The sequence below is a fragment of the Candidatus Accumulibacter sp. ACC007 genome (assembly GCF_907163205.1).
GTDB classification, from domain to species: Bacteria; Pseudomonadota; Gammaproteobacteria; order Burkholderiales; family Rhodocyclaceae; genus Accumulibacter; species Accumulibacter regalis.
The window spans coordinates 1-50,648 of record NZ_CAJQUD010000014.1 but is presented as its reverse complement, the minus strand read 5'-3'; the positions used below and the strand labels follow the sequence as shown (position 1 = coordinate 50,648).

At 64.3% G+C, this 50,648-nt stretch carries 40 protein-coding genes and 2 pseudogenes; 18 read left to right on the top strand and 24 right to left on the bottom strand.

Annotated features, from left to right (window positions below; genetic code table 11):
• The 8 genes and pseudogenes from QZ634_RS21460 to QZ634_RS21425 all read right to left on the bottom strand — a co-directional run.
• The coding region (locus QZ634_RS21460; RefSeq protein WP_291991486.1) for a hypothetical protein at nucleotides 1–186 on the bottom strand (186 nt) is incomplete at its 3' end.
• A gap of 47 nt (nucleotides 187–233) precedes the next feature.
• Nucleotides 234–461 carry a hypothetical protein gene (locus QZ634_RS21455; protein WP_291991483.1) on the bottom strand — a complete coding sequence of 76 codons (228 nt, stop codon included), beginning with the start codon at nucleotides 459–461 and terminating at the stop codon, nucleotides 234–236.
• Nucleotides 458–841, bottom strand: a complete 384-nt coding sequence (locus tag QZ634_RS21625) for a secretin and TonB N-terminal domain-containing protein (RefSeq protein WP_366145438.1) — start codon at nucleotides 839–841, stop codon at nucleotides 458–460. Before QZ634_RS21625 ends, QZ634_RS21455 begins: the two co-directional genes overlap by 4 nt.
• Nucleotides 824–1,638, bottom strand: a pseudogene (locus tag QZ634_RS21445) (AMIN domain-containing protein); the annotation flags it as partial. The gene QZ634_RS21625 and the pseudogene QZ634_RS21445, both read right to left, overlap by 18 nt.
• Before the next feature lie 102 nt (nucleotides 1,639–1,740).
• On the bottom strand, nucleotides 1,741–2,256 hold the full coding sequence (locus QZ634_RS21440) for a pilus assembly protein PilP (protein ID WP_291990125.1): 516 nt from the start codon (nucleotides 2,254–2,256) through the stop codon (nucleotides 1,741–1,743).
• Nucleotides 2,253–2,930, bottom strand: coding sequence for a type 4a pilus biogenesis protein PilO (locus QZ634_RS21435; protein ID WP_291990126.1), 678 nt, complete (start codon nucleotides 2,928–2,930; stop codon nucleotides 2,253–2,255). The genes QZ634_RS21440 and QZ634_RS21435 overlap by 4 nt, the downstream gene beginning before the upstream one ends.
• Nucleotides 2,927–3,493: a PilN domain-containing protein gene (locus QZ634_RS21430; RefSeq protein ID WP_291990128.1), complete on the bottom strand. Its 567-nt coding sequence runs from the start codon at nucleotides 3,491–3,493 to the stop codon at nucleotides 2,927–2,929. The genes QZ634_RS21435 and QZ634_RS21430 overlap by 4 nt, the downstream gene beginning before the upstream one ends.
• Nucleotides 3,490–4,569 (bottom strand): pilus assembly protein PilM, encoded by a 1,080-nt coding sequence (locus QZ634_RS21425; protein ID WP_291990131.1) that lies wholly within the window; start codon nucleotides 4,567–4,569, stop codon nucleotides 3,490–3,492. Before QZ634_RS21425 ends, QZ634_RS21430 begins: the two co-directional genes overlap by 4 nt.
• Nucleotides 4,570–4,939: 370 nt before the next feature.
• Here QZ634_RS21425 and QZ634_RS21420 point away from each other — a divergent pair, with 370 nt between their 5' ends.
• Nucleotides 4,940–7,234: a penicillin-binding protein 1A gene (locus QZ634_RS21420; RefSeq protein WP_291990133.1), complete on the top strand. Its 2,295-nt coding sequence runs from the start codon at nucleotides 4,940–4,942 to the stop codon at nucleotides 7,232–7,234.
• A gap of 24 nt (nucleotides 7,235–7,258) precedes the next feature.
• On the top strand, nucleotides 7,259–9,091 hold the full coding sequence (msbA, locus tag QZ634_RS21415; RefSeq protein WP_291990135.1) for a lipid A export permease/ATP-binding protein MsbA: 1,833 nt from the start codon (nucleotides 7,259–7,261) through the stop codon (nucleotides 9,089–9,091).
• A 52-nt stretch (nucleotides 9,092–9,143) separates the two neighbouring features.
• On the opposite strand, the gene QZ634_RS21410 is transcribed toward msbA, so the two are convergent.
• Genes QZ634_RS21410 through QZ634_RS21390 form a run of 5 tightly spaced genes read right to left on the bottom strand, consistent with a single transcriptional unit; the run spans nucleotide 9,144 to nucleotide 14,285 of the window.
• Complete coding sequence (locus QZ634_RS21410; RefSeq protein WP_291990137.1) at nucleotides 9,144–10,646, bottom strand: lipopolysaccharide kinase InaA family protein; 1,503 nt, start codon at nucleotides 10,644–10,646, stop codon at nucleotides 9,144–9,146.
• Complete coding sequence (locus QZ634_RS21405) at nucleotides 10,633–11,400, bottom strand: lipopolysaccharide kinase InaA family protein (RefSeq protein WP_291991480.1); 768 nt, start codon at nucleotides 11,398–11,400, stop codon at nucleotides 10,633–10,635. Before QZ634_RS21405 ends, QZ634_RS21410 begins: the two co-directional genes overlap by 14 nt.
• Nucleotides 11,397–12,221, bottom strand: a complete 825-nt coding sequence (gene rfaP / locus QZ634_RS21400) for a lipopolysaccharide core heptose(I) kinase RfaP (RefSeq protein ID WP_291991479.1) — start codon at nucleotides 12,219–12,221, stop codon at nucleotides 11,397–11,399. Before rfaP ends, QZ634_RS21405 begins: the two co-directional genes overlap by 4 nt.
• Nucleotides 12,218–13,339 carry a glycosyltransferase family 4 protein gene (locus tag QZ634_RS21395; RefSeq protein WP_291991478.1) on the bottom strand — a complete coding sequence of 374 codons (1,122 nt, stop codon included), beginning with the start codon at nucleotides 13,337–13,339 and terminating at the stop codon, nucleotides 12,218–12,220. The genes rfaP and QZ634_RS21395 overlap by 4 nt, the downstream gene beginning before the upstream one ends.
• 52 nt (nucleotides 13,340–13,391) lie before the next feature.
• Nucleotides 13,392–14,285, bottom strand: coding sequence for a lysophospholipid acyltransferase family protein (locus QZ634_RS21390; RefSeq protein WP_291991477.1), 894 nt, complete (start codon nucleotides 14,283–14,285; stop codon nucleotides 13,392–13,394).
• Between the two features lie 202 nt (nucleotides 14,286–14,487).
• On the opposite strand from QZ634_RS21390, the gene metK reads away from it, so the two are divergent.
• Nucleotides 14,488–15,654 carry a methionine adenosyltransferase gene (metK, locus tag QZ634_RS21385; protein ID WP_291991476.1) on the top strand — a complete coding sequence of 389 codons (1,167 nt, stop codon included), beginning with the start codon at nucleotides 14,488–14,490 and terminating at the stop codon, nucleotides 15,652–15,654.
• A gap of 109 nt (nucleotides 15,655–15,763) precedes the next feature.
• On the top strand, nucleotides 15,764–17,002 hold the full coding sequence (locus QZ634_RS21380) for an HD-GYP domain-containing protein (protein ID WP_291991475.1): 1,239 nt from the start codon (nucleotides 15,764–15,766) through the stop codon (nucleotides 17,000–17,002).
• Between the two features lie 51 nt (nucleotides 17,003–17,053).
• On the opposite strand, the gene QZ634_RS21375 is transcribed toward QZ634_RS21380, so the two are convergent.
• The 7 genes from QZ634_RS21375 to glnA form a co-directional block, all read right to left on the bottom strand.
• Nucleotides 17,054–18,070 (bottom strand): SPFH domain-containing protein, encoded by a 1,017-nt coding sequence (locus QZ634_RS21375; RefSeq protein WP_291991474.1) that lies wholly within the window; start codon nucleotides 18,068–18,070, stop codon nucleotides 17,054–17,056.
• Nucleotides 18,071–18,167: 97 nt separating this feature from the next.
• Complete coding sequence (locus tag QZ634_RS21370) at nucleotides 18,168–18,893, bottom strand: type III pantothenate kinase (RefSeq protein WP_291991473.1); 726 nt, start codon at nucleotides 18,891–18,893, stop codon at nucleotides 18,168–18,170.
• Entirely contained in the window at nucleotides 18,890–19,768 is an 879-nt protein-coding gene (locus tag QZ634_RS21365) for a biotin--[acetyl-CoA-carboxylase] ligase (protein ID WP_291991472.1), read from the bottom strand. Before QZ634_RS21365 ends, QZ634_RS21370 begins: the two co-directional genes overlap by 4 nt.
• 37 nt (nucleotides 19,769–19,805) lie before the next feature.
• Nucleotides 19,806–21,242, bottom strand: coding sequence for a nitrogen regulation protein NR(I) (gene ntrC / locus QZ634_RS21360; RefSeq protein ID WP_291991471.1), 1,437 nt, complete (start codon nucleotides 21,240–21,242; stop codon nucleotides 19,806–19,808).
• Between the two features lie 60 nt (nucleotides 21,243–21,302).
• Nucleotides 21,303–22,376, bottom strand: coding sequence for a nitrogen regulation protein NR(II) (glnL, locus tag QZ634_RS21355; RefSeq protein ID WP_291991470.1), 1,074 nt, complete (start codon nucleotides 22,374–22,376; stop codon nucleotides 21,303–21,305).
• A gap of 38 nt (nucleotides 22,377–22,414) precedes the next feature.
• Nucleotides 22,415–22,891: a DUF4124 domain-containing protein gene (locus QZ634_RS21350; protein WP_291991469.1), complete on the bottom strand. Its 477-nt coding sequence runs from the start codon at nucleotides 22,889–22,891 to the stop codon at nucleotides 22,415–22,417.
• A 178-nt stretch (nucleotides 22,892–23,069) separates the two neighbouring features.
• The gene (glnA, locus tag QZ634_RS21345; protein ID WP_291991468.1) at nucleotides 23,070–24,485 is read right to left on the bottom strand and encodes a type I glutamate--ammonia ligase; all 1,416 of its coding nucleotides are present in this window, start codon (nucleotides 24,483–24,485) and stop codon (nucleotides 23,070–23,072) included.
• A 306-nt stretch (nucleotides 24,486–24,791) separates the two neighbouring features.
• Between glnA and QZ634_RS21340 the strand changes: the two genes are divergently transcribed.
• The 4 genes from QZ634_RS21340 to QZ634_RS21325 are packed head-to-tail and all read left to right on the top strand — an operon-like array spanning nucleotide 24,792 to nucleotide 27,708.
• Complete coding sequence (locus tag QZ634_RS21340) at nucleotides 24,792–25,241, top strand: rhodanese-like domain-containing protein (protein ID WP_291991467.1); 450 nt, start codon at nucleotides 24,792–24,794, stop codon at nucleotides 25,239–25,241.
• A 56-nt stretch (nucleotides 25,242–25,297) separates the two neighbouring features.
• Nucleotides 25,298–26,395, top strand: coding sequence for a quinolinate synthase NadA (gene nadA, locus QZ634_RS21335; RefSeq protein WP_291991466.1), 1,098 nt, complete (start codon nucleotides 25,298–25,300; stop codon nucleotides 26,393–26,395).
• A gap of 27 nt (nucleotides 26,396–26,422) precedes the next feature.
• Nucleotides 26,423–26,815 carry an arsenate reductase gene (locus tag QZ634_RS21330; protein ID WP_291991465.1) on the top strand — a complete coding sequence of 131 codons (393 nt, stop codon included), beginning with the start codon at nucleotides 26,423–26,425 and terminating at the stop codon, nucleotides 26,813–26,815.
• Nucleotides 26,812–27,708 carry an Hsp33 family molecular chaperone HslO gene (locus tag QZ634_RS21325; protein WP_291991464.1) on the top strand — a complete coding sequence of 299 codons (897 nt, stop codon included), beginning with the start codon at nucleotides 26,812–26,814 and terminating at the stop codon, nucleotides 27,706–27,708. The genes QZ634_RS21330 and QZ634_RS21325 overlap by 4 nt, the downstream gene beginning before the upstream one ends.
• Nucleotides 27,709–27,732: 24 nt before the next feature.
• Here the strand turns inward: QZ634_RS21325 and QZ634_RS21320 are convergent, their stop codons facing one another.
• Nucleotides 27,733–29,067 carry an FAD-binding oxidoreductase gene (locus tag QZ634_RS21320; RefSeq protein WP_291991485.1) on the bottom strand — a complete coding sequence of 445 codons (1,335 nt, stop codon included), beginning with the start codon at nucleotides 29,065–29,067 and terminating at the stop codon, nucleotides 27,733–27,735.
• Nucleotides 29,068–29,504: 437 nt separating this feature from the next.
• On the opposite strand from QZ634_RS21320, the gene glk reads away from it, so the two are divergent.
• The 5 genes from glk to QZ634_RS21295 are packed head-to-tail and all read left to right on the top strand — an operon-like array spanning nucleotide 29,505 to nucleotide 38,010.
• Nucleotides 29,505–30,491, top strand: a complete 987-nt coding sequence (gene glk / locus QZ634_RS21315) for a glucokinase (RefSeq protein WP_291991463.1) — start codon at nucleotides 29,505–29,507, stop codon at nucleotides 30,489–30,491.
• Nucleotides 30,481–32,982 carry a glycogen/starch/alpha-glucan phosphorylase gene (locus QZ634_RS21310; protein WP_291991462.1) on the top strand — a complete coding sequence of 834 codons (2,502 nt, stop codon included), beginning with the start codon at nucleotides 30,481–30,483 and terminating at the stop codon, nucleotides 32,980–32,982. The genes glk and QZ634_RS21310 overlap by 11 nt, the downstream gene beginning before the upstream one ends.
• Complete coding sequence (gene glgB / locus QZ634_RS21305; RefSeq protein WP_291991461.1) at nucleotides 32,979–35,162, top strand: 1,4-alpha-glucan branching protein GlgB; 2,184 nt, start codon at nucleotides 32,979–32,981, stop codon at nucleotides 35,160–35,162. The genes QZ634_RS21310 and glgB overlap by 4 nt, the downstream gene beginning before the upstream one ends.
• Complete coding sequence (gene glgX, locus QZ634_RS21300; RefSeq protein WP_291991460.1) at nucleotides 35,150–37,168, top strand: glycogen debranching protein GlgX; 2,019 nt, start codon at nucleotides 35,150–35,152, stop codon at nucleotides 37,166–37,168. The genes glgB and glgX overlap by 13 nt, the downstream gene beginning before the upstream one ends.
• Nucleotides 37,165–38,010: a VCBS repeat-containing protein gene (locus tag QZ634_RS21295; RefSeq protein WP_291991459.1), complete on the top strand. Its 846-nt coding sequence runs from the start codon at nucleotides 37,165–37,167 to the stop codon at nucleotides 38,008–38,010. The genes glgX and QZ634_RS21295 overlap by 4 nt, the downstream gene beginning before the upstream one ends.
• 62 nt (nucleotides 38,011–38,072) lie before the next feature.
• Here the strand turns inward: QZ634_RS21295 and QZ634_RS21290 are convergent, their stop codons facing one another.
• On the bottom strand, nucleotides 38,073–39,062 hold the full coding sequence (locus tag QZ634_RS21290) for a Nudix family hydrolase (RefSeq protein WP_291991458.1): 990 nt from the start codon (nucleotides 39,060–39,062) through the stop codon (nucleotides 38,073–38,075).
• A gap of 40 nt (nucleotides 39,063–39,102) precedes the next feature.
• Nucleotides 39,103–40,059 (bottom strand): ATP-binding protein, encoded by a 957-nt coding sequence (locus tag QZ634_RS21285; protein ID WP_291991457.1) that lies wholly within the window; start codon nucleotides 40,057–40,059, stop codon nucleotides 39,103–39,105.
• A 48-nt stretch (nucleotides 40,060–40,107) separates the two neighbouring features.
• Between QZ634_RS21285 and QZ634_RS21280 the strand changes: the two genes are divergently transcribed.
• The 3 genes and pseudogenes from QZ634_RS21280 to QZ634_RS21270 all read left to right on the top strand — a co-directional run.
• Nucleotides 40,108–41,358 (top strand): murein transglycosylase A, encoded by a 1,251-nt coding sequence (locus tag QZ634_RS21280; RefSeq protein ID WP_291991456.1) that lies wholly within the window; start codon nucleotides 40,108–40,110, stop codon nucleotides 41,356–41,358.
• Between the two features lie 176 nt (nucleotides 41,359–41,534).
• On the top strand, nucleotides 41,535–42,737 hold the full coding sequence (locus QZ634_RS21275) for an ammonium transporter (RefSeq protein ID WP_291991455.1): 1,203 nt from the start codon (nucleotides 41,535–41,537) through the stop codon (nucleotides 42,735–42,737).
• Between the two features lie 132 nt (nucleotides 42,738–42,869).
• Nucleotides 42,870–44,606, top strand: a pseudogene (locus QZ634_RS21270) (chemotaxis protein CheB); the annotation flags it as partial.
• A gap of 91 nt (nucleotides 44,607–44,697) precedes the next feature.
• Here the strand turns inward: QZ634_RS21270 and QZ634_RS21265 are convergent.
• Nucleotides 44,698–46,929, bottom strand: a complete 2,232-nt coding sequence (locus QZ634_RS21265) for an IS4 family transposase (protein ID WP_291984831.1) — start codon at nucleotides 46,927–46,929, stop codon at nucleotides 44,698–44,700.
• Nucleotides 46,930–46,958: 29 nt separating this feature from the next.
• Between QZ634_RS21265 and QZ634_RS21260 the strand changes: the two genes are divergently transcribed.
• Both QZ634_RS21260 and QZ634_RS21255 read left to right on the top strand, forming a co-directional pair.
• On the top strand, nucleotides 46,959–48,311 hold the full coding sequence (locus QZ634_RS21260) for a PAS domain-containing protein (RefSeq protein ID WP_291991454.1): 1,353 nt from the start codon (nucleotides 46,959–46,961) through the stop codon (nucleotides 48,309–48,311).
• Nucleotides 48,295–50,580, top strand: coding sequence for an EAL domain-containing protein (locus QZ634_RS21255; RefSeq protein WP_366145437.1), 2,286 nt, complete (start codon nucleotides 48,295–48,297; stop codon nucleotides 50,578–50,580). Before QZ634_RS21260 ends, QZ634_RS21255 begins: the two co-directional genes overlap by 17 nt.
• The last annotated feature ends 68 nt before the right edge of the window (nucleotides 50,581–50,648 follow it).

Genomic DNA, 50,648 nt, shown 5'->3' with positions numbered 1-50,648 from the left:
ATCTGGGGGCGTTACTTTCAACGCCAGGTTGGCCTTCCGGAACGAGACGCTGGTGGCACCTGAACTGGTTGCCTGCTGATAGGGAATTTCGACGCCCTGCTCGATGATCGCCTCAACCTGGTTGGCAGTCATCACGCGCGGACTGGAGATCACCTTGCCGCGACCGTCGGCTTCGAGCGCCGAAATTTCGGCCGTCAGGAACTGCGTCAGGGCGTTGTTGAAGAGCAGGAAATTCAGCGTACCGGCGTTTCCGGTCCGTGGCGTCGCTGGCAGGTTGACCTGCGTTCCGCCATGTCAAGCTGACCACTGACGGCTCCCCCTCCGACGCTGACCGCGCCGTCGGGGAAGGTTTGCCGCCAGCCCAGGCGGACGCCGAGGTTCTTCGCAAAACTGTCGCCAGCCTCGACGATCCGCGCTTCGATCATCACCTGCCGAGCGGCGATGTCGACCTTGGCAATCATCGCTCGCACTTCGTCCAGGCGGCTCGGCGTGTCCTTGACGAAGAGAATGTTCGAGCGCTCCTCGACAACGGCGCGCTGCCACGCTTGGAAAGCACGGTCTGCTTGGGGTCGATGAGCAGTTTCTGCACCGCGTCGGCCTTGATGTAGTTCATCTGGAAGCTCTCGGCCACCAGGGGCTCGAGGTCACCAATCTGTATTCTCGATTCGAAGTCGAGCTTTTCCTTGGTCGCGATCTCCTCGCGCGGCGCAATCAGAATGACGTTGCCATTCTTGCGCATGTCGAGGCCCTTCTGCTGCATGATGATGTCCAGCGCCTGATCCCAGGGAACGTCCTTGAGGATCAAGGTAATCGCACCGCCGACGGAATCGCTGACCACCATGTTCATGCCGGTAAACTCACCGATCACCTGCAGCAGGCGGCGGACATCGACGTTCTGGAAGTTGAGCGACAGCTTTTCGCCCTGATAGCCACCGCGACTCCCCTGCACCAACTTGTTCGGGTTCTCGATGATCGGCTTGACTTCAATGACGAACTGCGTGTCGCTCTGGTAGGCGTTGTGCTCCCAGAGCCCCTGCGGGGTAATCGTCATGCGCGTATTCGGCCCTTTTGAACCGTATTCACCTTTACCACCGGCGTTGCAAAATCGGTCACATCGAGCTTCTTCTGCAGCGCAGCCGGAACGGTCACGTTGGCGAAATCGACGACCAGATTCGCGCCTTGCTGGCGGATGTCGATACCGGCGTTGGCGTCGCTCAGATCGACGGTAATCCGTCCCTCACCGTCCTTGCCGCGCCGGAAGACGATGTCGCGAACGGTGTTCGCGCTGCTCGACGGGAGCGCTTTGGCGAAATGCTCGACGGCGGTCGCGCCCTGCGTCGTGGCGCTCGGCACCAGAGCGAGCAGCAGGCTATTGCCTTCAATGGTCGCCTCATAGGTCATCGGCTTGTGCAGGTTCAGGACCAGGCGGGTGCGATCCTCGGCCTGGACGATATTGGCGCTCTTCAGATCGCCCTCGTTATACGCTTGACTCGATCTGCCCAGGCCGTTGGTCGTATTCGAAAAATCGAAGGCGATGCGCGCAGGTTTGGCGACACTGAATGCTGGCGGCAATACCTTCAATGGTTCCTTGAAGGTGAGCTTGACGTTGAGCACCGAGCCCTGCTGAATGACATTCATCGACTCGATCGAATTCGAGCCACCGTCCTGCGCGTTGACCATCCCGGAGGTCAACAGCACGGCTCCGACCAGGCCGAGGAGGTATCGTTTGATCTGCTTCATTTACTTCGCTCCCTTTTCCTGCAACAGCAGGCTGCTCGTTCTCTCCACCCAATCACCGGCAGAATCCTGAACAAGCTCTCGCAAAACCACCTCTGATTCGGAAACGTCGACCACCACGCCGAAGTTCTGCCCCATGTAGTTGCCGATCTTGACCTGGTACAAGGCGCTCTCGACCTGAATGATGGCATACGACACCTTCGCCCTGGTCATCACGCCGACATACTTCAGCGATTCCAGAGGGTACAGCTCCAGGGGTTCCTTGGGTCGATCGAGATCAGGCTTGAAGCCACCGCCGCCCTTTCTGGTATCCGACCCCAGCTTGGCTGGCTTGAACGGGTCGATCAGGTCGCCCACGTCGTAGGGCACGGGCTCGTAGGCTTCGACCACCGGCAGCGGCGGTATTTTTCCCTTGGCATCCTGCGCGACCGTGCTCATCCACTCGCGGATATCCTCATGATCGCCGCTGGAGCAGGCGACCAGAAAAGCGCTAGCCAGCAAGGCAAGGAGTTTGCTCATCGCCTGCCACCCTTGGCCGCCGCCTCGGCAGCCCTCCTCTTCGCCGCCAGCTCTTCCGCATCAAGATAGCGGAAGGTCTTGACAACCGCATCGAGCACCAGGCTTCCATCCTTGCGCTGCGGGTTATCTACGATCGAGATATTGTTCAAGGTGACAATTCTGGACAACTTGCCGATATCTCCCGCGAAAGCCCCGAAGTCATGGTAGGTCCCCGTCAGGCGCACGTCGACGGGCAGTTCGGCATAGAAATCCTGCACCTGCTCGCTACCGGGCTTGAAGAGATCGAACTGCAGGCCCCGGCCCATCCCCGCCTGGTTGACTTCGACCAGCAACGCCTCGACTTCGGACTTGTTGGGCAGCTGCTTGAGCAGCGCACCGAAGGAGCGGTCGATTTCATCCAGCTGCTGAACGTAGAGGTCGAGGTTGACGGCCTGCTTCTTCTTGGCCACGAACTGGTCTTTCAGCCTTTGCTCTTCGTGACCCTTGCTCTCCAGCGCGTCGAGCTGGTCAGCCCAGACAAACCACCAGCCAGCCAGCAAGAGGATCACCAACAAACCAACCAGCACGGTCACCCGCGGCGCAACGGGCCACGCCCCGGGATCCTGTGGATCGAGATTCTCGAAGTCTCTGAGCATCTCGCGGAAATCGATAGATGGCAGCTCGGGCTTCTTCATTTCTGCCCCTCCTGGCCCGCAGCAGCCCTCTTCAGGGAGGCGTACATGCTGAATTCGTTGAGGCGACGCTTGTCAACCAGCACCGCCTTGATCTCGATCAAACGAGGTTTCTCAAGCCACGGTGACGCCTCGATGTTGCGCATCAGCGTCGAAACGCGAGCGCTGGACTGCGCGTAGCCAATCAGATGGATGCTCTGTCCGACCTGCTTGAGCGAGCGAACATACACCCCCTCAGGCATCTGCTTGGTGAGTTCGCTGAGCAAGCGCACGGCTTCCGCCCGGTCTCGCTGCAAGGATTCGATGATCCGCTTGCGCGCCATCAGGGCGTCGCTTTGCGCCTTGAGCCGCTTGATTTGATCGATCTGCTTGTCAAGTACGGCGATCTCGGTCTGGAGAAAGGCGTTCTTGGCGTCCTGGGCGGCAATATAGCCGCCAATCACGGAGTAAACGAGAAAGACGATCAGCCCGGAAAGAACGCTGATCAAGCCGAACAGGGCATAGAACTGCTGTCGCCGCGCGCGTCGCTTCTCTTCCCGATGCGGCAGGAGGTTGATGCGGATCATTCGTCGAACCTCCGCAGCGCAAGACCACAGGCAACCATCAAGGACGAGGCATCAGTCAACAGATTCTTGGTGCGCACGCGATCGGAAAGCAGCATATTGGCAAACGGATTGGCAATGATGGTGTTGATCTGCGTGCGCGACGCGACGACTTCGTCGGCTCCGGCGATGACCGCACAGCCGCCGGCCAGAACGATGTGGTTGATCTGGTTGAACTGGGTCGAAGTAAAAAAGAACTGCAGGGCACGCGACAGCTCCAGCGCCATCGACTCAAGAAACGGCCGCAAGAGCTCCGCTTCGTACTGCTCGGGCAAGTTGTTGCGGCGCTTTTCCGCTTCTGCCTCCTCGAAGCTCATGCTGAACAGGCGAGCAATATCCTGCGTCAGCTGGTTTCCGCCAAACGCCTGCTCGCGAACGTAAAGCTGCTGGCCGTTGCGCAGGACGGTCAGGTTCATCACGTTGGCACCGACATCGACCAAGGCGACAATCTGCCCCTGACCACCCTCGGGAAGCTGTTTTTCGATCAGCTCGAACGCCGCCAGTACGGCATAGGACTCGACATCTAGAACCACAGGCTTGAGACCTGCCGCTTCGGCAACGGCGACACGGTCCTCCACCTTTTCCTTGCGCGACGCCGCGATCAGCACCTCGATTTCGTCCGGAGACGATGGCACCGGCCCGACCACCTGAAAATCCAGATTGACCTCTTCGAGCGCAAAGGGGATGTACTGGTTAGCCTCGGACTCGACCAGCACTTCCAGCTCTTCTTCCCTTTGGCCGGCCGCAACGATGATCTTCTTGGTAATGACGTGCGACGCCGGCAAGGCAATGGCAACCTGCTTGGTCACGGTCGCCATCCTCTTCCACGCGCGCCGGACCGACTCGGCCGCAGCCTCCAGGTTGACAATGTTGCCATCCGAGACGACGTCCCTGGGCAAGACCTCAATCGCATAACGCTCGACGCGGTAACCGCCTTTTGCGTCGCTGGCCAGCTCCACCATCTTGACCGACGATGAACTGATATCGAGACCGATCAGGGAGCGCGCCTTGGGATTGAAGATCGAAAGATCAAGCTGCAAATCGCCACCCTCCGACAAAAACCCTTCAAAAATTTGTAGTTAGCGTATTTATTGATACTTTACTTTAGATGCTAGCAACAAGCTCCCGACGTGTAAAGCAATTTCATGGTTGTTACTGGGGACATCGCTCATTAGGCCAGGAGTGTAGCGTAAACCACTAAAACTATTGGCTTTCCATTGCTTTACCATGACCAGGAGATGGCCAGCGTGAAAGACCCTGGCGCCAGCGGGCAGCAACGTCGAGGGCAGCATCGTCGCTTCCGTCGCTTCGCCGCTCGCCTCCGGACAGCATAGCCGCGCCGATCTTCGCGCCTTTTTCGCGGCCGCGCCAATATAATAGCGGGATCTGCCTTTCATTCCGGACGCCGTGTTGCCTACCGCCCTCCGCTGGATCCTGTACCCGATCGTGTTTGTTGCCGGCCTCGCCGCCATAGCCCTGGCCATGGTGGCTGTGGTTCTCAGCCTGGCCTACCCGAACCTGCCGTCGCTGGAGATCCTTACCGACTACCGGCCCAAAGTGCCGCTGCGGGTGTACACCGCTGACGGCTATCTGATCGGCGAATTCGGTGAGGAACGTCGCGCCGTGGTCAGCATAAATGAGGTTCCGGCGATCATGAAGCAGGCCATCCTGGCCGCCGAAGACGAGCGCTTCTATCAGCACAGCGGCGTGGACACGCTGGGCATCCTGCGCGCACTGCAAGCCAACCTGATGAGTGGCGGCAAGCGCCAGGGCGCTTCGACGATCACCCAGCAAGTGGCCAAGAACTTCTTTCTTTCCTCCGAGAAAACCTACACCCGCAAGCTCTACGAAGCGCTGCTGTCTTTCAAGATCGAACACAACCTGAGCAAGGATCAGATTCTCGAACTCTATATCAACCAGATATTTCTCGGCCAGCGCGCTTACGGATTCGCCGCTGCGGCGCAGACCTATTTCGGCAAACCGCTGGTTGACCTGACCATCGCCGAGGTGGCCATGCTTGCCGGGCTGCCGAAAGCCCCCTCTGCCGACAACCCGGTCGCCAAACCAAAGCGTGCGCGCATTCGTCAGCAATACGTTCTGCGGCGCATGAACGACCTGGGGTTCATCACCGACGAGCAGTACGACGCCGCCCTGGCGCAAGCCCTGGTGATCAAGCGCGACGTCAGCGAGACGCCAATGCACGCCCAGTACGTCACCGAAATGGCGCGCCAGATCGCCGCCGAGCGTTTTCCGGAGGATGTCTACACACGCGGCCTGCGCGTCTACACGACCATTCTCAAGGCCGATCAGGAGGCTGCCTACGACAGCGTGCGGCGAGGCGTCCTCGACTATGACCGCCGACACGGTTACCGGGGTGCCGAGGCCTACGTCGACATCAGCCGGATCAAATCAGAGCAGGACGAAGGTCTCGAAGAACTGCTGCAGGACTTCACCGACGCCGAAGACATGCACCCGGCGATCATCCTGCAAGCCAGCAGCAAGGCGATTCGAGCCTACCGGCGGGGCGGCGAGATCGTCACCCTCAGTGGGGAGGGGCTGAAGTTCGCAGCACGCATGATCGATGACAAGGCTCCGGCCAACAAGCGCCTCAGCAGGGGCGCGGTCATTCGCGTTCAGAGCGACGAGAAAGACAACTGGCGCATCGTTCAGATGCCCGAGGTGGAAGCCGCCTTCCTGGCCGCCGATCCGCGCGACGGCGCCATACGCGCACTGGTTGGCGGCTTTGATTTCAACCGCAGCAAGTTCAATCACACGACGCAGGCATGGCGCCAGCCGGGTTCGAGTTTCAAGCCGTTTATCTATTCGGCAGCGCTAGAAAGGGGCTTCACCCCCGCCTCGGTGATCAGCGACGAACCAATCAGCTTCCCGGCAACGGTCACTGGCAGTCAGGCCTGGGAGCCGAAAAACTACGACGGCAAGTACGAAGGGCCGATGCGCATTCGTCGAGCGCTCGCCAGATCGAAGAACATGGTCTCCATCCGTCTCCTGCAGGCGAGCGGCGTGCGCTTTGTCCAGGACTACGTGACGCGCTTTGGCTTTGACGCCGACAAACACCCGCCCTACCTGACCATGGCACTGGGCGCCGGCGCGGCCACCCCCTGGCAGATGGTCGCCGGCTACGCGATCTTCGCCAACGGCGGCTACCATATTCGGCCGTACATAGTCAGCCAGATACTGGATGACAAGAATCAGCTGCTGGCGCAGGCCGCGCCAACGACTGCCGGCGATGAACGCCTGCGCGCGATCGACCCCCGCAACGCCTTCCTGATGGACAGCCTGCTGCGCGACGTGACCATCTACGGAACCGGGGCGCGTGCTTCGGCGACGCTCAAGCGGCGTGACCTCGCCGGCAAGACGGGAACCACCAACGATCAGGTCGACGCCTGGTTCTGCGGCTACCAGCAAACCGTCGTTGCCTGCGCGTGGATCGGCTTCGACCAACCGAAGAATCTTGGCCGGCGAGAGACCGGCGGCTCGGCAGCGCTGCCGATCTGGATCAGCTACATGGGCAAGGCACTGAAGGATGTCCCCGAGTCGTTTCTGCCCACTCCGGACGGAGTCGTCTCGGTCGCCATTCCCGATGCTGGCAAAGGACCTGCCAGGGAATGGTTCTACAAGGAAAACGCGCCGGCCGAAATCGAGCCTGTGTGGCCCACCGACGACAGCAGCGAAGCCGTCGACTGAGTTCCCTCGACAGCCTGCCAGAGAATGTCAACCGCCAGCAACCCCGCCAAACCAGCCAAACCAGCCACCTCCTCACTGCGCATCTATTTCCGGCTGCTCGGCTATCTGCGGCCGTTTCTCGGCATGTTCGCCATCAGCCTGGTGGGCTACATGATCTTCGCCTCGTCGCAACCGATGATGGCCGGGATTCTGAAGTACCTTGTCGACGAACTGAACGAACCGAGCAGCGTCACGCGACACGCCAATGCCTTCACCGGCGACCTCGACCTGACCTACGGCGTACCGCTGCTGCTGGTCATTGTCGTCACCTGGCAGGGGGTCGGCTCCTTTCTTGGCAACTACTACCTGGCGAGGGTCTCGCTGGGCCTGATCCACGACCTCAGGCGCGCCCTCTTCGACAGCCTGCTACACCTGCCGAATGGCTATTTCGATCAACACAACACCGGTCATCTGATCTCGCGAATCACCTACGACGTAACCATGGTCACCGGCGCGGCGACCGACGCGATCAAGGTCGTCATTCGCGAGGGACTGACGGTCATCTTCCTCTTCGGCTACCTGCTGTGGATGAACTGGCGACTGACGCTGGTGATGGTGGCCATCCTGCCGATCATCGGCGTGATGGTGACCCGGGCCAGCCGCAAGTTTCGCCGGCAAAGCCTCAAGATCCAGGCGACCATGGGCGACCTGACGCATGTCGCCTCGGAAACCATCCAGGGCTACCGCGTGGTACGCAGTTTCGGCGGCGAGAATTACGAGTCGACGCGCTTCCGGGTGGCCAGCGAGGACAACACCGCCAAGCAGTTGCGCATGGTCAGGACGAGCGCGACTTACACCCCGGCGCTGCAGTTGGTCACCTTTTCCGCGATGGCCGTCCTGCTGGTGTTGGTCCTGGCGCTGCGCGGCGACGCCTCGGCGGGCGACCTGGTCGCCTATCTCACCGCCGCCGGGATGTTGCCCAAGCCCATTCGCCAGTTGTCCGAAGTCAGCTCGACGATTCAGAAAGGGCTGGCCGGCGCCGAAAGCATTTTTTCCCAGATCGACCAGGAGCCGGAGCCCGATAACGGACGCATCGAAAAGCAGAGAGTCAGCGGTCGGCTAGAAGTGAAGGACCTGTCCTTCGTCTATCCGGGCAGCACTGCGCGCATTCTCGACCGGATCAGCTTCGCGATCGAACCAGGACAGATGGTCGCCCTTGTCGGGCGCTCGGGTAGCGGCAAGTCGACACTGGCCAATCTCATTCCCCGCTTCTACCATCACGACTCGGGCCAGATTCTCATCGACGGCATCGACGTCGAGGACTTCACGCTGCGCAACCTGCGCCAACATCTCGCCCTGGTCACCCAACAGGTGGTGCTGTTCAACGATACTGTGGCCAGCAACATCGCCTACGGCGACCTTTCCGACTCGCCACGCGAGGCCATCGAAAACGCCGCCGAAGCCGCCTTCGCTCGCGAGTTCATCGACCGTCTGCCTGACGGCTTCGAGACCATGGTCGGGGAAAACGGCGTCATGCTCTCCGGCGGCCAGCGGCAGCGGCTGGCGATCGCCCGAGCCCTGCTCAAGGATGCGCCGATCCTGATCCTCGACGAGGCAACTTCAGCGCTCGACACCGAGTCCGAACGCCATATTCAGAACGCTCTCGACCGGGTGATCGCCGCCCGAACGACGCTGGTCATCGCCCACCGCCTGTCGACGATCGAAAAGGCCGACCTGATTCTGGTCATGGATCAGGGACGCATCGTCGAACGCGGCAATCACGCCGAGCTCCTGGCCAACGACGGCCACTACACACGCCTGCACGCGATGCAATTCAGCGAGCCAGCGGCGGACAACACCCCGGCCGCCGTCGGCTGATCGTCTGCCGCAGGCGACCACCCGGAGCGGATCAGTCGCACAAGCCGTCGCTTCAGCTGCAGGCGCCGGGCAGCTGCTCGTCGAGCCAGCGCTGCAGCGCACAGGCCGACGGCCAGTTGCGCAACAGGCGGGCGCGATCCCGCCGCCACGCGCGCTCGTACGCGGCCACCGACCGATGCTGCACGACGCCGTCGAGATCGATGAGCAGGACGCGCTCGCCGTCCCAGAGCAGATTGGTCGCCTTGAGATCACCATGACTGATCCGATGCCGACGCAATGCTCCGAATAGCTCCCGTATTGCGTTCGCCTCGGCAGGCGGGGGCTCGCAATCCGCTGCCAGATGGTTGAGCAGATTGGGGCCAGGGCAGTACTCGCAGATCAGCCAGGCACGTCGGCGCAGCGGCCCGCAGCGCTCCTCGACCAGCGCCAGCGGCCCGGGCGTCGGGATGCCGAAGAAGAGTAGCCGATGCGCCTCGCGCCACGAATGCCAGGCGCGACTGGGGCGCCACAGGCGGCCGAACGCGTGGCGCAGGTTCTTGAGGTTGTAGCGTTTGATGAGCAGCGTCCGCGCATTCACCACGATGCGCGCCACCGTGGTCGTGCCGCCATCCTTGAATACCTTGCCGCTCGCCACGGCGCTGTCAAGCGAGGCCAGCGAGGCCAGCACGGGAGCCAGTGTTTCAGCCTCCTCGCGGCGCACGGCGCTGAAGCGCGCGCGGGTGTGCTCGACTGCGAACAGCGTGCACTCGCGAACCGTCTTGGCCAGGAAGTCGCCCAGCCGCCAGGCTCTGACGCGTTCGATATTGCGCCGCAAGACCGCCTGCTCGGGCAACAACGGCTGCTCGGCCGTGTAGGCCGGCAGCAAGGCGGCGAGCTGCCCGTCCCACACGGGTGGCAACTGCGCCAGCAGAACCGCCAGGTTGGCGCCGGCGTCCGCCGGCGGCAGGGGCTGTCCCCGGCTGATGACGCGCACCGCGTCGCCGTCGACGACCAGCATCCTGCCCTGATGACGCAGGAAATTTCCGAGGTGCAGGTCGTCCTGCACCAGGCCGGCGGCGTGCAGACGGCCAAGCATGCCCAGCGCCGGCGCCAGGACAGCCAGCGCTTCAGCGTCCCCAGCTGCTCGTTCCGAGACTCCCGCCCAGGCTTCGGCAAGGCTCTGCGCGGGTTCGAGAAAAACCGTCAGCAAAGCGTAGCCGCCAGCGGCCATGGCCGTCGCGACGACCAGTTCAGGGGTCGACACCTCCGCCTGCCGAAGCGCATCGAGACCGCCACGTTCGTGCCGCCAGTGTTTTTCGCAGCGCCGCCCGACGAACAGTTTGGCGAGCACCCGCCGGCCATCGAGTTCCGCTTCGCCGACCAGCCGCTTGCCGGGAAGGACGCGCAACAGCCGGCGCATGATCAAGGGGCGGCCATCGGCCAGGGTCACGCAAAACGGCAGTGGCGGCTGGCGACCGGCGGCGCGCAGCGTTGCCGCATCGCTCACCACGGGCAAGCCGGTTTCCGACGCGGTCGCGCGCCGCGGCACCGCCGCGCCGCGCCTAGTCTCGGCCATCGAAGAAGCCGACGATCTTGGCGATTCGCTGCCGATCGCCATTGTCCACGCGCGAGTTTTGCGTGTAGTCAAGATAGAAACGCAAACGCTGACTGCGCGAAAGTGTCTTGCTCGCCAGTTTGTCGAGGCAGGCAAGATCCTTGACGATCCGGTAGTCGAGAATCGTGCCGCGATAGTAGCTGCCACTCGGGCAATCGATCAGATAAACGGTCGGCGACGGTCCGCCATCGACCAGCAGGTTGCGCCACTTCAGATCGTTGTGCGCGAAACCGGCGTCGTGCAGAGTCCGCGTGAGCCTGGCGATCTGTCGCGAGACCTGGGTCAGCCAGGCACGATCGGCCAGACGCGGATCGTCGCTGTGCGCCAGGTAGGCGAGGTCCATGGTATCCGGGATTTCCTCGGTGACCAGCGCGCCGCGAAGGAAGCCGCCAAAACGCCGTTCCAGGCCGTAGGCAACCAGGGTTGCGGTCGGAATGCCCCAGGCCCGAAAGGCCAGCAGGTTCCGCCATTCGGCACGCACCCGCGGCGGCCCCAGCCAGCGCCGCAGACCGAACCAGCGACGGCGCAGGTTCTTGCCGTTGCCACTGTAGCGTTTGACGTAGTAGCGCTTGCCGCCGACGCCGACACGCAGCACTCGACTCAGCGAGTCCTGGGCCATCGTCTCGCCATCCAGCGCAAAGACCTTGTCGATGTCGCCAAAGCGCTCGCCCGCTTCGCTGCTCGCGAACTGCGGATTTATCCACCACGCCCTCATGTCATCTCCCCTGCCGCCACCTTACGTTCGAAACGCGCCTGCAAGCGAGGCGTTTCTCTTTCCAGGTGGGCGAGCAATGGCGCTTCATCGCGCAGAATCTGCCGCAAGGGGCAGGCAAAATAAGCCCCCAGAAAGCGCAGCAGGTCACGTTTGGTCAGGCCGATATCGAGCGCCGAAAAATAGAGTGCGGCCAGATCCTTGTCGCGCCAGCGCCGCGGCAACTGCCCTCTCAGCTGCGCCCGGTGCAGATCGATCAGAGACAGCCTGAACCGGTCGGCCGTCGGTGCGGGGTCGAGGTGCAGAAGAAAATGACAGAGATAGAAATCGCGATGGTTCACTCCCCCGCGATGCATTTTTCCCGCCATGCCGGCGACGCGGCCAATCAGCGCGCGTTTCAGGCGCACGCCGGGTGGATGACTTGCCCAGGCGCAGCAAAAGTCTTCGAGGCTGAGCGTCGGCGCCAGTTCCTCGGTGATGATGAACGAGTGCTGCCGCCCGGGGTTGCGGCCGCGCACTCCGAAGGCGACGGCACGCATGCTGTCGACGCCGAGTTCGCCCAGGCGCCGGATTGCCCGCCACTCGTTCGCAGCGCCGAGTACCGGCAGGCGCAGCGAAAGCAGGTTCTTGACGATTTCGGGCCAGCCCACGCCACGATGGATCTTGACGAAGTAGCCACGCCCGGCGATTTCTGTGCGCAGGGTGCGGCGCCCCTCGAGTTCGCGGAAGACCTCGCCGGCGAGGGCCTCGACGGCGGCGAAGGGATCCTGCCCCGCCCACAGCGAGCGAAAGGGCTCGTCAAGGACGAGCACGCCGCCGCTCAAGGCGGAGCCTTCAGGATCAACTCGGCGGCGCGTTCGGCGTTGCTGTAGATGTCCGCGTGCTCGGCAAACTCCAGGCCACGCGACCGCCATTGCCGACGTGCCGGCTCGTCGCTCAGCATCTGCGCCAGCAAGCGGTCGAGAGACGCCTGTTGAAACGGCTCCGAAACGACCAGCCCGGCGTGGGCATCACTGACGAAATGCGCGTAGCCGCAAACGGCGGTGGTGAGCACCGGCAGGCCGGCGACCATCGCCTCGAGCAAGACGGTGCCGGTATTCTCGTTGTAGGCCGGATGGATGAGCAGGTCGGCGCCGAGGAGAAAGCGCGGGATGTCGCTGCGACCGCGCAGGATACGTACCCGCTCGGCCACTCCGAGTGCCCGCGCCTGGGCATGAAAAAGCTTCGCCTCGTCGTCGCCGATGGCGAACAGCCGGCAACGGCTGGCGAGCGCTGCCGGCAGCGCGGCGAGAGCCTTCAGGCTGCGATCCAGTCCCTTGGTCCTGAAGCCCGAGCCGATCTGCAGCACGAGCAGGTCATCTTCTGCCAGCGCGAACTCGCGCCGAAAAGCGGCGCGGATCTCGGCGGCATTGCCGGGCGCGCGGCGATCGAGCGCGATCCCCGGCGGCAGAAGATGGAAGCGCTCGCCGGGCGTGGCGTAGTACTTCTCGAACAACGGCCTTTGCAGCGGCGAGATGAGGAGGATCTGGGTACGCGCCTGAGCCGCGAAAACGGCGCGCTCGTAGGCCGCGAAATGGCGGTAGCGTCCCGTCATCCGATAGAGCGCACCGCGCAGCGTACGCGCCTTTTCCTCAAAGCACGGGTCGGCCGCAAAATAGACGTCCAGTCCAGGCATCTTGTTGAAACCGACGACCCGGTCGGCCGGTCGTCTGGCCAGATCGTCACCCACCCAGCCACTGAATTTCGCATAACGGCGTTGATTGGTCAGCGCCTTGACGGGCACCAGGAGCACTTCGAAGCCCGCCGGAACATCGCCGCGCCATTCCAGCGTGTAGACCCTGATGGCGTGACCACGCCCCTGGCAAGCCAGGGCAATACGCAGAAAATCGCGCTGCAGGCCTCCGAAAGGGAAGTACTTGTACAAACAGAAGGCGATCTGCATCAGGGAATCCCCACGCCGGAAACAGGCATGCAGCGACCATGGCCAGAAGCAATCACCGCTGCGCCTCCGACTGGGCGCTCTGCTCCGCAGCTTCTGCCGACGAAGGCAAAGCCTCGCTGCTCCGCCGCCGCTTGTAGCGGTTGTAGCCCCAGAGGTACTGCTGGGGGCACTGGCGAACCAGCACTTCGATCTGCTGGTTGATCCGCTGCGCGCGCTCTTCGAGGCTGCCGCAGATCGGCTCGGTCGGCGCCTGCAGATGAAAATGGTAGCCTTTCCCAGCGGGTAGGCGCTCGGCCCAGACCATGATCACACTCGCCCCGGTCTCGACCAGCCGTGCAGCGAGGGTCATCGTATAGGCGGGTCTGCCGAAAAAGTCCAGCCAGCGCCCTTCGCCCGCCCGCGGCGCCTGGTCCGGCAGCATGCCCACCGCTTCACCGCGCTTCAACGCCTTGAGCAGGCCGCGAACGCCGGAAAGATCGGCCGCCGCCAGGTGCAATTGCGCGCGCGCGCGCCCGGCTTCGATCATCGTTTGCAACCAGGGCTGCTTGGGCGGCCGATAGAGAACGGTAATCGGCGCATGGGTAGACAGGTACTGTGCGGTGACCTCGAAACATCCCAGATGCGGCGTCAGGTAGAGTATCCCCTTGCCCCGCCGCGAAGCCGCTTCGACCAGTTCCCAGCCAGAGACCTCGACGACACGGCTGGCGGTCTCGGCGAGCGGCCGCAACCAGATGCTTGGCAGTTCGAGCATCCCCTTGCCGGCTTCAGCGATGGCTGCCGAGCGGATACGTCCCGCTTCGACGTCGCCCAGTGCAAGCAGCATGTTCTCGCGCAGGTGACGGCGATACCTTGGCGACAGCAGCCAGGTCAGCCAGCCGAGAACAGAGCCCAGAGCATGCAGCCAGGCGAGCGGCAGGCGGCTGAGGAGGCGAAAAAGTGTAATCACGTAACCATCCGGTCGCTGCCGACGTTTGACCCGCCCGGCAGAGAAAAACTATAATTATCCCTCCGCCGAGTTAATCAGGACAACTTGCAGGGCGGGGAAGCCGTAACAGCGGCCAAAAAAATACTGCTAAAGCGTCGTCTGCTCGAACCCCGGAGCCGGCAACGCCGCCGTTTCGGGGTTTTTCATTGGAGCAGACAGAAACATGAGCACAGAGCACCTCTTTACTTCGGAATCGGTTTCCGAAGGCCATCCGGACAAGGTCGCCGACCAGATTTCCGACGCCATCCTCGACGCCATTCTGGCCGAAGACCCGCCCGCACGGGTCGCCTGTGAAACCCTGGTGTCGACCGGACTGGTCGTCATCTCCGGCGAAATCACCACCAAGGCACACATCAACTACCGCGAAATCGCGCAGGATACCGTTCGTCGCATCGGCTACGACAATTCCGACATCGGCTTCGACTACAAGAGCTGCGCCATCCTGACGGCCATCAACCGCCAGTCACCGGACATCGCGCAGGGCGTCAACGAAGGCCAGGGCATCGACCTCGACCAGGGCGCAGGCGACCAGGGGCTGATGTTCGGCTACGCCTGCAACGAGACACCGTCGCTGATGCCGCTGCCGATCCATTATGCGCACCGGCTCATGCAACGCCAGGGTGAAGTTCGCCACGACGGCCGCCTGCCGTGGCTGCGCCCGGACGCCAAGAGCCAGCTCACCGTCCGCTATGTGGACGGAAAACCCGTCTCGATCGACACCATCGTCGTCTCGACGCAACACGACCCGGACGTCTCGCACGCGCAGATTTCGGAAGCGGTGATCGAAGAAATCATCAAGCCGGTCATCCCGCCGGAACTGCTCAACAGCGCAACCCGCTATCTGGTCAATCCGACCGGCCGCTTCGTCGTTGGCGGCCCGCACGGGGACTGCGGACTGACCGGGCGCAAGATCATCGTCGATACCTACGGTGGCGCGGCCAGACATGGCGGCGGCGCTTTCTCGGGCAAGGACCCGTCCAAGGTCGATCGCTCGGCTGCCTACGCCGCGCGCCACGTCGCCAAGAACGTCGTCGCGGCCGGCCTCGCCGAACGCTGTGAAGTCCAGGTGGCGTACGCCATCGGCGTTGCCCGCCCGGTATCGCTGATGGTCAATACCTTCGGCACCGGCAAGGTCAGCGACGAAGTCATCGTCGCACTGATCGGCGAACACTTCGACCTGCGCCCGAAGGGCATCATCCAGGCGCTCAACCTGCTGCGGCCGATCTATCGCACGACCGCGGCCTACGGCCACTTCGGTCGCGAGGAGCCGGAATTCACCTGGGAAGCCACCGACAAGGCGGCGGCCCTGCGCGCAGAAGCCGGCCTCTAGAAGCACGGCTCACGAGTCAAGAGAGCGGCTCTCGAGGCCGCTTTCTTGCGGCCGCAGACAGTGTAGACTGTCGTCGGCTCCGGTGTGGAGCTGCCACCGAGACCCCGCCATGCTCAAGCGAATCGGCGTCCAGCAGCTTGCTGTCGGCATGTACCTCAAGGAATTCTGCGGCTCCTGGCTGGAACATCCCTTCTGGCGCTCGTCGTTTGTCATTACCGACGCGAAAGACATCGATACCATCCGCGCCAGTAGCGTCAGGGAAGTGTGGATCGATTGCGCCAAAGGCCTTGATCTGCCGCCAGGCGAGGCGGTCGTTTCGGTCGCCGAGGCGGAAGCCCGTGTCGAGGTCGAAGAAGTGGCGACTGCGCGCGCCGTGCGCGACACGGCACGCGTTTCGAGTGCCGCAGAGTTCGCACGCGCGGCCAGAATCGTCGCCAAATCCCGGCAGGCGGTGACCTCGATGTTCGAAGAGGCGCGCATGGGCAATGCGGTCAACACCGGCGGCGCGCAGCGCCTGGTCGAAGAGATATCGGACTCGGTGAGCCGCAGCGCGGGCGCGTTGATCAGCCTGGCGCGCCTGAAGACCGCGGACGATTACACCTACATGCACTCGGTTGCCGTCTGCGCGCTGATGGTCGCCCTTGCCCGGCAACTCGGACTCGGCGACGAAGAGGTGCGTTCTGCCGGCATTGCCGGCCTGCTGCACGACCTCGGCAAGGCGGCGATACCGCTCGAAATCCTCAACAAGCCCGGCAAGCTCACCGATGCCGAGTTTGCGATCGTCAAGGAGCATCCGGAGAACGGGCACGCGATGCTGCTCCCGAGCAGCGATGTCGACCCGGTCGCGCTGGATGTTGTCCTCCACCACCACGAAAAGGACGACGGCTCGGGCTACCCCAGGCGCCTGGCAGGCACGGCGATCAGCATCTTCGCCAAGATGGCGGCGGTCTGCGATGTCTATGACGCGATCACCTCGAACCGCCCCTACAAGGCCGGCTGGGATCCCGCCGAGTCCTTGCGCAAGATGGCCGAGTGGAGCAAGGGCCATTTCGATCCGGCCGTCTTTCAGGCCTTCGTCAAGAGCATCGGCATCTATCCCATCGGCTCGCTGGTGCTGCTCAATTGTGGCCGCCTCGGCGTGGTCATCGAGCAGAACACGAAGTCGCTCCTCAGCCCCCAGGTCAAGGTCTTTTTCTCGACCGGAAGCAAGGCCCGGATTCTCCCGGAAGTACTCGACCTCGCGCGCGCCGGCTGCCGGCAGAAGATCATCAGCCGCGAAGACCCGGCCAAATGGAACTTCCCCGACCTCAACGAAATCTGGTCCGGACTGGCCCCAGCCACGCGCTGACAGACACGCGACCCGGGACGCCCGCCACGCCGATCTGCGGCCGCTTGCGCTTCAGACGAGCTTGCCGAGCAGCTCTGCCTTCTTGGCGTCGAATTCAGCCTGCGAAAGGACGCCCTTGCCGACCAGCGCATGCAGCTTCTCCAGCGTCGCCACGACCTCATCCGCGGCGGGCGGCGAGGCGCCTGCGGCTGGCACCATCGCGGCCGGCATCGCCGACCCCATCGCCGCAGTCATCGTCTGGCCGATGCCGAGCCCGGCACCGAGACCGGCGCCGATGCCGGCGATGCCGCCTTCGTTCTGTGCGGCCAGCGGAATGCTGCTCGCCACCTGGTACTGCGTGTAACGTCCGAGGTCGCCGATCATGTTCATGCCGATACGCGTATCGAGAACCTTCTGCAGTTCCTCGGGCAGTGACACGTTCTGCACCACCAGGCGATCGAGGAGCAGCCCGTAGCGAGCGAAGGTCGTGTCCAGCCTGGCCTTCAGCGCCCGACTCAACTCGTCCTGGTTGGCGGCCATATCGATGAAAGGCACGCCCGATTCAGCGAACAGGTCGGTCATCGAACTGATCACCAGATTGCGCAACTGGCCGTCAAGATCCTCTACCGTGTATTCGGCGCGCGTTCCGGAAATCTCGCTGTAGAACTTCTTCGCATCGCTCAACTGGTACGAGTAGATGCCGAAAGCACGCATCCGCACCATGCCGAAGTCCTGGTCACGGAGGGTGATCGGATTCGACGTTCCCCATTTGCGATCGAGCTGCAGACGGGTCGAAAAGAAATAGACGTCGGACTTGAAAGGCGACTCGAAAAGCTTGTCCCAGTTTTTCAGATAGGTAAGCACCGGCAGCGTGCGCGTCGTCAGCGTGTACAAACCGGGAGCAAAAACGTCGGCAATCTTGCCTTCATTGACGAAGACCGCGACCTGCGAATCGCGCACCGTCAGCTGCGCCCCGTATTGAATCTCCATGTCCTGCATCGGATAACGCGCGGCGAGGAGTCCGTCACCCTCTTCCGTCCAGTGGATGACATCGATGAACTGCTTCTTGATGAAGTCCATGAGGGCCATTGCGGTCTCCTGAAATCAAGCGTTGATGATCCGGCGCGGCCAGAGGGCGGGCGGCAGCGGCAGAGGGTCGGTCAACAGATCGCGCAGGCAGCGCTGCTCAGCGCCCCGGCGAAGCGGCAAAGCGCCGCAGCCCGTCGAGAATCAGATTGTCCATCAACTGGAAGGGGATCTTCAAGTGCGCCGCCAGGCGCCGGGCGGCGCCGCCGGTCAGCAGACAGCGTGCCGCGGGTTCGTCGGCGATCTCCTGGAACATACGTTCGACCGCGCCCAACTGCGCTTGCAGGCAGCCGCTGACAATGGCGTCCATGGTGTTGCACGGCAGCGCGCGGAAGACGCCATCGGCCAGCGGCAGTTGCGCCGTGTTACGCGCCAGCGCCGTACACATCAGGTCGAACCCGGGCAGGATCAGCCCGCCCGCAAAGATCCCGCCGACATCGAGCCGATCCACGGTGGTCGCCGTTCCGGCGCAGACCACCAGGCAGGCACTGTCGAGAACGGCACGCGCGCCGATCAGCGCCGCCCAGCGGTCGGCACCAAGTTGGTGCGCACTCTCATAGCGGCTGCGCACGCCACAGGCCGCAGCACTTGCGTGCAGAAAAGCCAGGTCGGCGTGGCGGCCGGCAAACAAGCGCGAAATGCTCTCGGCGACTGTCGGTCCGGCGACATTGCAGACGACGCCGCGGGCATGCGCCGGCCACTGGCCGGCGACTTCGGCCAATCTGCCGACGTCAGCGGTCGCCAGCGCGCCGCTGTCAACCCAGGCACTGCCATCGTGAACCCCCCATTTGATGCGGCTGTTGCCGGCATCGATGGCGACGATCATGCGGCGCGCAGCGACACGTCGCCGGACAGACAACGTTCGATGCCGGCTTCCGTCTGCAACAGCAATGCGCCGTCGCTATCCGCCCCCATGCACAGCCCCTGCCGATCGACCAGCACGCCGTCGAGCAGGCGCACCTGGCGACCCTGCCAGACGTGATACGCCTGCCAGTCGTTGCGCAGGACCGCGAAACCGCCGTCCTCAAAACGGTCCATGATCCCTGCCAGGTCGGTCAGCAACTGCGCCAGCAACTGCTGACGATCGGGAACAGGCGCCATCACCTGCGCCAGCGCTGCCGGCCGCTGGAGAAACGCTTCGTTGCCGTCAGGAGGTAACTGCAGATTCAGACCGATGCCGATCACCGCCCGCGTGCTGGTTGCTGCCGTATCGAGGTCCACCAGAATTCCGCCGACCTTGCCGCCCTCGAGAAGAATGTCGTTCGGCCATTTCAATCCGACGCCGCCGACGCCGCTGTTCGCCAGACCGCGCGCCACCGCCAGACCAACGGCCAGGGACAGGCCGGCGAGCCGCGCCACACTGCCCTCGAAGCACCAGAGCAGGGAGAAGGTCAGGCTGGCTTCGGGCGTCGACAACCAGCTTCGTCCGCGTCGGCCGCGCCCGGCTGTCTGTCGGTCGGCCACCAGAACGGAGCCGGACGGGGCGCCCTGAGCAGCGCGTTCGAGGAGCACGGTACTCGTCGAAACGCACTCGGCGAGCGCCGTGACCGTGAAACGCGGGCTTAGCGCGCCGAGCAGGGAATGCACCTGGCGCGGATCGATCCGGCAGGTGGTCCCGGCATTGGTGGCCATGTCGCTGGCAGCAGCGGTGGCAAGATCGGTCGCCGACGCGGCAGGCGACCCGGGAGCGGACTCGTTCATGGCTTCGTCATCAGGAACAAGGCGCCATTATCGCCGATTATCGCGGCACGCAGGCCTCGCGATCTTCCCCGCCACTGGCGCTGCCAGCATCGAGTCCGAGTTCCTGAATCTTGCGGGTAATGGTATTGCGACCGATGCCGAGGGTCTGCGCGGCCTCGATTCTGCGTCCACCGGTGTGCGCCAGCGCGCGGTTGATCAACACCCGCTCGAAAGCCTGCGTCAGCTTCTCGTGCACCTGCCCGGCGTCACTGACCAGCATTCGCTCGACTTCCGTGGCCAGTGCGCTCTGCCAATCGCTTGCCGCCAGCGCCGGCGTCGCCTCACGAAGCTCCGGCGGCAGATCGGCGAGTTCGACGAGTTGCCCCGGAGCCATGACCGTCAGCCAGTGACAGAGATTCTCGAGTTGCCGGACGTTGCCCGAAAAATCGAGCGCGCAGAGGTGCTTCAGGGACGCTTCGGAAAAACGCTTGCCCTCGACGCCGAGTTCGTTGGCGCTTTTCTGCAGGAAGTGGCGGGCCAGAATCGGAATATCCTCACGCCGTTCGCGCAGACAGGGCAGACGTACGCGGATGACGTTCAAGCGATGAAAAAGATCCTCGCGAAAGAGCCCCTGGCGAACTCGCTCCTCGAGATCCTGGTGCGTCGCGGCAATGATCCGGACCTTTGTTTTCAGTGGGGAATGACCGCCAACCCGATAGTAATGACCATCGGAAAGCACCCGCAGCAGCCGCGTCTGCAACTCCGATGGCATATCTCCGATTTCGTCGAGGAACAGCGTCCCCCCCTCGGCCTGTTCAAAACGCCCTTGCCGCTGCGCCGCCGCACCGGTGAAGGCACCGCGTTCATGGCCGAAGAGCTCGGACTCGAGCAGATCGCGGGGAATGGCGGCGGTGTTGATGGCGATGAACGGTTGCTCGGCGCGCGGACTGTGGCGATGCACGGCGCGCGCCACCAGTTCCTTGCCGGAACCCGACTCGCCGGTGATCAGAACCGTGGCGCTCGATTGACTGAGCCGGCCAATGGCGCGAAAGACTTCCTGCATCGCCGGCGCCTGGCCGAGAATCTCGGGCACCAGGCCGACCTCATTCGGCGCACCAGTCTGGTGCATGCTTTCGCCGATCGCGCGCCGTATCAGTTCCAGCGCCTGATCGACATCGAAGGGCTTTGGCAGATACTCGAAAGCGCCGCCCTGAAACGCCGACACGGCGCTCTCCAGGTCGGAGTAGGCGGTCATGATGATCACCGGCAATGCCGGAAAGCGTTCCTTGAACAATTGCAGCAACTCGAGCCCGGACTGCCCCGGCATGCGGATATCGGAGACCAGCACCTGTGGCGGCTCGGCGCCAGCGTCGAGTTCGGACAGGGCTTCGCTGGCCGAGGAAAAGCTGCGCAGGGGTATCTTCTCGCGGGACAGGGTCTTTTCGAGTACCCAGCGAATTGATTTGTCGTCGTCAACGATCCAGACTGCTTTCATCGATTCCTCAGGGTGTGTGGCCAGTGTTACCGACGATAAAAGCAAGAAACCTGCCAGCCTTCAGCCAAGCGGCAAGCGAATCGTAAAACAAGTGCCGCCCGGCCGGCTTTCGCAATCGATCGTTCCCTGGTGTTGCTGGACGAAGCTCTGGGCCAGCGTCAGACCCAGGCCGCTGCCGCCCTCGCGACCGGAAACCAGCGGATAGAACATGCGCTCGCGAATATCTTCGGCGATGCCCGGGCCATCGTCGATCACTTGCACTTCGAGCGCCAGGCGATAGCGGCGCTTGAACAAGGTCGTCTGGCGGGCGACACGGGTGCGCAAGGTGATCTGGCCCGAGCCGCGCGCCCCGTCATCGGGCTGACGCTGAATCGCCTGTGCTGCGTTCCTGGCGAGGTTGAGGAAGACCTGAATCAACTGCTCGCGGTCGCCGATCAACTCCGGCAGGCTGGTATCGTAATCGCGTTGCACGGTGAGCAAGGTCGGAAACTCGGCGGTCAGCAAACTGCGCACGCGCTCGAGAATCTCGTGAATATTCACCGGTCCGGGCTGCATCGGGCGGTGCGGCGAGAGCAGGCGCCGCATCAGATCCTGCAGGCGGTCTGCCTCCTTGATGATCACCTGCGTGTACTCGCGCAAACCGGGGTTGTTGAGTTCGTGCTCGAGCAACTGCGCCGCACCACGGATGCCGCCCAGGGGGTTCTTGATTTCGTGCACCAGGTTTCTGATCAGCTCGCGATTTGCCTGCTGCTGCTCGACCAGCCGCTCTTCCCGGGTTGCCCTGAGCTGCTGATCTATCGGCCACAACTCGAGCAGCAGACGGGCTTCCGGCGTATCGACCGGATTCACCGCGCAGTTCAGGCGCAGCAACTCGCCAGCGGTAAGGCGCAGGTCGATGTTCTGCCCGGTGTAGTCCCAGCCATGCTTCAGCGCGCTGTCGAGCGCCGCCAGGAAGCGGGGGGGACACTCGATGACGCTGTCCAGCGGGCAGCCAACAAAGACTCTGCTGCTCATCGCCAGCAGACTCTCGGCGGCAGGATTCATGTGCCGGATGGCCAGATTCTCGTCGAGCAGAATGACCGCCGAAGAGAGCAGGTCGAGCCCGCCGAAGGGGTGGGGGGAGGATTCAGACATGGCTGGTGATGGGCGCCGAAGACATCCCGCCCGCGCGCTCAGCGTAGATTGGCAATCTCTTTGCTGATCGCCTCGACATTGCGATCGTGCAGTGCCACCTTGTCCTTGTACGGCTGCAGGCGTTCCTCGACCTTGCCGCCACTGATCGCGCCGCCTTGCATGCGCTCGTTGGGCAGTACTATGGCCTCCTGCTCGGCGAGCGCTTTCTTTGCCTGCTCGGCGTTTTTCTGCTCGGCTGCGAGTTCGGTTTCGAGAATCCGTCGGCGGTCGCCATCGCGCGACTTTTGCGTCTGGTCGTCAACCTTCGGGAAGTTGGTCGGCGTTGGCGTCCGCGCCGCCTTGGGAGCCGGCGACAGGTTGACCGGGTCGAGAATGAGCTTTCTGCAGTTCCTGGTCGGGACATTCGAGTAGGTAATTCGCCCATCGACGTCGCACTTGTAGATATCCTGCGCGTAAGCAGGCCATGCCAGCAACGAAAGCAGTGCGCTCGAGATAAACAGTTCCTGCGCTTTCATCTTCGTCCCATTCCTTGGTCGCAGCCCGCCACCCGGTGGTTGCAGGCTCGCATCATGCTCAACCGCGAATTACATACGAGTGTATTGGATGACCCGAACTAATACAAACGCACAACAACGGCAATCGGCAGACGAAAAAAAGGACGGGCAAGCCCGTCCTCTTCCCTGCGCCGCCTGATCAGCAGCTGTAATACAGGTCGAACTCGACCGGATGGGTGGTCATGCGCACCTTGTTGACCTCGTCCATCTTCAGTTCGATGAAGGCGTCGACCCACTCGTCCGAAAAGACACCGCCGCGGGTCAGGAACTCGCGACCCACATCGAGCGCACCCAGCGCCTCTTCCAGGCTGGCGCAAACGGTCGGGATCTTGGCATCCTCTTCCGGAGGCAGATCGTAGAGGTTCTTGTCGGCCGGATCACCCGGATGGATCTTGTTCTGAATGCCATCGAGGCCGGCCATCAGCAGTGCCGCGAAACACAGATAGGGATTGGCGATCGGATCCGGGAAGCGCGTTTCGATGCGCCGCCCCTTGTCCGACGCGACGTGCGGCACGCGGATCGACGCCGAACGGTTCTTGGCCGAATACGCCAGCTTGACCGGAGCCTCGTAGTGCGGCACGAGGCGCTTGTACGAGTTGGTGCCCGGATTGGTAATCGCATTCAGCGCCTTGGCGTGCTTGATGATCCCGCCGATGTAGAACAGCGCCAGTTCCGACAGCCCGGCGTAGCCGTTACCGGCGAACAGGTTCTTGCCGTCTTTCCAGATCGACTGGTGGACGTGCATCCCCGAACCGTTGTCGCCAACGATCGGCTTGGGCATGAAGGTGGCAGTCTTGCCGTACTGATGGGCAACGTTGTGCACCACATACTTCAACTGCTGCGTCCAGTCGGCGCGTTTGACCAGCGTGTTGAACACGGTGCCAATCTCGCACTGACCGGCCGTGGCGACTTCGTGGTGATGGACTTCGACCGGCACGCCGATCGACTCGAGCGTCAGCACCATTGCCGACCGGATATCGTGCAGGCTATCGACCGGCGGCACGGGGAAATAGCCGCCCTTGACGCCCGGACGATGGCCGGAGCCACCGCCACCTTCGGCTTTTTCGCCATTCGACCAGGCGGCCTCCTGCGAATAGAGCTTCAGCGAGCAGCCCGACATGTCGACACTCCAGGCCACCGAGTCGAAGATGAAGAACTCGGGCTCGGGACCGAAATAGGCCGTGTCGCCGATGCCGGACGACTTCAGATAAGCTTCGGCGCGCTTGGCAATCGAGCGCGGGTCGCGGTCGTAGCCGCGGCCGTCGGCCGGATCAACGACGTCGCAGGTCATCACCAGAGTCGTTTCGTCGAAGAAGGGGTCGATATAGGCAGTGCTCGGATCAGGCATCAGCTGCATGTCCGAAGCCTGAATTCCCTTCCAGCCGGCGATCGACGAGCCGTCGAAGGCGTGGCCATTCTCGAACTTGTCTTCGTCGAAAGCGCTGACCGGCACGGTTACGTGCTGCTCCTTGCCACGGGTGTCGGTGAAGCGGAAGTCGACGAACTTCGCCTCGTTTTCCTTGACCATGTTGATCACGTCTTGCGGGCTTGCCATTGCAGAGTCTCCTGAACAGGTGCCGGCTCAACCGGCGGCAGTAGAAAATAGGTACGAGGGAAAGGAAAGCAGAAAACGTGCCAACCCATGCCCTGCAGGTTTTTATTGTGCCACAAGCCAATTGAGCGTTCTTGGGCTTTTTTCTGCACCGCGACGGTGCCCCCGCTGCGAGCAACGCACCCTTATGGTGCATGACGACCGACTCGCACGCGCCCGCGCCGCTGCCAGCGCGCGCGCAAGCGAGCAGTCACAGGCCGTTTCTCGGTTTATACTGCGCCCCTCGTGCAACTACACTTGGCAGGCCCCATGGGAAGATTGACCGATCTGCTTCAGCTGGCCCGAGAACGCGGACGAGAGCTGGGTCTCCCCTACGCAGGTGCCCTGACGCCGCGGGAAGCCCACGAGGTGTGGCAACTGGCGCCGGGAGCCAAGCTGGTCGATGTGCGCACGCGCGCCGAGTGGGATTGGGTCGGGCGCATCCCCGAGGCCATCGAGATCGAGTGGTTGAGCTACCCGGACAACAGGCCGAACAGCCACTTCCTGGCGCAACTCAAGCAGCAGGTCGATCGCGAAGCGCTGCTGATGTTCATCTGCCGCAGCGGTGCGCGTTCGCACAATGCCGCGGCACTGGCCAGCCAGGAAATGCAGGCCGATTGCTACAACGTGCTCGAGGGCTTCGAGGGCGACAAGGACGCCAACGGCCAGCGCGGCTGGATCGGTGGCTGGCGCCAGGCCGGCCTGCCGTGGCGCAGCTGAACTTTTCTGCCGCGAACCCGGTCTGGGTTCTGTGCGATTGCCCCGAGTAAGCGAACATGCCAACTGCCACCATCAGCTTCGACAAATTCAACCAGTTGCAGGACGACGCCTGTCACCGGCGCATTCGCGCTGCCCGCGAACGGCTGGGTACCAAGGCTGTGCTCCTCTGTCACCACTATCAGCGCGCCGACGTCTATCAATACGCCGACCTCACCGGCGACTCGCTGAAACTCGCCCGTCTGGCGTCGCAGACCGACGCGCAGTACATCGTTTTTTGCGGCGTGCATTTCATGGCCGAAGTCGCCGACATCATGTCGAAACCGGAGCAGACGGCCATTCTGCCGGACCTCGCCGCGGGCTGCTCGATGGCCGACATGGCCAACCTTGCCAAGGTCGAACGCTGCTGGCGCGAACTCGGCGAAGTCCTCGACGTCGAGCAACAGGTGACGCCGGTGACCTACATCAACTCGGCCGCCGACCTCAAGGCTTTTTGCGGCGCCCGAGGCGGCATCGTGTGCACTTCGTCGAACGCCGGGACGATTGCCGCCTGGGCCTTCGGGCGCCGGGAGAAGATCCTCTTCTTCCCCGACCAGCACCTCGGGCGGTGGACTGGCCACAAGATGGGCATCGCGCTCGACGAGATGGAGGTCTGGGACCCCGACCTCGAAATGGGCGGCCTGAGCGCCGAGCAGATCCGGCGCGCGAAACTGCTGCTCTGGAAAGGGCATTGCTCGGTACACCAGATGTTCCAGCCGGCGCACATTCTGCGCTTCCGCAATCAGCATCCCGATGGACTGGTCATCTCGCACCCCGAATGCAGCTTCGAGGTCTGCCGGCAGTCCGACTTCGTCGGCTCGACCGAACACATCGTGCGGACGATCAAGGAAGCCAGCCCGAATACCCGCTGGCTGGTGGGCACCGAACTCAATCTCGTCAATCGCCTGGCCGAAGAAGTCAAACACGAGGGCAAGATCGTCCAGTTCATGGCGCCAACGGTGTGCATGTGCTCGACCATGCAGCGCATCGACCCGCAGCATCTGGCATGGACCCTGGAGAACCTCGCCGACGGCAAGGTGGTCAACCCGATCCAGGTTCCCGCGCACGAGGCCGAACTGGCCAGAGTCGCGCTCGAGCGGATGCTCGCCGTCTCGTGACATTGCGGGCCGTCCAGCCCCGAACAGATGACCGACGACCCGTCCCCGCCTTCGCGCCACCTGCGCATTTTCGGCATCCGGAACTGCGACACGATGAAGAAGGCCTGCACCTGGCTGAGTGATCATGGCGTCGCTTTCGACTTCGTCGACTACCGCCAGCAAGGCATCAGCGCAGAACAGATCGCCGAGTGGAGCCGGCGCAGCGACTGGAAGCTGCTCCTCAACACGCGCGGAACGACATGGCGAAAACTCGCCGAAGAGCAACGCTGCACTGTCGACGAAAACCAGGCGCTGCTGCTGATGGCGGCGTATCCGAGCCTGATCAAGCGGCCGGTAATCGATTGCGGTGACCGCCTGCTGATCGGCTTCGACGCGCAACGCTATGCCAGGGAATTCCTGGAATTGACGGAAAACGAATGAGCAACGACACCCTCCACCGCTTCCTGCTCGACGACCTCGACATCTCCGGGGCAGTCGTTCGCCTGGGCCCGGCCTGGCGGCAGATGCTCGACAATCGCGGCTATGCGGCGCCGGTCGCCCAACTGCTCGGTGAAATGACCGCGACGACGCTGTTGCTCGCCGGCAACCTCAAACAGCCGGGTCGGCTCACCATCCAGCTCCGCGGCAGCGGCGCGCTCTCGCTGCTGGTCATCGACTGCAACGAGCAGTTGCAGATCCGTGGCATGGCCAAATGCACCTCCGCCATCGAAGGCGACGCGGCGTCGGAGCTGCTCGGTGACGGGCAACTGCAACTGGCCCTTGACATGGCGTCGATGCGCGAGCCCTACCAGAGCATCGTGCCGCTCGCCGGCGACAGCATCGCCGAGATTTTCGAGCACTACCTGGGGCAGTCCGATCAGCTGCCCGCGCGCCTGTTCCTGGCCGCTTCGCCGGACGGCGCTGCCGGACTCTTCCTGCAGCGTCTGCCGACCGCCGAGCAGCGCGACGCCGACGGCTGGACGCGCATCGAGGCACTGGCGGCAACGGTCAAGCCCGCCGAGCTGCTCTCGCTAGCCGCCGACGAACTTCTGCTGCGCCTTTTTGGCGAAGAAACGGTGCGCCTCTTTGCCGCCAGGCCAGTCGCCCACAACTGCCCTGAGGACTGGGACAAGGTGCGTTCGATGCTCCTTTCGCTCGGCCGCGAAGAGGTCTATGCGGCACTTCGCGAGCAGGGTGAGGTGCTCATCAAGGACGACATCTGCAATCGCGAATACCGTTTCGACGCGCAGGCGATCGACGCGCTGTTTGCCGGCCAGCCGCCCGCAGCGGCCACCGCCAGCACCCCCGCCCCGCCGCCGCCGACGCTCCACTAGCCCAGCCCGCTGGCGGTCGTTCGCTCAGAGCACCTTGCCGGGATTCATCAATCCTTGCGGGTCGAGCGTGCGCTTGATCGCCCGCATCATCTCGATCTCCAGCGGGCTCTTGTAGCGCAAAAGCTCGTCGCGCTTCAGCTGCCCGATGCCGTGTTCGGCGCTGATGCTGCCGCCGAGTTCATGCACCAGTTCATAAACGATGCGGTTGACGGCCGGCTGCGCGGCGATGAAGACGGCGTTCTCGCCGGCCTGCGATTTCGACTGGTTGTAGTGCAGGTTGCCGTCACCGATGTGCCCGAAAGCAACGATGCGGATCTCGGGGAAAGCTTGCGCAAGCTCGCGGCCGGCACGTTCGACGAACTCCGGGATGCGCGAAATCGGGACCGAAACGTCGTGCTTGATGCTCACTCCTTCGAGTTTCTGCGCCTCGCCAATGTTCTCGCGCAGCGCCCACAGGCGCCGCGCCTGCTCGCCGCTCTGGGCGACGACCGCGTCGCTGATCGTGCCGCTTTCCAGGGCTTCGCCAAGGAAGGCCTCGAGCGCCTGCCGTCGCGACTGATCGTCGTCGCCGCCGGAGAGTTCGACGAGCAGATACCAGGGGCTTGCCGAAAAGCTCGCCTGCGAACCCGGGAAATGCTTGCGCACCAGGCCAAGGGCAAGGTCGGAGACCAGTTCGCAAGCGGTCAGCAGGGCCCCGAAACGGGCCTGCAGGTCGCCGAGCAGACGAACCGCCTGCGCCGGCGAGGCAATCGCCAACCAGGCCGTGGCCATCGCCCGCGGCAAGGGAAAGAGTTTCACAACCGCTGCACTGATGATCCCCAGGGTTCCTTCGGCGCCGATGAACAACTGCTTCAGATCGTAGCCGGTGTTGTCCTTGCGCAGGCCGCGCAGCCCATCCCAGATCTCGCCGCTGGGTAGCACCACCTCCAGCCCCAGGGTCAGCTCGCGCGTGTTGCCGTAGCGCAGGACCTGCACCCCGCCGGCGTTGGTCGACAGGTTGCCGCCGATCTGACAGCTGCCTTCAGCCGCCAGCGAAAGCGGAAACAGGCGCCCCGCCTGCGCCGCGGCTTCCTGCAGCGTCTGCAGCACGCAGCCGGCCTCGACGGTCATCGTGTTGTTCGCCGGATCGATCGCCCGCACCCGCCGGAGACGACTCAGGCTGATCAGTACCGCGTCGCCTTCCGGCGCCGGCGTCGCCGCGCCGCAGAGGCTGGTATTGCCGCCCTGCGGCACCATTGCCACCCCGGCCTGCGCACAGGCGCGAACCACCGCTGACACCTCGGCCGTGCTGGCCGGACGGACCACACAAATGGCGGCACCACGATAGCGCCCGCGCCAATCGGCGAGGTGGGCGGACATCGCCTCGTCCGCGGTGAGGACGTGATCGGTGCCGACGACTTCGGCAAACCGGCTGATCAGGGACGCATGCGGGGCTGACTTCACTGCGGGTCCTCGGACTGGAAAGCGGGAAAACAAGAGGGGAACCTACCAATGCTGGAACGTCGGGCGACGTTCCTGGCTGATTGTACGGATCTGCGAGCCGCGTGGCTGCAAACCCGTCGTGCTGCCGGCTTGACAGAACGAGCGTTGAACCGACAGACTCGCGAAAGGCTCGCACTCGTTCGACGGGGATCGTCCGGCCTGGCAACATGGCTCTTTGATCGGCGCGGCAGGTGGTGCGAGGATTCACGCCCCGGCCTTCGCTTACCGCCCTCCGGGCATTTTCCTCTCGAAGCTGCAGCAGCCTTGCCACTAAAGGGGCAAGTGTCAGCCGCACATCTCTCCGACGGCTCCCCATGGACTCCACTTCCCCCTCCCCCGATTCGACCGCGCTGCTGGTCGCCGACATCGGCGGCACCCGCGCTCGCTTCGCCCTGCTCGACGAGCACGGCACGCCGCAGCGGGTGCGCATTCTCGCCGTCGCCGACTTCGCCGGACCGAACGAGGCCATCGAAGCCTATCTCGCCGAGGTCGCCTGCCCCGGCTTGCGCGCCGCCGCAATTGCCCTCGCCGCGCCCGTCCACGAGCAGGTGATCCGACTGACCAACGCCGGGTGGAGCTTCGCGCGCGAGGAAATCAAGTCGCGTCTGGGGCTGAGCCGCCTGCTCCTGCTCAACGACTTCACCGCGCTGGCACTGTCTCTGCCGTGGCTTGCCGCCAGCGACCTGCAGCAGATCGGCGGTGGCGCAAGCGTCGCGCTGGCCCCCAAGGCAGTGCTTGGCCCGGGAACCGGCCTCGGCGTCTCCGGCGTAATCTTCGATCGCGGCCACTGGCTGGCGCTGAGCGGCGAAGGCGGACACGGCTCGCTGGCACCCGCAGACGGACGTGAAGCAGCGATTCTCGGCCTCGCCTGGCGCGAACTTCAGCACGTCTCGGGCGAGCGACTGATTTCCGGAAGCGGCCTGCCGCTGCTGCATCGACTGGTCGCCGAAGTCGATGGCCGGGCCAGCGAATCCCTGACCACCGCCGAGATCGTCACCCGCGCGCTGAGCAACGAAGACGTCCAGTGCAGCGCGGTCCTCGACACCTTCTGCGCGATGCTCGGCTCGCTGGCCGGGAATCTGGCGTTGACGCTCGGCGCGCAGGGTGGTGTTTATATCGGCGGTGGTATTATTCCCCGCCTCGGCGAGCGCTTTGCGCGGTCACCCTTTCGCGCCCGCTTCGAGACCAAGGGGCGCTTCGCTGCCTACTTGGCCGCAATTCCGACCTATGTAATGCTCTCTCCTACGCCTGCCCTGCTGGGCGCCGCCCATGCCCTGGCCGAGAGCGAGGATGGCCTATGAAACCTACTACTGGAGTACTTCCCTGATGTCCAAAGCCATTGAATCGCAACCTGAAGGAGAACCGCTGCGCGCGCAGATCGACCACAAGCTGCTCTGTCAGGTGGCTACCGACCGAGATGTCGCCGGCAAGGCGGAGTACTACCATGCGCTGGCGCAGGTGGCACGCGAGCAACTGGCAAAACGTTGGGTCGAGACACAACACGCCGACCGTGCCAACAAGGCACGGCGCGTCTATTACCTGTCGATGGAATTCCTCATCGGCCGGGCAATGAACAACGCCCTGTCGGCACTCGATCTTCGTGAGCAGGCAGCGACCGTGTTCACGCCGCCGGGTCCGTCGCTGAACGAGGTGATGGAATGTGAACCCGACGCGGCCCTGGGCAACGGTGGCCTGGGACGCCTGGCGGCGTGCTTCCTTGATTCGATGGCCACCCTCGGACTGCCTTCCTGGGGCTACGGCGTACGCTATGAATACGGGATGTTCGCGCAGTCGATCGTCAACGGCCAGCAGGTCGAAAAGCCGGAAGCCTGGGTGCACGATCGTTCGCCATGGGAATTCCCGCGCGCAGGCAGGCACTATACGGTGCACTTCGGCGGCAGCGCCGAGCACAGCGGCGACTGGGCCGAGTGGCATCCGGCCGACTCCGTCGAAGCCAAGGCCTTCGACCACGTCATCCCCGGTCACGGCACTGACCGGGTGAGCACCTTGCGCCTGTGGAAGGCGGCCGCCCCATCGGAAATCGACCTCGGCGCCTTCAATACCGGCGACTACCAGCGTGCCGCCGAATTCAAGAACCGCTTCGAGAACATCTCCTGGGTTCTCTACCCCAACGACAGCACTTCCGCCGGGCGCGAACTGCGCCTGCGCCAGGAGTACTTCTTCGTCTCGGCGTCGATGCAGGACATCCTCAGCCGCCACGACGACGAGTACGGCAGTTTTGACAACCTCGCCGACAAGGTCGCCATCCACCTCAACGACACGCACCCGGCGATCGGTGTCGCCGAGTTGATGCGCCTGCTGGTCGACGAACACGGGCTGAAGTGGAATGCAGCCTGGGAGCAATGCCGCCGCATCTTCTCCTATACCAACCACACGCTGATGCCGGAAGCGCTGGAGACCTGGAAGGTGACGCTGATGCAGCGCGTCCTGCCGCGCCACATGCTGATCATCTACCGCATCAATCACGAGTTCCTCGACGAGGTGGTTCGCCTCTACCCTGGCGACATCGACCTCATGCGACGCGTGTCACTGATCGACGACGGCAACGGCCACGAAAAAGACAAGCGCGTGCGCATGGCGCACCTGAGCATCGTTGGCAGCCACCGCATCAACGGCGTCTCGCAATTGCATTCGGACCTCATGGTGCAAACCATTTTTGCCGACTTTGCCCGCCTCTACCCGGAACGCTTTCACAACAAGACCAACGGCGTCACGCCGCGGCGCTGGCTGGCGCAATCCAATCTCGGCCTGTCGGCGCTGCTCGACGAGCGCATCGGCAAGGAGTGGCGCCTCGATCTCGACCGCCTGGAAGGCCTGCGCAGCGTCGCCGACGATGCCGCGTTCGGCAAGGCGTTTGCCGCCGCAAAGCGAGACAACAAGCTGCGCCTGGCCGACTACGTGGCCCGCGAAGTCGGCGTCAGTCTCAACCCGGACAGTCTCTTCGACGTGCAGGTCAAACGCATCCATGAGTACAAGCGGCAGTTGCTCAACGTGCTGCACGTCATCACCCGGTACAACGCGCTGCTCAACGGCGAGACGGCCGGCGTTGCGCCACGCAGCATCATTTTCGCCGGCAAGGCTGCCTCCTCGTATCACATGGCCAAGCAGGTCATCCGGCTGATCAACGATGTCGCTGCAGTGGTGAACAACGACCCACGCACCCGCGACCTGCTGCAGGTCGCGTTCGTTCCCAACTACGGGGTTTCCGTTGCCGAATTGATCATGCCGGCGGCCAACCTTTCGGAACAGATTTCAACCGCCGGAACGGAAGCCTCCGGCACCGGCAACATGAAGCTCTCGCTCAACGGCGCACTGACCATTGGCACCGAAGACGGCGCCAACATCGAGATTCGCGACCAGGTCGGCGCCGACAACATCTTCATCTTCGGCAACAATACGGCGCAGGTCGCCGCGCTCAGGCAGACCGGCTATCAGCCCAGCGACCTGTACCAGAAAGACCCCGCGCTGAAGGAGGCGCTCGACAAGATCGACGGCGGCTTCTTCTCGCCCGGAGAACGCTCGCGCTATCACGACGTCTTCAACTGCCTGGTCCATTACGGCGACCACTACCTGCTGCTCGCCGACTACGCCGACTACGTCGCCACTCAGGCGCGCGTCGACGCGCTCTACCTGACGCCCGCCGAATGGCAGCGCAAGGCGATCCTCAACGTCGCCGGAATGGGCCCCTTCTCGGCTGACCGGACGATCCGCGACTACGCCGACGATACCTGGAAGCTGCAAACGCTCACCAATCGAGGAACTGCCAAATGATTGACAACGCAGAGATCATTTCCCTGTGCCGAGCCGAACACGGCAACCCCTACGCGGTCCTGGGGATGCACACCGATGCCGACCAGCGGCTGTGGGTGCGCAGCATGCAGCCGGGCGCGCGTGCAGTGGCGGTGGTCGACGCCAAGACCGGCAAGCAACTTGCCGAGCTCAAGGAGCGTGACGTCGAGGGCGTCGAGGGATTTTTTGAAGGCGTCATCCCGCGCCGCCGCAGCAGTTTTCCCTACCGCCTGCGCATCACCTGGGAAAATGGCGTCCAGGAAACCGACGATCCGTATCGTTTCTGGGCCGTCCTCGGCGAGATGGACGTCTGGCTGCTCGCCGAAGGTTCGCACCTGCGCCCCTTCGAGCGCCTCGGCGCGCACCTCTGCGAAATAGACGGTGTCGCCGGAACGGCTTTCGCGGTCTGGGCGCCTGACGCCCAGCGGGTCAGCGTGGTCGGTGATTTCAATGGCTGGGATGGCCGCCGCCACCCGATGCGTCTGCGCCGCGAATGCGGTGCCTGGGAGATCTTCCTGCCCGGGGTGGCCGCCGGCGCCCGCTACAAATACGAAATCCGCTCGCGCCACGGCCATCTGCTGCCCCTCAAGTCCGACCCCTACGGCTTCGAAGCCGAGATGCGGCCATCGACCGCCTCGGTGGTCTGTGCCCTGCCGCCACCGGTCGAAGCCGCGCCCCTCCCGGCCGGCGACCAGCTCGGCGCACCCGTGTCAATCTACGAAGTGCACCTGGCTTCGTGGCGACGCGCCGACGATGGCGGCTTTCCCGACTGGCAACGCTTGACCGAAACGCTGATTCCATACGTCGTCGACCTGGGCTTCACCCACCTCGAGCTGCTGCCGATTTCCGAGCATCCCTTCGACGGTTCCTGGGGCTATCAGCCGCTCGGGCTATACGCACCGACTGCCCGTCACGGCAGCCCGGCCGGCTTCCGCCAGTTCGTCAGCGCCTGCCACGCCGCAGGCCTGCGGGTGATCGTCGACTGGGTACCGGCGCATTTCCCGACCGACGAACACGGTCTGAGTCGCTTTGACGGCGACGCGCTCTACGAACACGCCGATCCCCGTGAAGGCATGCATCAGGACTGGGGCACGCTGATCTACAACTTCGGCCGTCGTGAAGTGAGCAACTACCTGATCGGCAACGCGCTGTTCTGGATCGAGCGCTACGGCGTCGACGGCCTGCGCGTCGATGCCGTCGCCTCGATGCTCTACCGCGACTACAGCCGCTCCGAAGGGCAGTGGGTACCGAACGTGCATGGCGGGCGCGAGAACCTCGAGGCGGTCGCCTTCCTGCGCCGCATGAACGAGGCCCTCGGTCAGGAGCACCCGGCGGCCGACACCTACGCCGAGGAGTCCACCGCCTGGCCGATGGTCAGCCGGCCGCCGTCGATGGGCGGTCTCGGTTTCCACTACAAGTGGAACATGGGCTGGATGCACGATGTGCTCTCCTACATGTCGCAGGATCCGATCTATCGCCGCTACCATCACAACAAGCTCAGCTTCGGGATGATGTACGCCTTCACCGAGAACTACGTCCTGCCGCTCTCGCACGATGAAGTGGTACACGGCAAGGGCTCGCTGATCAACAAGATGCCCGGCGACACCTGGCAGAAATTTGCCAACCTGCGTTCGCTGTATAGCTTCATGTGGGCACACCCGGGCAAGAAGCTGCTGTTCATGGGCGGCGAGTTTGGCCAGTGGAGCGAGTGGAACGAAGCCGTCTCGCTCGACTGGGCCTTGCTCGACTTCCCGAATCACGCCGGCGTCCGCAACCTGATTCGCGACCTCAACAGCCTCTACCGCAGCCGCCCGGCCTTGCATGAGGTCGATTTCGAACCGGCCGGTTTCGAATGGATCGCTGCCGATGATGCCGACAGTTCGGTCGTCGCTTTCGTGCGCTGGACGCGTGATCGCTCACGCGCCATGCTCTACGTCGGCAACTTTACCCCGGTCGTTCGCCGGGGCTACCGCATCGGCGTACCGAATGCCGGCAGGTACTACGAGCGCATCAACACCGACTCGCAGCACTACGGCGGCAGCAACGTCGGCAACGGCCCGGACGGACTGGTCGCCGACCAAGTCTCCGCGCACGGCCGTGAATACTCGCTGAACCTCACCTTGCCACCACTCGCCGCGCTGTTCCTCGAATGGGTACCGTGAGCGAGAAGGCGGACAAGCTCGCCGCCGGGCGGCCGTCACCGCTCGGCGCGACCTGGGACGGCCAGGGAGTGAACTTCGCGCTCTTTTCGGCGCATGCCGAAGGCGTCGAGCTGTGCGTCTTCGAGGGCAAGCGGATGCGCATCCTGCCCCTGTCCCGCTGCAGCGACCAGGTCTGGCACGGCTACCTCGCCGGGGCGGAGCCGGGCTTGCGCTACGCCTACCGGGTGCACGGCCCGCAGGCGCCCGAGAACGGCCAGCGCTTCGCCGCCGGACGCCTGCTGCTCGACCCCTACGCGCGCCAGGTCGTCGGTGATTTTTCGTATCCGACGGCGGAAGAGCCAGCGCACGGTCTCGAGTGCTGCGTGGTGGATGAGCGCTTCGACTGGCAAGGCGACACCCCACCGGCGACGCCCTGGGCCGACACCGTGCTGCACGAAGTGCACGTCAAGGGCATCAGCCAGCAACACCCGGACGTGCCGCAGGCACTGCGCGGCACCTACGCCGGGCTGGCCACCGCGGCGATGATCGCGCATTTCCAGCGCCTTGGCGTCACCGCCGTCAGCCTGCTGCCGGTGCACCACTTCCTCGACGAACAACGTCTGCTCGGCGAAGGGCGCGTCAATTACTGGGGCTACAACTCGCTCGGCTTTTTCGCCCCGGAACCGCGTTACGCCGCCACCATCGACGGGCAATCGGTGATCGCCGAGTTCAAGACCATGGTCCGCACGCTGCACGCCGCCGGCCTCGAAGTAATCCTCGACGTGGTCTTCAACCACACCGCCGAAACCGACGAGTTTGGCCCGACGCTGTCGTTTCGCGGTATCGACAACCAGAGCTACTATCTGCTGCGGCCGGGCAATCCCGCCGCCTACGAAAACTACAGCGGCTGCGGCAATACCTTCAACCTCACTGAGCCACGCGTCCTGCAACTGGTGATGGACGCGCTGCGCTACTGGGTCGGCGTGATGCACGTCGACGGCTTCCGCTTCGACCTCGCCGCCGCTCTGGCTCGCGACAGCGCCTTTCTCGCCGCCGTCCGCCAGGACCCGCTGCTGCAGAATGTCAAGCTGATCGCCGAGCCCTGGGACATGGGCCCCGACGGCTACCGCCTGGGCCGCTTCCTGCCCGGCTGGAGCGAATGGAACGACCGCTTCCGCGACGACGTGCGTGCCTTCTGGCTGACCGGCGAAGTCGGCGTTGGCGCACTGGCGCAGCGGCTGTCCGGATCGAGCGAACTGTTCAAGGGCGCCGGCCGCGCGCCGCAGGCCAGCGTCAACTTCCTCACCGCACACGACGGCTTCACCCTGCGCGACCTGGTCAGTTACCAGAACAAGCACAACGAACTCAACGGCGAGCAGAATCGCGACGGACACGGCCACAATCTGTCGTGGAACTGCGGCGAAGAAGGCGAGAGCGACGACCCGGCAGTGCTCGAAAAGCGCCGTCGCCTGCAGCGCGCGCTGCTGGCCACGCTGCTCATCGCGCAGGGCGTGCCCATGCTGCAGGGTGGCGACGAGCTCGGCCGCACGCAAGGCGGCAACAACAACGCCTACTGCCAGGACAACGAAATGACCTGGCTCGACTGGCAGGATGCCGACGGCGAGCTGATCGACTTCGTCGCCGGCCTGATTGCCTTGCGCAAGCGTTTCCCGCAACTGCGGCAAGTGAACTGGCTAAGCGGCGAAGGGGGCGACCACGAGCAGCCCGACGCGCTCTGGTGGCATCCTGCAGGCCGACCGATGGGCGTCGCCGACTGGCAGTCGAACAAGCTCGGTGCCTTCGCGCTGCAACTCGCTCCCCAGCCAGGCAACGACACCTCTGCGCCGAGCAACGCGACACTGCTCTGCCTGATCAACCGCGACGAGATTCGGGTTCCCTTCCTGCTCCCGCCTGGCGTCTGGAAACAGCTCTGCGACAGCAGCGCGCGAGAACCATTTGCCAGCTTCCGACGCGAAAAGACCAGCCCGGTTGCGGCGCGCAGCGTGCAGCTTCTCAGCCTGGAGTGATGCCTGCTGGCGGCGTGTCGGCAGCGGCCGGCAAGCGGGCCGCTGCGCGCCGATCGCTGCGCAGACAGCTCGCTTTCGCCCTCCTCGCGCTGAGCGCCGCGGCGGCGGCCGATGGCGAAACGATGACCGGCGCGCACTATGCAGCGCCGGCCGAACGCTATGGCCATTTCGCGCTTGGCCGACCCCACGAATATGCCCGCCTGGTGGTGAGCACCGACGCCGGCCAACGCCATTCGCTCGCCCTTCCCGACGATGAAGTGTTCGAGGACCTGGCGCCGCGCCTGGTCACTCTGGCGACCGGCGAGCCCCCGGAACTGCTGACCATCGTCAGCCAACGCGACAGCGGATCGCGCCTGGCGCTGATCGGCTTGCGCGATGGGCACCTCGTAATCAGCGCGCAGTCGCCGCCGATCGGCACGCCGATGCGCTGGCTGAACCCGGTTGGCGTTGCCGACCTCGATGGCGACGGGCAAGCCGAGATCGCCGCGGTGAGCACACCGCACCGCAGCGGCACGCTGCGCATCTACCGACGCCACGGACAGCAGCTGGTCGAGATTGCCGCCCTGGCCGGCGTGTCGAATCACGTCTACGGATCACCCGAGCTGGGCCTGTCGGCGCCGGTCACCATCGACGGTCGAACGCTGCTCGTGGTCCCCGGCTCGACGCGCCGCCAGCTGCGCATCATCGCACTGCAGGACGGGCGCCTGGTCGAAACGGCTCACTGCCCGCTCTCCGCGCCGCTGACCGGTGCCATCACGCTGGCATCAGGGGCGCAGCTTTCGGTCGGACTGCTCTCCGGGCGCGCACTGATTGCTCTGCACGATTGCCCGGCCAGCAAGTAGTCGACGCGCGCTGATCGGCACTGCCTGCGGGCCGGGTGCTCGCCACTTCGGCCAACGCTCGCTCAGCGCCAGCCCCGCATCAGCGCGACGCCGTGCGCCCCGGCGCGGCAGGCGGTTTCGAGCATCTCCGGCTGCAGCCCGCCAAGCGCGTAGACGGGAAGCGGCGAACGTTCGACGAGGCGCGAGAACTCCGCCCAACCGAGACCGACGGCACCGGGATGGCTGAGGGTCGGCAACAGCGGACCGAGAACGACAAAGTCCAACCCCAGTTGCGCCGCCCGCGCGAGGTCGGCGGCGCTGTGACATGAAGCGGCAACACGCGCGAAATCCGGCCGGCAGTCGAGCTGCCAGAGCTGCTGCGACGACAGGTGCAAGCCGCGGGCACCGACCGAACGGGCCAGTTCCTGATCGTCGTTGATCAGCACGCAGACCCTTGGCGCGCAGCCCTCTTCGTAACGCTCGTAACGCTCGTAATGCTCGTAGCGGCGTGCAAGGGCCATGACGGCGCGCGCGAATTCCGCACGCCGCGCCGGCGCCAGCGTCTTGTCGCGCAGCTGCAGCAGGCGCAGCCCCCCGGCCAGCGCGCGCTCGATGCGCAGCAGCTCGGCTTCGACACCGTTCTCCTCGGCGTTGCTGAGCGCATACACTGGCGGCAGCGCGAGGGCCTGCAGGATCGGGCCATTGGCCGGCAGAATCGGCTCGACACAGGCCGCCGCGCCCGCTTTCAGCCAGGCGAAAGCGCTGTGCTCGATCGCTGCGATCGCACCCTGCCACGCGTGAATGCGGTAGAAGCGCAGGCGGACCGTGGCGTGCGGATAGGTAAACTCGCAGCAGACCCACGGCCAGACGTCGTTCACCGTGATCCCCAGCTCTTCCTGCAGTTCGCGGATCAGCGCCTGATGAAGCGTCTCTCCCGGCTCGACCTTGCCGCCGGGAAACTCCCAGTAACCGGCGTAGACTTTTCCGGGTGGGCGTTGCGCAAGCAGAAACTCGGGTGCGGCCGCATCGCCACGCAGCAGGACGGCCGCGACGACTTCGGTGATCTCCGTCATCGGCGAGCCCATCGCACGGCGCCGCGCGGCACGCCGACGATCATGCGCTGCGCGGGCGCTTGCGCGCCACCGCCGATGTTCCGGGCACCGTTTTGGTGCGCGAGCGCTGCGGGCGAACGGGCGCCACGAGCTGCCGACCCGCCCAGTCACGGGCAAACTGCCAGGCGACGCGGCCGCTGCGCGAACCGCGCTCGAGCGCCCAGTTGAGCGCGTCGCGCTCGGCGCCGGAAATCTCGTCCTGCGCACAGCCAAAGGCCTTCAGCCAGTGGGCGACGATGTTCAGGTAGGCGTCCTGGTCGAACGGGTAGAAGGAGATCCACAGGCCGAAGCGTTCGGAAAGCGAAATCTTCTCCTCGATCGCCTCGCCGGGATGGATTTCCTCGCCGACGCGCTTGCTCTCCAGATTCTCGGCGAAATACTCGGGCATCAGGTGACGGCGGTTCGAAGTGGCGTAGATCAGCACGTTTTCCGGCGCGGCGGCGATCGAGCCGTCGAGGACGACCTTCAGCGCCTTGTAGCGCGCGTCGCCGGAATCGAAAGAGAGGTCGTCGCAGAAGACGATGAAGCGTTCCGGACGCCCGTCGACGAGCTCGACGATATCCGGCAAATCGGTAAGCTCCCCTTTTTCCACCTCGATGACCCGCAAACCGTCGGCCGCGTAGGCGTTCAGCAGCGCCTTGATCAGCGACGATTTTCCCGAACCGCGCGCGCCGGTGAGCAGCACGTTGTTGGCCGGCCTACCGGCGACGAAGTGACGCGTATTGGCGTCGATCCGTGCCTTCTGCTCGTCGATGTCGTGCAGGTCGTCGAGCTTGATGGCCGGCAGGCGGGTGATCGGCTGCAAATAGCCGACACCGTGGCTCTTGCGCCAGCGAAAGGCTTTCGCCGCCCGCCAGTCGGGCAGCGCCGATGCGGGTGGCAGCAGGGGTTCGATGCGCTCGAGGAGAGTCTCTGCGCGCAGCAGAAAGCTGGCAAGTTGCCGGAAGAGGTCGGTCATCGAACGGTATACTCCGCGGTTTGACGAACCCGACACTCTAGCCAAACGATGCTCAAAAGCCAACCACGGACAACAGGTCCACTCCGCGCTCTTGCCGCCGCCCTGCTGGTCTTGCTGCTCACCGCCTGTGGCACGCGCAGCGAGGCACCGCAAGGCGACTGCCCCGCCTGCCCGGCTTGCCCGGGGTGCGAACCGGGCGCGACGGGCGAACCGGCCAAGCCGGCCACTCCCGCCTACAAGCCGCTGCAGCCGGCACGCTGGAGCGACCTGCCGGCGTGGAACGACGACGATCTGCGCGCCGCCCTGCCGGCGTTTCTGCAATCCTGCCGGGCGCTTGCCAAGCGCCCGCAATGGCCTCTGTGGCGTCCTGCCTGCGAGCAGGCGCAAGCGCTGAGCGCGCCATCGGCGGCGGCCATCCGCAAGCTCTTCGAGGCCCGCTTCCAGCCCTGGCTGCTGACCAACCCGGACGGCAGCAGCGACGGCCTGGTGACCGGCTACTACGAACCCCTGTTGCGCGGTTCGCGAACCCGCGGCAAGCCCTATGTCGAAGCCGTTCTCGGCGTTCCTCCCGATCTGCTGAGCATCGACCTCGGCGCCGTCCAGCCCGAGCTCAAGAACCTGCGACTGCGCGGCCGCCTGCAGGGCAACAAGGTCGTCCCCTACTACTCGCGGGCGGAAATCACCCGCGGCGACCAGAGCAACGGCGGCCGGGTCCTGCTCTGGGTCGACGACCCGGTGGAACTGTTCTTCCTGCAGATACAGGGCTCCGGGCGCGTCCGCCTGCCCGACGGCAGCATGACGCGACTGGCCTTCGCCGACCAGAACGGCCACCCCTACCAGTCGATCGGCAAGCTGCTCGTCGAACGCGGCGAAATGACCCTCGACCAGGCTTCGATGCAGGGAATCAAGCAATGGGCGCGCGCCAACCCGACGCGCCTCGGCGAACTGCTCAACGCCAACCCGCGCTACGTCTTCTTCAGCGAGCAGGCGATCAGGGGCGGCGACGGCGAAGGTCCGAACGGCGCACTGGCCGTGCCCCTGACGCCCGAGCGCAGCATCGCCGTCGACCCCCGCCACGTCCCCCTCGGCGCGCCCGTTTTCCTGTCCACCACCCGACCGGCAACGACCACCCCCTTGCGCCGCCTGATGCTCGCGCAGGATACCGGCAGCGCCATCCGCGGCGTCGTGCGCGCCGACTTCTTCTGGGGCTTCGGCGACCAGGCCGGCAGCGAGGCCGGGCGCATGAAGCAGCAAGGAAAGATGTGGGTGCTTCTGCCGCCGGGTGCCGCACCAGAATAGGTTCGACACGGCACGCACTGGTGCATCAAGCCCCATAAAGGGGCGACAGCATACGAAAAGCGCACAAGACTGGTGCGCTTTTCGTCTTTCTCGCGCGTGCTTACCTGATTACACGCACCAATTGGCATCGGCACGCATCTTGCTTGATGGCTTCGACACGATTTTCAGGAGGATCCATGGAAGCTCTCAAGTCTGGTAGCGACGTTCTCTTCATTCTGCTCGGCGGCATCATGGTCCTGGCGATGCACTCCGGTTTCGCCTTTCTCGAACTGGGCACGGTGCGCAAGAAGAGCCAGGTCAACGCGCTGGTGAAAATCCTTGCCGATTTCTCGGTATCGACGATCGCCTATTTCTTCATCGGCTACAGCCTCGCCTACGGCATCGACTTCTTTCGTGGCGCCGAAACCCTGATCGAGAAGAACGGCTATGAGCTGACCAAGTTCTTCTTTCTGCTGACCTTTGCCGCAGCCATCCCGGCCATTGTTTCGGGTGGCATCGCCGAGCGTGCCCGGTTCAATCCGCAGCTGGCAGCGACGTTCATGATCGTCGCCTTCATCTACCCCTTCTACGAAGGCATCGCCTGGAATCAGGCCTTCGGCGTGCAGGCGTGGCTGAAGGCAAGCTATGGCGCCGAGTTCCACGACTTCGCGGGATCGGTGGTGGTGCACGCCATGGGCGGCTGGATCGCCCTGCCGGCCGTACTGCTGCTCGGCGCGCGCCACGGGCGCTACACCAAGCAGGGCGGAATTTCGGCGCACCCGCCGTCGTCGATCCCCTTCCTCGCCCTCGGCGCATGGATCCTGACCGTCGGCTGGTTCGGCTTCAACGTGATGAGCGCGCAGACCATCGAAAACATCTCCGGGCTGGTGGCGATGAACTCGCTGATGGCCATGGTCGGCGGCACGCTGGTCGCCCTGGTGGCGGGCAAGAACGACCCCGGCTTCGTGCATAACGGCCCGCTCGCCGGTCTGGTCGCGGTCTGTGCGGGGTCGGACATCATGCACCCGATGGGCGCACTGGTCGTCGGCGGCATCGCCGGCGGACTGTTCGTGATGATGTTCACGCTCACCCAGAACCGCTGGAAGATCGACGATGTCCTCGGCGTCTGGCCACTGCACGGCCTGTGCGGTGCCTGGGGCGGTATCGCCGCCGGCATTTTCGGCAGCCAGGCCCTCGGCGGCGTCGGCGGCGTCGCTGTCATGCCGCAGCTGATCATGACCGCGCTGGCCATCGTCATCGCCCTCGTCGGCAGCTACATCGTCTATGGCGTGCTGAAAGCCAGCGTCGGCCTGCGCCTCGATCCGGAGCAGGAATACAACGGCGCCGACCTCTCGATCCACAACATCACCTCGACGCCGGAGCGGGAGAGCAACTGGTAAGGGCTCGTCACAAGGGTAGAGCCTGTCGGGCAGCGACAAGACTCACCGGACAGCCTTGCTGGCCCAGTAAACTCCTCCATCGGGAAGCCTGTTATTCTTGACAGACTTCGCAAGCAACGGTCGGGGAGGCGCATGGCAGTCAAAAAAACGACGACGAAGGCGCCGCCTGCAGCCGGGAGTTCCCGGCACAGCAGCCCTGACGCAACCGAGAGCGTCGCGGAGACGGCGGTCCCCGTTGTCGGCATCGGCGCCTCGGCCGGCGGCCTGGCGGCGTTCGAGGCCTTCTTTTCCGGCATGCCCGCGGCGACCGATCCGGGCATGGCCTTCGTCCTGGTGCAGCATCTGGCCCCGGACCACAAGAGCATCCTCGCCGACCTCATCCGGCGCTACACCCGCATGCAGGTCTTCGAGGTCGAGGACGGCATGCCGGTGTTGGCCAACTGCGCGTACATCATCCCGCCCAATCGCCAAATGGCGTTTCTCAACGGCCGACTGGAATTGCTGGAACCGTCCGAACCCCGCGGCCGGCGCCTGCCCATCGACTTCTTCTTTCGCTCTCTTGCGCACGACCAGCGCGAAAGGGCCATCGGCATTGTCCTTTCAGGGACCGGCAGCGACGGCACCCAGGGCGTGCGGGCGATCAAGGGCGAGGGCGGCATGGTCATGGCCCAGTCACCCGGATCGACGGAGTTTGACGGCATGCCGCGCAGCGCCATCGCCACCGGCCTGGTCGATTGGGAGCTGCCGCCCGCCGAGATGGCCGCGCAACTCATCGCCTATACGGCACACGCCTTTGGCCGACTCCCGGCGCTGTCCGCCAACCCGGCGCCGAAGATCGAGAGTGCGTTGAAGAAGATATTCATCGTCCTGCGCGCGCAGACCGGTCACGACTTCTCCCAGTACAAGCCGAGCGCCATCCACCGGCGTGTCCTGCGCCGCATGAGCATGCACCAGATCGAGGCGCTGGACGGCTACGTCAAGTTTCTGCAGCAGACCCCGTCCGAAGTGGACGCCTTGTTTCGTGATCTACTGATCGGCGTGACCGCTTTCTTCCGCGATCCGGAAGCCTTCGCTGCGCTCGAGGAACAGGTCATCCCCAGGCTTGTTGCCGACAAACCCGGCGGCGGCGTGATTCGCGTCTGGTCGACGGGATGCTCGACCGGCGAGGAGGCGTATTCGCTCGCCATTCTGCTGCAGGAGCACATGGAAGCACTGCAGCAAAGGTTCACGCTGCAGGTTTTTGCCACCGACATTGACAGCCGGGCGATTGCCACCGCCCGTGCCGGTCTTTTCCCGGCCGGAATCGCCTCCGACGTGTCGCCGCAGAGGTTGGCGCGCTTCTTCACCGCCGAGCCGGACGGTAGCGCCTACCGCATTCACAAGGGCATCCGCGACCTGCTGGTCTTTTCCGAGCACGACGTGATCAAGGATCCACCGTTCTCCCGACTCGACCTGATCAGCTGCCGCAACCTGCTGATCTATCTCGGTGCGGACCTCCAGAAGCAGCTTGCGGCGACTTTTCACTACGCACTCAAGCCGGGCGGGATGCTCTTCCTCGGCACCTCCGAAAGCCTCGGCGGCAGTGCCGAGCTGTTTGCCGCACTCGACCGCAAGGCGAAGCTCTATCAACGCAAAGACGATCTGGCTGGCGGCCAGGGTCCGTCTTCGCGCCGCTTCCGGCCACCGCTGATGACGCTCCAGCCGGGTGACGCGAAGCCCGCGCCGGGCATGAAGCTCTCGCTACGCGAGCTGACCGAACAGGCACTCCTGCAGCAGCTTGCCCCTGCCGCTGCGCTGGTCAACGGCGAGGGCGACATTCTCTACCTGCACGGCCGTACCGGCGCCTACCTCGAGCCCGCCCCTGGCGAAACCTTACCCTTACCCACATCGTGCCAGCAGACGGTAGCGAGTTGTTATTACGCTGGTCTGTAAGGTGACTGGGCATGGGTTGGCGCGGGGCTCAAGGAGCTTGTGGTGGAGGTGTAGCGAAGACGCGGTACATGCTGGTCAGGTCATCGAGTCGCTGGATGCCGATCCAGAGGACTTGAGCGCCGGGTTCGCCGTCGCTCTTACGGCCGAGGAAACCACCGAGGCGAGCGACCATTTGCACCGCCTGATGAAGAGTCGGTGGCGTGTCCGGGGGGATGGGCGTGCGGTGCACGAAGCCGTAGAGCGCCTTCCAGTGATCGTCATCGAAATAGGTGGTGCAGGGCAAGTCGGGGTGCTGGCGGGAGAGATGGACGAGGTGGAAGATCCGCCAGGCAACGACCATGTCGATCGCCAGACAGGCCTTCAGTGATTTGGCCGAGCCGAGTTGGCGGTCCTCGATGCGGCAGCCGCTTTTCAGCGTGCGGTGATAAATCTCGATTCCCCAGCGGCGACAATACCACTCGATACGGCTACAGGCTTCATCGAAGGTACGGGTCGGCACGGTGGTCAGCAGCATCCATTCCAGGGCAGAGCTGCCCTCGGGCGGATGTTCTTCGTGCGCCCAGATGGCCGACACCGGCACGTTTCCCAGTCGCGTCTGGTCGCGTGGCGGTTTGAGGGTGACGGCCTGCACACGCACGGTGAGGGTGGCCTCGCGCGCTGGCCTGCCATTGCCGGCCGCGACTTGCACGGTGAAGGTTCCGGCGACCGGCGCGGCGGCCAGGGCCGGCCACAGATGCGCCTGCTCGTCCGAGCACAGATGGCGGTTTGTCTGCGCCCGGACCAGCACGCCGGCCGTGGCGTCGCTGGCCTTGACAAAGAATTCATAGATGTCCGACTCGCGGTCGGCGACCATCACCCATCGGGTTTGCGGACAAGCGCGCTGGGCGGCCTCTATCCGGTCGAAGCTCTTGAGCCATTTGCCGCTTTCTTTTTCTTCGATCGGCCGCTTCTTGCGCGTGCGCTTCTTGCCATGCTCCGCCGGGTCACGCCGCCAATGCTGGACGTCGATCAGCCCGAGCGGGACGCCACTGGGCGTAAAGACCAGGGTCTCATGCAGCCACAGTCCGACCGGCCCATTGACCGTCGTGCCGATCAGTCCCAGCCCGTCGGTGGCCGGATGAGCCGAGTAATTTAACGCCGAGCTGTCGACGGCCGCCAGGACCAGCGGTTCCTGGGCAGCGCGTGCCTGGGTGGCCTGATAATGAGGAGCAAGCAGGGTATCGATGGTGACCTTCTCGTGCTGGAACAAGCGATAAGCGCCTCTGAGCTCGGCCAGGTGGCCTTCGCAGGCCTGCGGCAGGCTGGCCGTCGGACGGGCCTGAAAGCGGCGCGCCAGGGCCACTGTACGACGCTGCAAACGCGCGTCCAGTTCAAGGCCCGCAAACTCCGCGGCAGCCCAATCGGTCTCTGGTGTCGCGGGCGGTCCGGCACGCGGAAAGCGGCGCGGCTCGATGAGATGGAGAAACACCCGCTTCCTTGTCCGCTCGGCCGTATGCTGGCCGTCCTGCCGGCCACGACCGCGGCTTTCCCCGATCTCGCGCCAGTTCGCGGCGCGGTAGCTCGTGCCCAGACGCGGCGGGGCAACGAAGGTCTCGAGCGCCCACAGGGCGATACCGTAACGCTTCGGCCAGTCACGGACCAAGCGTCGGACGGCCAAGCCAAGCACATGCGAAGCCAGGTTGGGCACGCGAATCCCGGGAAGAATGAGAAAGCGCGAATTGCAGGCCACGTGCTGGAGTTGCTCACGACGCTCGTCCTCGCTCCAGCCCAGCCAGGCTTCTCGGTCTGCCAGACGGCGGGCGGCCGCCGAGAAGGCCAGACCACCGAGCCAGCCGAAGTGCTCGCAGCGAATCAGATAGCGCAACTGTGCGCCACACAACGGGCCACTGCCCAGTTCGTGGTGAGTGTCCATGAGGCCATTCCACACCGGCGACAGCGCTGCCTCACCGGTAACGTCGACCAGCTCGACCCGACCCAGTTCGGCCAACTCGCAGGTCACCGCGCCGCTCTCCACCACGGCCAGCGCTCCTCGCGCTGGAATGCTGCGCTGCGTCCCCGGCAGAACGACATCCCCCCGCGCTGCCATCTTCGCCAGAACTTTGCGACACGTCATCTCGCGCAAGCGCCCCAAGGGGTCCCGAAAATCGAAGGCTTCGCAAACGACTTGCGACAAGCGCGTGCGCGTCATGCCGATACGCGCGGCCATTTCCCGTACGTACGCCAGGGCATCACCTTCCCACAGCCGCTTCGCCATATCCATAGGCGAAACCATAGCGAAAAGTTGCTACGGTGTCCAGCGGAGATCTGGGAAAAGGTAAGGGCGAAACGGGGATCAACAACATTCTCAGGATGGCCCGCCCGGGGCTCCAGTTCGAGCTCAGCGCAGCGCTGCACAAGGCCGCGTTCAGCAAGGAGAGCGTCCATGTCCGGGAACTGCACGTCAGGAGCAACGGCCACTTCACGCGGGTCAACCTGAGCCTCCACCCGCTGCTGACCGGCCTGGCGGCAAGCCCCGGATCGCCGCTGTACCTGGTTATCCTGGCGGAAGCCGCCGCCCTTGCGCCCGAATCGACGCCACCGTCCGCTCAGCCCCTGGCTGCCTACGCCGAGGCCAGCGATGCGCACGCCGACGCGCAGCTCTGCGCGCTCAGGGAGGAGATGCGTGCCAAGGATGAATACCTGCAGAGCACGCATGAGGAACTGGAAACCGCCAACGAGGAACTCAAGTCGGCGATCGAGGAAATGCAGTCGGTGAACGAAGAATTGCAGTCCACCAACGAGGAACTGGAGACTTCCAAGGAAGAGTTGCAATCGGTGAATGAGGAAGTGGCGACGGTCAACGCCGAGTTGCAGAGCAAGGTCGAAGACTTGTCGCGCGCCAATAACGACATGAACAACCTGCTTGCCGGCACCGGCATCGCCACCATTTTTATCGACCATCAACTGCACATCCTGCGCTTCACACCGGCCACCTCTCAGATCATCAACCTGATTCCGGGCGACGTCGGTCGGCCGGTGGGCCACCTGGTCTCCAACCTTGTCGGCTACGACCGCCTGGTGGAAGACGCTCAGGGCGTGCTCGATACGCTGACGCCGCTGGAGACGCAAGTGCAAAGCAGCACCGGGTCGTGGTACGCGATGCGTATCCGCCCCTATCGCACTCTGGACAACGTCATCGAAGGTGCGGTGATCACGTTCATGGACATCACCGAAATGAAGCGGGTCGAAGCCTTGCTGGAGAGCCGCGCCAGCCTGTTCCGTCTCGGCGTCGTCGTACGCGATGCGTTTGACGCCGTGACCGTGCAGGATCTCGATGGCCGCATTCTGGCCTGGAATCCCGGTGCGGAAAGACTCTATGGCTGGAGCGAGGCAGAGGCCCTGCTGATGAGCACGCGCGACCGGATCCCGCAGGGTCTGGAGGACGACGCCCCGGCCATGGCGCTGCAGCTTGGCCGGGCCGAAGCGCTCACACCGCGCCTCACGCGACGCCTCACCAAGGGCGGCGCGGTGGTGCAGGTATGGCTGACGGCGAGCGCCCTGACCGGCGAGGACGGCCAGAGGTACGCGATCGCCACCACGGAACGACTGCATCAAGCGACGAAGGACGAAGCGACGGCTGCTGCCCATGTGCGGCCAGGATAAACGCGGTCAAGCCCGGCAACGCTCCCCGATGGCCGAGCGTCCGGGGGCGGGCCAGGCGCTGCGCCGGGCGGCGGAAGACCGCCTGCGGGGGATGGCTGCCCAACCGTCGGAAGAAATCGAGGCCGGCTGGCCGGAAGCAGCACAGCATGTGCTGTACGACCTGCGCGTGCACCAGACCGAGCTGGAGATGCAGAACGAGGAACTGCGCCGGGTGCAACTCGAGCTCGACGCCACCCGCGCACGCTACTTCGACATCTACGACCTGGCGCCGGTGGGCTACTGCACCTTGAGCGAGCAGGGGCTGATCCTGGAAGCCAACCTCTGCGCCGCGACCTTGCTTGGTGTCGCCCGGGGTGAGCTGGCCAGGCAGCGGATCAGCCGCTTCATCCTCAAGGCAGACCAGGACATTTTCTACCTGCACCGCAAGCAGCTTCTGGAAAGCGGGCAACGGCAGTCGTGCGAATTGCGCATGGTCACCCTTGCAGGCCGGCCATTCTGGGTGCTTCTGGAAACCGTCCTCGCGCAGGGCGCCGAGGGCGAGCGCGTACTGCGCACCGTGATCAGCGACATTACGAGGCGCAAACAGGCCGAGGCCGAACTGCGCATCGCCGCCGTCGCCTTCCAGTCGCAGCAGGGGATGCTGGTCACTGATGCCAAGCGGAGGATCCTGCGCGTCAATCAGGCTTTCACCCTGATGACCGGTTACAGCGCAGAGGAAGCCGTTGGTCAAACGACGTCGATGCTTGAGTCTGCCCGTCACGACGCGGACTTTTTCCGCGCCATCTGGAAGTCGGTCACTAGCAAGGGCTGTTGGCAGGGAGAAGTCTGGGACCGGCGCAAGAATGGCGAGGTCTATCCAAAATGGCTCACCATCTCGGCGGTCAGGGGCTGCGGCGGCGCCGTGACCAATTACGTCTGCATGCAATACGACATCACCAAACGCAAGCTGGCCGAGGAAAGAATCGAGGAACTGGCCTTCTTTGATTCCCTCACCGGTTTGCCCAACCGCACGCTCTTGCGCGATCACTTGCAGCAGGCCATGACGGCAGGCCAGCGCAACAGGACTTTCGGTGCGCTGCTGTTCGTCGATCTCGATCACTTCAAGACGCTCAACGACACCCAGGGCCATCGCCAGGGCGACCTTCTGCTGCAGGCAGTGGCACAACGTCTTACCGCCAGCGTCCGCGAATCGGACACCGTGGCCCGGCTGGGTGGTGACGAGTTCGTGGTCATCATGGGAAGCCTGAACCGCAACATGGCCGAGGCCGCCACGCAGACCGAGAGCGTCGGCGAGAAGATCCTCGCTGCCCTCAATCAACCCTACCGGCTCGACGATGCGGATCATCACAGCACGGCGAGCATCGGCGCCACCTTGTTCTGGGGCGTCGAGACGTCCATCGACGACCTGCTGATGCAAGCCGATCTGGCGATGTACAAAGCCAAGACCGCGGGCCGCAACGCGCTGCATTTCTTTGATCCGGAGATGCAGACCCTGGTCTCCGCGCGTGCCCTCCTGGAGGCGAGCCTGCGCAAGGCGATTCGCGAAAGCGGCTTCGTTCTTTACTATCAGGCACAGGTGGCCGCCGATGGCCGGGTCACGGGATGCGAAGCGCTGCTGCGCTGGCGGCACCCCGAGCGCGGCATGCTCGCCCCCGCAGCGTTCCTTGCACTGGCCGAGGAAACGCACTTGATCGTACCCTTGGGCTACTGGGTCATCGAGACCGCGTGCATGCAGTTGGCAGCATGGGCCACGCGACCGGAGATGGCCCCTCTCACGGTGGCGGTGAATGTCAGCGCGCAGCAGTTCCGGGAAGCCCACTTCGTAGACCGGGTCCTGGCGATAATCGCGCGCACCGGTGCCGACCCGAAGCGACTGCAACTGGAGCTGACGGAAAGTCTACTCGTGGACCACGCCGAGGACAGCATCGACAAGATGGTGGCGCTCAAGGAGCGGGGCGTTGGCTTCTCGCTCGACGATTTCGGAACCGGCTATTCCTCGCTGTCCTGCCTGAAGCGCCTGCCGCTGGATCAGTTGAAGATCGATCAGTCGTTTGTGCGCGATATCCTCAGCGACCCCACCGACGCCGAGATCGCCAGGAGCGTCGTGGCGCTGGCACGCAGCCGCGCGCTGGCCGTGATCGCCGAGGGAGTGGAAACACAGGCGCAAAAGGAATTCCTCGAGGATTGCGGTTGCTATCTCTATCAGGGCCATTTCTTTAGCCGACCCCTGCCACTAGAGGGGTTCGAGGAGTTTGTGCGGCGGCCTTGACACGCCAGCGGTGATTAGCTTACCGGCGCAGTCGAAGGTCGCTGGCATGGCGCCGGAACGCCCATTCA

Bases quoted from the DNA above. Each gene is read 5' to 3' on its own strand.
- QZ634_RS21455 (WP_291991483.1), bottom strand. From the start codon at position 461: ATGATTGCCAAGGTCGACATCGCCGCTCGGCAGGTGATGATCGAAGCG.
- QZ634_RS21625 (WP_366145438.1), bottom strand. From the start codon at position 841: ATGGTGGTCAGCGATTCCGTCGGCGGTGCGATTACCTTGATCCTCAAG.
- QZ634_RS21440 (WP_291990125.1), bottom strand. From the start codon at position 2,256: ATGAGCAAACTCCTTGCCTTGCTGGCTAGCGCTTTTCTGGTCGCCTGC.
- QZ634_RS21435 (WP_291990126.1), bottom strand. From the start codon at position 2,930: ATGAAGAAGCCCGAGCTGCCATCTATCGATTTCCGCGAGATGCTCAGA.
- QZ634_RS21430 (WP_291990128.1), bottom strand. From the start codon at position 3,493: ATGATCCGCATCAACCTCCTGCCGCATCGGGAAGAGAAGCGACGCGCG.
- msbA (WP_291990135.1), top strand. From the start codon at position 7,259: ATGTCAACCGCCAGCAACCCCGCCAAACCAGCCAAACCAGCCACCTCC.
- QZ634_RS21410 (WP_291990137.1), bottom strand. From the start codon at position 10,646: ATGGCCGAGACTAGGCGCGGCGCGGCGGTGCCGCGGCGCGCGACCGCG.
- QZ634_RS21405 (WP_291991480.1), bottom strand. From the start codon at position 11,400: ATGAGGGCGTGGTGGATAAATCCGCAGTTCGCGAGCAGCGAAGCGGGC.
- QZ634_RS21395 (WP_291991478.1), bottom strand. From the start codon at position 13,339: ATGCAGATCGCCTTCTGTTTGTACAAGTACTTCCCTTTCGGAGGCCTG.
- metK (WP_291991476.1), top strand. From the start codon at position 14,488: ATGAGCACAGAGCACCTCTTTACTTCGGAATCGGTTTCCGAAGGCCAT.
- QZ634_RS21380 (WP_291991475.1), top strand. From the start codon at position 15,764: ATGCTCAAGCGAATCGGCGTCCAGCAGCTTGCTGTCGGCATGTACCTC.
- QZ634_RS21375 (WP_291991474.1), bottom strand. From the start codon at position 18,070: ATGGCCCTCATGGACTTCATCAAGAAGCAGTTCATCGATGTCATCCAC.
- QZ634_RS21370 (WP_291991473.1), bottom strand. From the start codon at position 18,893: ATGATCGTCGCCATCGATGCCGGCAACAGCCGCATCAAATGGGGGGTT.
- QZ634_RS21365 (WP_291991472.1), bottom strand. From the start codon at position 19,768: ATGAACGAGTCCGCTCCCGGGTCGCCTGCCGCGTCGGCGACCGATCTT.
- ntrC (WP_291991471.1), bottom strand. From the start codon at position 21,242: ATGAAAGCAGTCTGGATCGTTGACGACGACAAATCAATTCGCTGGGTA.
- glnL (WP_291991470.1), bottom strand. From the start codon at position 22,376: ATGTCTGAATCCTCCCCCCACCCCTTCGGCGGGCTCGACCTGCTCTCT.
- QZ634_RS21350 (WP_291991469.1), bottom strand. From the start codon at position 22,891: ATGAAAGCGCAGGAACTGTTTATCTCGAGCGCACTGCTTTCGTTGCTG.
- glnA (WP_291991468.1), bottom strand. From the start codon at position 24,485: ATGGCAAGCCCGCAAGACGTGATCAACATGGTCAAGGAAAACGAGGCG.
- QZ634_RS21340 (WP_291991467.1), top strand. From the start codon at position 24,792: ATGGGAAGATTGACCGATCTGCTTCAGCTGGCCCGAGAACGCGGACGA.
- nadA (WP_291991466.1), top strand. From the start codon at position 25,298: ATGCCAACTGCCACCATCAGCTTCGACAAATTCAACCAGTTGCAGGAC.
- QZ634_RS21330 (WP_291991465.1), top strand. From the start codon at position 26,423: ATGACCGACGACCCGTCCCCGCCTTCGCGCCACCTGCGCATTTTCGGC.
- QZ634_RS21325 (WP_291991464.1), top strand. From the start codon at position 26,812: ATGAGCAACGACACCCTCCACCGCTTCCTGCTCGACGACCTCGACATC.
- QZ634_RS21320 (WP_291991485.1), bottom strand. From the start codon at position 29,067: ATGTCCGCCCACCTCGCCGATTGGCGCGGGCGCTATCGTGGTGCCGCC.
- glk (WP_291991463.1), top strand. From the start codon at position 29,505: ATGGACTCCACTTCCCCCTCCCCCGATTCGACCGCGCTGCTGGTCGCC.
- QZ634_RS21310 (WP_291991462.1), top strand. From the start codon at position 30,481: ATGGCCTATGAAACCTACTACTGGAGTACTTCCCTGATGTCCAAAGCC.
- glgB (WP_291991461.1), top strand. From the start codon at position 32,979: ATGATTGACAACGCAGAGATCATTTCCCTGTGCCGAGCCGAACACGGC.
- glgX (WP_291991460.1), top strand. From the start codon at position 35,150: ATGGGTACCGTGAGCGAGAAGGCGGACAAGCTCGCCGCCGGGCGGCCG.
- QZ634_RS21290 (WP_291991458.1), bottom strand. From the start codon at position 39,062: ATGACGGAGATCACCGAAGTCGTCGCGGCCGTCCTGCTGCGTGGCGAT.
- QZ634_RS21285 (WP_291991457.1), bottom strand. From the start codon at position 40,059: ATGACCGACCTCTTCCGGCAACTTGCCAGCTTTCTGCTGCGCGCAGAG.
- QZ634_RS21280 (WP_291991456.1), top strand. From the start codon at position 40,108: ATGCTCAAAAGCCAACCACGGACAACAGGTCCACTCCGCGCTCTTGCC.
- QZ634_RS21275 (WP_291991455.1), top strand. From the start codon at position 41,535: ATGGAAGCTCTCAAGTCTGGTAGCGACGTTCTCTTCATTCTGCTCGGC.
- QZ634_RS21265 (WP_291984831.1), bottom strand. From the start codon at position 46,929: ATGGATATGGCGAAGCGGCTGTGGGAAGGTGATGCCCTGGCGTACGTA.
- QZ634_RS21255 (WP_366145437.1), top strand. From the start codon at position 48,295: ATGTGCGGCCAGGATAAACGCGGTCAAGCCCGGCAACGCTCCCCGATG.